At 47.3% G+C, this 57,671-nt stretch carries 49 protein-coding genes, 4 tRNA genes and 1 pseudogene; 28 read left to right on the top strand and 26 right to left on the bottom strand.

Translation table 11 applies throughout. The annotated features are described in order from the left end of the window. Positions 1-92: 92 nt before the first annotated feature. The 7 genes from VR7878_RS17575 to mutY form a co-directional block, all read right to left on the bottom strand. A tRNA-Asn gene (locus VR7878_RS17575) sits at positions 93-168 on the bottom strand. 5 nt (positions 169-173) lie between these two features. Then, positions 174-249 (bottom strand) — tRNA-Phe (locus tag VR7878_RS17570). Positions 250-259: 10 nt separating this feature from the next. Continuing rightward, a tRNA-Thr gene (locus tag VR7878_RS17565) sits at positions 260-335 on the bottom strand. Positions 336-399: 64 nt separating this feature from the next. Further along, positions 400-475, bottom strand: a tRNA-Phe gene (locus VR7878_RS17560). Positions 476-609: 134 nt separating this feature from the next. Continuing rightward, a complete protein-coding gene (mltC, locus tag VR7878_RS17555; protein ID WP_235862908.1) occupies positions 610-1,722 on the bottom strand; it encodes a membrane-bound lytic murein transglycosylase MltC in 1,113 nt (370 codons plus the stop codon). 152 nt (positions 1,723-1,874) lie between these two features. Next, positions 1,875-2,150: an oxidative damage protection protein gene (locus VR7878_RS17550; RefSeq protein ID WP_077337331.1), complete on the bottom strand. Its 276-nt coding sequence runs from the start codon at positions 2,148-2,150 to the stop codon at positions 1,875-1,877. Positions 2,151-2,219: 69 nt separating this feature from the next. Continuing rightward, positions 2,220-3,239, bottom strand: a complete 1,020-nt coding sequence (gene mutY / locus VR7878_RS17545) for an A/G-specific adenine glycosylase (RefSeq protein WP_077337399.1) — start codon at positions 3,237-3,239, stop codon at positions 2,220-2,222. 270 nt (positions 3,240-3,509) lie between these two features. On the opposite strand from mutY, the gene trmB reads away from it, so the two are divergent. After that, on the top strand, positions 3,510-4,229 hold the full coding sequence (gene trmB, locus VR7878_RS17540) for a tRNA (guanosine(46)-N7)-methyltransferase TrmB (RefSeq protein WP_077337330.1): 720 nt from the start codon (positions 3,510-3,512) through the stop codon (positions 4,227-4,229). 73 nt (positions 4,230-4,302) lie between these two features. Continuing rightward, complete coding sequence (gene glsB / locus VR7878_RS17535) at positions 4,303-5,223, top strand: glutaminase B (RefSeq protein ID WP_077337329.1); 921 nt, start codon at positions 4,303-4,305, stop codon at positions 5,221-5,223. 77 nt (positions 5,224-5,300) lie between these two features. On the opposite strand, the gene hemW is transcribed toward glsB, so the two are convergent. Continuing rightward, positions 5,301-6,491: a radical SAM family heme chaperone HemW gene (gene hemW, locus VR7878_RS17530; protein WP_077337328.1), complete on the bottom strand. Its 1,191-nt coding sequence runs from the start codon at positions 6,489-6,491 to the stop codon at positions 5,301-5,303. After that, complete coding sequence (gene rdgB / locus VR7878_RS17525; protein ID WP_077337398.1) at positions 6,485-7,111, bottom strand: RdgB/HAM1 family non-canonical purine NTP pyrophosphatase; 627 nt, start codon at positions 7,109-7,111, stop codon at positions 6,485-6,487. The genes hemW and rdgB overlap by 7 nt, the downstream gene beginning before the upstream one ends. Positions 7,112-7,575: 464 nt before the next feature. Here rdgB and tssI point away from each other — a divergent pair, with 464 nt between their 5' ends. The 8 genes and pseudogenes from tssI (at position 7,576) to VR7878_RS17490 (ending at position 18,150) form a co-directional block, all read left to right on the top strand. Then, on the top strand, positions 7,576-9,639 hold the full coding sequence (gene tssI / locus VR7878_RS17520; RefSeq protein WP_077337327.1) for a type VI secretion system tip protein TssI/VgrG: 2,064 nt from the start codon (positions 7,576-7,578) through the stop codon (positions 9,637-9,639). Positions 9,640-9,641: 2 nt separating this feature from the next. Further along, positions 9,642-9,959: pseudogene (locus VR7878_RS21575) on the top strand (PAAR domain-containing protein); the annotation flags it as partial. Positions 9,960-10,061: 102 nt separating this feature from the next. Continuing rightward, complete coding sequence (locus VR7878_RS21570) at positions 10,062-10,583, top strand: CdiA C-terminal domain-containing protein (RefSeq protein ID WP_306345809.1); 522 nt, start codon at positions 10,062-10,064, stop codon at positions 10,581-10,583. A 5-nt stretch (positions 10,584-10,588) separates the two neighbouring features. Then, positions 10,589-11,014: a SitI3 family protein gene (locus tag VR7878_RS17510; protein WP_077337325.1), complete on the top strand. Its 426-nt coding sequence runs from the start codon at positions 10,589-10,591 to the stop codon at positions 11,012-11,014. Between the two features lie 51 nt (positions 11,015-11,065). Further along, the gene (locus tag VR7878_RS17505) at positions 11,066-12,070 is read left to right on the top strand and encodes a DUF4123 domain-containing protein (RefSeq protein WP_077337324.1); all 1,005 of its coding nucleotides are present in this window, start codon (positions 11,066-11,068) and stop codon (positions 12,068-12,070) included. Continuing rightward, positions 12,067-12,981, top strand: coding sequence for a DUF4123 domain-containing protein (locus tag VR7878_RS17500; protein ID WP_077337323.1), 915 nt, complete (start codon positions 12,067-12,069; stop codon positions 12,979-12,981). Before VR7878_RS17505 ends, VR7878_RS17500 begins: the two co-directional genes overlap by 4 nt. Beyond that, positions 12,978-17,816, top strand: a complete 4,839-nt coding sequence (locus tag VR7878_RS17495) for an RHS repeat-associated core domain-containing protein (RefSeq protein WP_077337322.1) — start codon at positions 12,978-12,980, stop codon at positions 17,814-17,816. The genes VR7878_RS17500 and VR7878_RS17495 overlap by 4 nt, the downstream gene beginning before the upstream one ends. 1 nt (position 17,817) lies before the next feature. Continuing rightward, complete coding sequence (locus VR7878_RS17490; protein WP_197413198.1) at positions 17,818-18,150, top strand: DUF7716 domain-containing protein; 333 nt, start codon at positions 17,818-17,820, stop codon at positions 18,148-18,150. A 95-nt stretch (positions 18,151-18,245) separates the two neighbouring features. On the opposite strand, the gene VR7878_RS17485 is transcribed toward VR7878_RS17490, so the two are convergent. The 5 genes from VR7878_RS17485 to VR7878_RS17460 all read right to left on the bottom strand — a co-directional run bounded on the left by VR7878_RS17485 (position 18,246) and on the right by VR7878_RS17460 (position 23,847). Then, a complete protein-coding gene (locus VR7878_RS17485; protein ID WP_077337321.1) occupies positions 18,246-19,127 on the bottom strand; it encodes a HEPN domain-containing protein in 882 nt (293 codons plus the stop codon). 915 nt (positions 19,128-20,042) lie between these two features. Further along, entirely contained in the window at positions 20,043-20,363 is a 321-nt protein-coding gene (locus VR7878_RS17475; protein ID WP_059123261.1) for a hypothetical protein, read from the bottom strand. 61 nt (positions 20,364-20,424) lie between these two features. Continuing rightward, positions 20,425-21,132 carry a helix-turn-helix transcriptional regulator gene (locus VR7878_RS17470; RefSeq protein WP_077337320.1) on the bottom strand — a complete coding sequence of 236 codons (708 nt, stop codon included), beginning with the start codon at positions 21,130-21,132 and terminating at the stop codon, positions 20,425-20,427. Positions 21,133-21,179: 47 nt separating this feature from the next. Then, a complete protein-coding gene (locus VR7878_RS17465; RefSeq protein ID WP_077337319.1) occupies positions 21,180-21,692 on the bottom strand; it encodes a lipocalin family protein in 513 nt (170 codons plus the stop codon). Between the two features lie 202 nt (positions 21,693-21,894). Continuing rightward, a complete protein-coding gene (locus tag VR7878_RS17460) occupies positions 21,895-23,847 on the bottom strand; it encodes a M6 family metalloprotease domain-containing protein (RefSeq protein WP_077337318.1) in 1,953 nt (650 codons plus the stop codon). Positions 23,848-24,261: 414 nt separating this feature from the next. Between VR7878_RS17460 and VR7878_RS17455 the strand changes: the two genes are divergently transcribed. The 6 genes from VR7878_RS17455 to VR7878_RS17430 are packed head-to-tail and all read left to right on the top strand — an operon-like array spanning position 24,262 to position 30,904. Further along, complete coding sequence (locus VR7878_RS17455) at positions 24,262-25,179, top strand: protoglobin domain-containing protein (protein ID WP_077337317.1); 918 nt, start codon at positions 24,262-24,264, stop codon at positions 25,177-25,179. A 12-nt stretch (positions 25,180-25,191) separates the two neighbouring features. Continuing rightward, complete coding sequence (locus VR7878_RS17450) at positions 25,192-25,566, top strand: STAS domain-containing protein (protein ID WP_235862907.1); 375 nt, start codon at positions 25,192-25,194, stop codon at positions 25,564-25,566. Beyond that, positions 25,559-26,035: an ATP-binding protein gene (locus VR7878_RS17445; protein ID WP_370737101.1), complete on the top strand. Its 477-nt coding sequence runs from the start codon at positions 25,559-25,561 to the stop codon at positions 26,033-26,035. The genes VR7878_RS17450 and VR7878_RS17445 overlap by 8 nt, the downstream gene beginning before the upstream one ends. Further along, positions 26,025-26,621, top strand: a complete 597-nt coding sequence (locus VR7878_RS17440) for a SpoIIE family protein phosphatase (protein ID WP_077337315.1) — start codon at positions 26,025-26,027, stop codon at positions 26,619-26,621. The genes VR7878_RS17445 and VR7878_RS17440 overlap by 11 nt, the downstream gene beginning before the upstream one ends. After that, positions 26,614-29,769, top strand: coding sequence for a PAS domain-containing hybrid sensor histidine kinase/response regulator (locus VR7878_RS17435; protein WP_077337314.1), 3,156 nt, complete (start codon positions 26,614-26,616; stop codon positions 29,767-29,769). Before VR7878_RS17440 ends, VR7878_RS17435 begins: the two co-directional genes overlap by 8 nt. Continuing rightward, a complete protein-coding gene (locus tag VR7878_RS17430) occupies positions 29,759-30,904 on the top strand; it encodes a response regulator (protein ID WP_077337313.1) in 1,146 nt (381 codons plus the stop codon). Before VR7878_RS17435 ends, VR7878_RS17430 begins: the two co-directional genes overlap by 11 nt. Before the next feature lie 170 nt (positions 30,905-31,074). Here the strand turns inward: VR7878_RS17430 and VR7878_RS17425 are convergent, their stop codons facing one another. From VR7878_RS17425 to VR7878_RS17405, 5 genes are all read right to left on the bottom strand, one after another. Further along, positions 31,075-32,538: a UbiD family decarboxylase gene (locus VR7878_RS17425; protein ID WP_077337312.1), complete on the bottom strand. Its 1,464-nt coding sequence runs from the start codon at positions 32,536-32,538 to the stop codon at positions 31,075-31,077. Positions 32,539-32,675: 137 nt separating this feature from the next. Beyond that, positions 32,676-32,972: a DUF167 family protein YggU gene (gene yggU, locus VR7878_RS17420; protein WP_077337311.1), complete on the bottom strand. Its 297-nt coding sequence runs from the start codon at positions 32,970-32,972 to the stop codon at positions 32,676-32,678. After that, positions 32,972-33,529, bottom strand: a complete 558-nt coding sequence (locus tag VR7878_RS17415) for a YggT family protein (RefSeq protein ID WP_077337310.1) — start codon at positions 33,527-33,529, stop codon at positions 32,972-32,974. The genes yggU and VR7878_RS17415 overlap by 1 nt, the downstream gene beginning before the upstream one ends. 51 nt (positions 33,530-33,580) lie before the next feature. Continuing rightward, complete coding sequence (gene proC, locus VR7878_RS17410; RefSeq protein ID WP_077337309.1) at positions 33,581-34,402, bottom strand: pyrroline-5-carboxylate reductase; 822 nt, start codon at positions 34,400-34,402, stop codon at positions 33,581-33,583. Between the two features lie 25 nt (positions 34,403-34,427). Further along, complete coding sequence (locus VR7878_RS17405) at positions 34,428-35,135, bottom strand: YggS family pyridoxal phosphate-dependent enzyme (RefSeq protein ID WP_077337308.1); 708 nt, start codon at positions 35,133-35,135, stop codon at positions 34,428-34,430. Between the two features lie 142 nt (positions 35,136-35,277). Here VR7878_RS17405 and VR7878_RS17400 point away from each other — a divergent pair, with 142 nt between their 5' ends. Continuing rightward, positions 35,278-36,279 carry a type IV pilus twitching motility protein PilT gene (locus tag VR7878_RS17400; protein ID WP_077337307.1) on the top strand — a complete coding sequence of 334 codons (1,002 nt, stop codon included), beginning with the start codon at positions 35,278-35,280 and terminating at the stop codon, positions 36,277-36,279. A gap of 29 nt (positions 36,280-36,308) precedes the next feature. Here VR7878_RS17400 and ruvX read toward each other — a convergent pair whose 3' ends face one another. The 6 genes from ruvX to metK all read right to left on the bottom strand — a co-directional run bounded on the left by ruvX (position 36,309) and on the right by metK (position 41,073). Next, positions 36,309-36,734, bottom strand: a complete 426-nt coding sequence (gene ruvX / locus VR7878_RS17395; RefSeq protein WP_077337306.1) for a Holliday junction resolvase RuvX — start codon at positions 36,732-36,734, stop codon at positions 36,309-36,311. A 41-nt stretch (positions 36,735-36,775) separates the two neighbouring features. After that, entirely contained in the window at positions 36,776-37,339 is a 564-nt protein-coding gene (locus tag VR7878_RS17390; RefSeq protein ID WP_077337305.1) for a YqgE/AlgH family protein, read from the bottom strand. A gap of 40 nt (positions 37,340-37,379) precedes the next feature. Beyond that, the gene (gene gshB, locus VR7878_RS17385; RefSeq protein WP_077337304.1) at positions 37,380-38,327 is read right to left on the bottom strand and encodes a glutathione synthase; all 948 of its coding nucleotides are present in this window, start codon (positions 38,325-38,327) and stop codon (positions 37,380-37,382) included. A gap of 30 nt (positions 38,328-38,357) precedes the next feature. Next, positions 38,358-39,089: a 16S rRNA (uracil(1498)-N(3))-methyltransferase gene (rsmE, locus tag VR7878_RS17380; RefSeq protein ID WP_077337303.1), complete on the bottom strand. Its 732-nt coding sequence runs from the start codon at positions 39,087-39,089 to the stop codon at positions 38,358-38,360. A 168-nt stretch (positions 39,090-39,257) separates the two neighbouring features. Next, positions 39,258-39,770, bottom strand: coding sequence for a SprT family zinc-dependent metalloprotease (locus tag VR7878_RS17375; RefSeq protein ID WP_370737100.1), 513 nt, complete (start codon positions 39,768-39,770; stop codon positions 39,258-39,260). Positions 39,771-39,918: 148 nt separating this feature from the next. Continuing rightward, the gene (gene metK / locus VR7878_RS17370) at positions 39,919-41,073 is read right to left on the bottom strand and encodes a methionine adenosyltransferase (protein ID WP_077337302.1); all 1,155 of its coding nucleotides are present in this window, start codon (positions 41,071-41,073) and stop codon (positions 39,919-39,921) included. A gap of 374 nt (positions 41,074-41,447) precedes the next feature. Between metK and tkt the strand changes: the two genes are divergently transcribed. The 6 genes from tkt (at position 41,448) to VR7878_RS17340 (ending at position 49,300) form a co-directional block, all read left to right on the top strand. Continuing rightward, positions 41,448-43,442, top strand: a complete 1,995-nt coding sequence (gene tkt, locus VR7878_RS17365) for a transketolase (protein ID WP_077337301.1) — start codon at positions 41,448-41,450, stop codon at positions 43,440-43,442. Between the two features lie 218 nt (positions 43,443-43,660). Then, on the top strand, positions 43,661-44,686 hold the full coding sequence (epd, locus tag VR7878_RS17360) for an erythrose-4-phosphate dehydrogenase (protein ID WP_077337300.1): 1,026 nt from the start codon (positions 43,661-43,663) through the stop codon (positions 44,684-44,686). A gap of 152 nt (positions 44,687-44,838) precedes the next feature. Further along, on the top strand, positions 44,839-46,002 hold the full coding sequence (locus VR7878_RS17355; RefSeq protein WP_077337299.1) for a phosphoglycerate kinase: 1,164 nt from the start codon (positions 44,839-44,841) through the stop codon (positions 46,000-46,002). Between the two features lie 177 nt (positions 46,003-46,179). Beyond that, on the top strand, positions 46,180-47,256 hold the full coding sequence (gene fbaA / locus VR7878_RS17350; RefSeq protein WP_077337298.1) for a class II fructose-bisphosphate aldolase: 1,077 nt from the start codon (positions 46,180-46,182) through the stop codon (positions 47,254-47,256). A 150-nt stretch (positions 47,257-47,406) separates the two neighbouring features. Beyond that, a complete protein-coding gene (mscS, locus tag VR7878_RS17345) occupies positions 47,407-48,282 on the top strand; it encodes a small-conductance mechanosensitive channel MscS (RefSeq protein ID WP_077337297.1) in 876 nt (291 codons plus the stop codon). Positions 48,283-48,619: 337 nt separating this feature from the next. After that, entirely contained in the window at positions 48,620-49,300 is a 681-nt protein-coding gene (locus VR7878_RS17340) for an oxidative stress defense protein (RefSeq protein WP_077337296.1), read from the top strand. A gap of 407 nt (positions 49,301-49,707) precedes the next feature. Here VR7878_RS17340 and pykF read toward each other — a convergent pair whose 3' ends face one another. Continuing rightward, entirely contained in the window at positions 49,708-51,120 is a 1,413-nt protein-coding gene (pykF, locus tag VR7878_RS17335) for a pyruvate kinase PykF (RefSeq protein WP_077337295.1), read from the bottom strand. Positions 51,121-51,557: 437 nt separating this feature from the next. Between pykF and VR7878_RS17330 the strand changes: the two genes are divergently transcribed. From VR7878_RS17330 to VR7878_RS17310, 5 genes are all read left to right on the top strand, one after another. Continuing rightward, the gene (locus VR7878_RS17330; protein ID WP_077337294.1) at positions 51,558-52,328 is read left to right on the top strand and encodes a DeoR/GlpR family DNA-binding transcription regulator; all 771 of its coding nucleotides are present in this window, start codon (positions 51,558-51,560) and stop codon (positions 52,326-52,328) included. Between the two features lie 82 nt (positions 52,329-52,410). Beyond that, positions 52,411-54,243 carry a glutamine--fructose-6-phosphate transaminase (isomerizing) gene (gene glmS, locus VR7878_RS17325; protein WP_077337293.1) on the top strand — a complete coding sequence of 611 codons (1,833 nt, stop codon included), beginning with the start codon at positions 52,411-52,413 and terminating at the stop codon, positions 54,241-54,243. A gap of 716 nt (positions 54,244-54,959) precedes the next feature. Further along, positions 54,960-55,607, top strand: coding sequence for a tellurite resistance TerB family protein (locus tag VR7878_RS17320; RefSeq protein WP_077337292.1), 648 nt, complete (start codon positions 54,960-54,962; stop codon positions 55,605-55,607). Between the two features lie 24 nt (positions 55,608-55,631). Next, entirely contained in the window at positions 55,632-57,332 is a 1,701-nt protein-coding gene (locus VR7878_RS17315) for a hypothetical protein (protein WP_077337291.1), read from the top strand. Between the two features lie 183 nt (positions 57,333-57,515). After that, on the top strand, positions 57,516-57,671 hold a 156-nt coding region (locus VR7878_RS17310; RefSeq protein WP_139344045.1), incomplete at its 3' end, for a transposase.

Genomic DNA, 57,671 nt, shown 5'->3' with positions numbered 1-57,671 from the left:
GCGCCGATTTTGATGACGTGAAAAATTCGGAATACAAGGGGAGGGAACCCGATAATAAAAAAGCCACAGCAATTGCTGTGGCTTTGAGAAAGTGGCTCCCCCTGCGGGACTCGAACCTGCGACATACGGATTAACAGTCCGCCGTTCTACCAACTGAACTAAGGGGGAAAAGATGGTGCCTCGAGGCGGAATCGAACCACCGACACGGGGATTTTCAATCCCCTGCTCTACCGACTGAGCTATCGAGGCATGGAATAAATGGTGCCGGCTGCCGGAGTCGAACTGGCGACCTACTGATTACAAGTCAGTTGCTCTACCTACTGAGCTAAGCCGGCACGATATTTATTCTCAATGCTTTTGCTTTAATCCGATTTATTGAGCACCAGATTAAATAAATTATGGTGCCCGGAGGCGGAATCGAACCACCGACACGGGGATTTTCAATCCCCTGCTCTACCGACTGAGCTATCCGGGCAACGGAGCGCTATTAAACGGATTTACACGTCAATCGTCAACTAGTTTTTCACGTTTCTATGAAAAAAGTGACCGTTTGCATGATTTTTGACCTTGTCGTTCACAATGCAGACGGTTTACTCACTCAAGATTCATTTATAGCTGTCCCGAATTAAACATCTCTTTGTAATGCGTTACTTTTTCCAGATAACGACGGGACTCTGAATTCGGATGTCTTTTAGTCAGCGCCCAGTAGACTTGATTGGGTTGCAGACGGTTGATTTTACTCAATGCCGTTTTTTTATTGCGGCTGAACGTACGGAGTACACCACCGGCACCACCGTTATAAGCAGAAATCATGCTGTATTCGAGAGACAGCGAATTTGCGACTGAATTCAAATAATCATGTTTTAAGATATAGAAATAGGCAGTTCCGGTGTCAATATTGTTCTCCGGATTGAACAGATATTCAGGAGAAGGTTGCCCAGAACGCTTTTTGATGCGTTGAAAGACATCTTTTCCTGCGGTTTTCGGCACGACTTGCATCAATCCATAAGCGTTGGCCCAGCTCACCGCGTAAGGATTGAAGCTGCTTTCTGTCTTGATAATGGCGTAAATCAAATCTTCCGGTATGCCATATTTTCGAGACGCCCGGCGGATAATATTGGCATATTTGTAGCTGCGAATTTCAACTTGATCTTCCACCATCGGAATTTCAACATAATAAGATTTTTTGAAATCGACCTGTTTGACTTGCAACTTATTTTTGATCAGGTAATCGGCAAATCGATTGGCTCGCCAGCTCCACTGAATCGCTTTATGATCTTGATCGACGACTTGTTTATAGAGGAATGGTTTGCCTTTGAGAACGATCTTCTCGGATGAGAACAGATCGACGTGTTTGGGATCATCCGGTGTCAGAAGGGTGGTGACGATCGCTTTTTTCAGATGTTCCAACGGTTCGGTCGTCGCGACAGTCTCGACAGTAATTTGTCCTTGATTGAAATTAACATCGGCACGGCTACGATAGTCGTCGATATATTTAACATAGTTTGTTTTGCCGGCAATTTTAATTTCTTTACTTCCCCAGCGATGTTCTATTTTCCCGGTGAAGCTGCTGATGAGGGCATCTAACGCGGCCGCATCTTTCATAAACTGGCCGGGAAGGGGGGCTAAATGCTTAGCAAAGCGATTGGTCGGTTCGTAGTTCACATCGTATATTTTTTCGATCAACTCGCGGCTACAGCCACTGGTGAATAATGGAATCACGAGAAGAAGCAGCATCCTGCGTCGGGTGGTTTGTTTCTTGAACGCAACACAGTGCGTCGAAAAAAAATGTCGAATCAAATTGATCATCAATAACACCTGTGCGGGGAAGTGTTCACACAATCGCAACTCTCGCTGATTGTGTGAACAACAATTTACGACTCACTGGGTGGTGTATAGCCTTCGATGTGAACTTCTTTACCTTCAAACAGAAAATTGACCATTTCCGTTTCAAGCAGTTGACGGTGTTGCGGATCCATCATGTTCAGTTTTTTTTCATTAATGAGCATCGTCTGTTTATGTTGCCACTCGGCCCATGCTTCTTTCGATATAGAATCAAAAATTTTTTTCCCTAATTCGCCGGGATAAAGTTGAAAATCCAGCCCTTCGGCTTCTTTCTTCAAACGTGCACAAAAAACAGTGCGGCTCATAAGGATATCCTCATTGTTTGGAGTTAAAAACTACTGATGTTATACCAGAGAGTCCAATTTCCTGCCACTTCAGCAGCCCTCAAGGTGACGGGTCAGGAATTTTTTTATCGGCGTCGGCAATCCAAGCTTGAATACTTCACTTTTTTCGACCCACTGCTGTTGGGGTTCCGTAATGCCCAAACGGTCGATCATCCAAACATTTGCATCCAGTTTATAGTGAGTAAATGTGTGTTTGAACGTGCCTTTCAGTTGTTTATGTTCACCTAACTGTTCGGGTTGCAGATGAATTTGTGGCAGACACCAGAGTGCGCCCCAAATCCCATCGCTTGCCCGTTTTTCCAGTAAAATCTTATTGTCTGATTCCACCCAGAGAAACTGCCCTGTTTTCGTCGGGATGGTTTTTTTCGGTTTGGGGGTCGGTAACTCATGCACTCGGCTATGTTTTAAAGCCAGACAAGTGTTCTGAAAGCAACAGTGTTCGCAGTCGGGATTCTTGGGTTTGCAGACCGTGGCACCGATATCGAGCAAACCTTGGGCAAAAGCTCGGTTATCGGTTTCCGGTGTGAATGTTTCGGCCAGTTGCCAGAGTTGCTTATCAACTGCTGAAGTTCCCGGAACGCCGTCAAGGGCGAAAAAACGACAGAATAGTCGTTTGACATTACCATCAACTATCGGCCCATAGTGATTATAGGCAAAGGAACGAATTGCACCGGCCGTATATCGGCCGACTCCGGGAATATCCAGCAGCGCTTCAAGCGAATCCGGAAATTGTCCCTGATGCTGAGTCATGATGTATTGCGCCGCTTTACGCAGATTTCTCGCCCGGGAATAGTAACCCAACCCTTGCCAGTGCTGCATGACGTCATCTTCCGTGGCCTGAGCCAGTATCTCAACACTGGGAAAACTCGCCATCCAGCGTTCGAAATAAGGAATCACGGTTATCACTTGTGTCTGTTGTAACATCACTTCAGAAACCAGAACACGATACGGTGTCGGATTGAGTTGCCACGGCAGATCATGACGTCCGTGAGATCGTTGCCAGTCGATCAGGTGTTGCTGAAATTGTTGTGGCGAGATTGGATATTGCATTTGCATTGCTGACTTTTCTTTTTGAATGAATGATTTTTATCAATGGCCGTTTAGCCCGTAGTAAGACTCTACGATTGTATCCATCTCAAGCGACGATGAACGCAGATCCTGATGAAATAACGCTGATTGCAGCACAGAAAAGTTGCGTTGTAAAACACATAAATTAAGCCGAATCCAATATAATTTTCAGTTCAGGACTTGAACAGACACGCATTCTTTGGATAATCACACCTCCTTATATCCGGGAGTGAGAAAACAGGCGAGAACCCCATGAGTGAAGTAACAACCAACGAATATACCGATGATGGTAAAGTCATGCGTAAAATTCGCAGTTTTGTTCGCCGCGAAGGGCGTCTGACCAAAGGTCAGGAAACTGCGATGAACGAGTGCTGGCCTGTAATGGGAATCGACTTTCAGCCGCAAAAACTGGTCTGGCAGTCTGTGTTTGGCAATGACAACCCTGTGGTACTTGAAATCGGGTTCGGTATGGGAACTTCTTTGGTTGAAATGGCTAAAAATGCACCACATCTGAATTTTATCGGAATTGAAGTTCATAGCCCGGGTGTCGGGGCTTGTCTGGCTGCTGTGCGCGAGGCGGGAGTGACTAACCTGCGGGTTATGTGCCACGATGCGGTTGAAGTCTTCGAGCAGATGATTCCTGAGCATAGTCTGTATCGGGTACAGTTATTTTTCCCTGACCCGTGGCACAAAAAACGTCACCACAAACGCCGGATCGTGCAACCTGAATTTGCGGCGATGGTGCGTCAGAAGTTGATTGTCGGAGAAGGTATTTTCCATATGGCAACCGACTGGGAAAACTACGCTGAACATATGATCGAAGTCATGAATCAGGCCCCCGGTTATGCCAATGTCGCGACCGATGGTGATTTTATCCCCCGGCCGGATGAGCGCCCGCTGACCAAGTTTGAGCAACGTGGCCACCGTCTGGGACATGGGGTCTGGGATATCCAGTTCCGTTGTATTGAATAATGCTGTAGTCGAGTCGCAGAGCCTGCGTTCACTCACCGCTTGTGATGAGTAGCCAATCACTAAAGTAGCCTAAATGAAACTGACAAACGAGATACTGACCGAGATATTAGATGAAGTGCGTCCGCTGATCGGACGCGGTAAAGTTGCTGACTACATTCCGGCACTTGCGCAAGTTCAGGCGGACAAACTGGGTATCGCAGTCCTGACCAATGAGGGCGAACTATTTCAGGCCGGTGATGCTGATGAAGGCTTTTCCATTCAATCGATCTCCAAGGTGCTTAATCTCACGCTGTCGATGGGGATCTATACTCCGGATGAAATCTGGTCACGGGTGAGGAAAGAGCCTTCAGGACAAGCATTCAACTCGATGATCCAGTTAGAGGTTGAGCATGGCATTCCGCGTAACCCTTTTATCAACGCCGGTGCCATTGTGGTTGCGGATATGTTGCAGACCCGTCTGTCAGCACCTCGCCAGCGGCTGCTGGAGTTTGTCTGGGCTTTAAGTGGTGATCAGAAAATCGTATATGACAAAGTCGTTGCCCGATCAGAGATGAAACACAGTGACCGGAATGCCGCCATTGCCTATTTGATGCGTTCATTTGGTAACTTTGAAAACCATGTGCTACCGGTACTGGAAAATTATTTCCACGGTTGTGCATTGAAAATGAGCTGTGTCCAGTTAGCGAAGACTTTCAGTTATCTGGCCAATCAGGGTGTCTCTGTGCTGAACCATAAAGCGGTGATTACCGCTGTTCAGAGCAAACAGATCAATGCATTACTGGCAACCTGTGGTCTGTATGATGAAGCCGGAGAATTTGCCTATCGGGTGGGGATGCCGGGCAAATCCGGGGTCGGTGGCGGTATTGTCGCGATTGTGCCCGGAGAGATGACTATTGCGGTGTGGTCGCCGGAACTGAACAGTTCGGGGAACTCGCTGGCCGGCAGCAAAGCACTGGAATTACTTTCCGAGCGTATTGGCCGCTCTATTTTTTAAGTGGTGATATCTTCAGGCGCAAGATTACACTTGTGAACACTCATTTTATGACTGATGTGCTGATGACGGGAATATCCTTATTCCTCATCAGCCATAAATTCTGCCAGTAAATCATTCAGAAACAGCTTGCCCCGTTCAGTGATTTGCAAGTGCAGATCGGTTTCACCGAGAAATCCTTGCTGTTTAGCCCGGTCGATTGTCGGTTGAACCGTTGTGAGCGGTAAGCCGGTCGTATCGACAAAGTCCTGTTTCGGGCAAGGCTCGATTAAGCGGAACCGATTCATAAAGAATTCAAAAGGGCGGTCTTTGGCCGACACCTCCGCTTCCTGATCCAAATAAGGTTTGAGTAAATTTAAATACCCCTTGGGATGTTTCACTTTGGTGGTGCGAATGATACTGCCATTCGCGCAACTGATTTTACCGTGTGCCCCGCAACCAATCCCGAGATAGTCTCCGAAGCGCCAATAGTTGAGATTGTGCTGACACTGGAATCCCGGTTTTGCATACCCGGAAATCTCATATTGAATATAACCGGCTTGGGTGAGTTTCTGATGTCCCTGCTCAAAAATATCCCACAACAGATCATCATCCGGCAGACGCGGCGGTTGGGAATAAAACAGCGTATTGGGTTCTATCGTCAACTGATACCAGGATAAATGCGGTGGATCTAAATCGATCGCCTGATCTAAATCTGCCATTGCCTGTGACAGTGTCTGCCCCGGCAGGCCGTGCATTAAATCCAGATTAAAGCTTTTCAGACCAATCTGATGTGCCAGATGCGCAGCTCGGATTGCCTCCTGCGAACCATGTATTCTGCCGAGCTTGGTGAGTTTTTCCTGTTCAAAACTCTGGACACCAATGGAGATGCGAGTGACACCTGCCTGTCGGTACTGGGCAAATCGTTCTGCTTCGATAGTGCCCGGATTGGCTTCCATCGTAATTTCAATATCCGGTTGAAAGGCTAATCTAGCCTGAACACCATCGAGTAGTCTTTTAATTTCGCCGGGGCTGATCAGACTCGGAGTTCCGCCTCCGATAAAGATGGAGTGCAGCTTTCGTGGCTGTCCTTGACCGGATGCGTCATGACTTGACGGCGCGCTGAGCTGATAGCGGTGGAGATCCTGATCAAGATCTTCCAGCAGGGCATCAATATAAGCCTGTTCAGGAATACCGGACTTCAGCGCATGAGAGTTGAAGTCACAGTAAGGACATTTTTGGACACACCAAGGAATGTGAATATACAGACTCAGCTTCGGCGGTTTCAGCATGGCTGTTGCTCATTCGGTGCTTGCATCGACTGTTGCCTGAACTGTTGTATCAACAGTTGAAGCGCCTGAGCGCGGTGAGACAGTTGTTTTTTTCGGGCCGGGGGCAGAGCGGCTGATGCACACTGCTCCGTGGGAACCCAGAATACCGGGTCGTAGCCAAACCCGTTGTTGCCATCGGGCTGATACAGAATTGAGCCTTCCCAGACACCGTGACACACCAGCGGGGTCGGATCCGCGGCATGTTTCATGAAAACTAATACACAGTGAAAACGTGCACTGCGTTGCGGTTCGGGGACATCGGTCATTGCGGCCAGCAACTTTTCGATGTTTTGCTGATCGGTGGCATCCGCACCCGCATAGCGCGCTGAATAAATGCCCGGTGCACCGTCGAGCGCGTCGACTTCAAGGCCGGAGTCATCGGCAATTGCCGGTAACCCGGTTTCAGCGGCTGCATGGCGCGCTTTAATAATGGCATTTTCGATAAACGTGGTTCCGGTCTCTGCAACCTCGGAGACATTGAGATCCGTTTGTGCGAGCACTTTAAAACCGAAATCGGTTAACAGATCAGACATTTCCCGGACTTTTCCCGGATTTCCGGTCGCTAAAACAATTTTCTGCATGATATAGATGCGCTTTCTGAGATAGGCAAATTGGGAGCATAGTGTACCTTGCCTCATTCACTTCCATCAATGGCAGATGACATCACCGGATGACATTGGTGTCCCGGGAAGAGACCGTTGCTCCTCAACTGGGAGCTTTATCAAAGCCAGAGTTTTGTCCGGAGTCAGAGTCACGATGCTGTGATATGCCTCCCATTTCATTCAGGCAATTTCTTGCTCGCCGGGCAACTTTTTGCTCGCCTTCAGGCAATAAATTGCCTGTAATAATCGATCACATAATATAATGAATTGATTTACTTACAGCGTCGCTCTTGGCACAACAGTTGCTGCTTTTATCTTATTGAATAAACAGGTTGATCCGATTTGGAACAGAGATCAACACGTTGAAAATCAACCCGACAGGTAAGCATTTTATTGCTTATTTTGTGGTGGGGTGATTGATAATAAGACAAAAGGCAATTCAAATGACAACGTTAGGTTTTCGCTTCACGATCGATGGTGTGCATGATGAGACGCTGGTGGTTCGTGAATATCAGGGAGAAGAGTCAGTATCGGACTCACTCAGCGGCGCAAGAGAACGTATCTACGGTTTTCGCTATCAAATTGAACTGGCCAGTCGCAATGCTGATCTCGCCGCCAAGCAGATTGTTGATAAAACCGCATTATTGGAAGTCATTCAAAACGGTGAGGTGACCCAGCAAGTCCACGGCATTGTGCGCCATTTCAGCAGAGGGGATACCGGACACTCTCATTCCTTTTATTCCGTCACTTTGGTTCCGGCATTGGAACGCCTCTCTCTACGCCGCAATAGTCGGATTTTTCAAGAAAAAAACATTCTCGATATTTTTAAGATCCTGTTTCAGGAGATGAACATCACTGACTATGTTTTTTCGGTCAAACGTGAGTGTGCACCGCGCGAGTTTTGTGTGCAGTACCGGGAATCGGATCTCGACTTCTTCCATCGTTTGGCAGCGGAAGAAGGCCTGATGTACACCTTCACCCATGAAAAGGGCAAACATACATTGGTTGTCACGGATAATAGTGAAGGATTTACGCAATTAGGATCACCTGTACCGTATAACGCCCTTTCCGGTGGCCACATGACGACACCTTATGTTTCGACCATGACGGAGCATTATCAGTCGGAAGTGAGCTCGATCGTGATGCAAGACTACAGCTTCAAAAAGCCGGATTATAACTTTGCACAATCGCAGGATGGCACAGATCTTAGTTATCAGTTACCTGACTATGAACATTTCGATCATCCGGGGCGCTTCAAAGACGATGCCAATGGTAAAGCCTTCAGCCAGATCCGACTGGAATATCTACGACGTACTGCGCATACCGCCAGCGGTAAAAGCAATGATGCCCGGGTGCAAGGTGGGGTGCGTTTTGAGCTCGAAGAACACATTGATTCAGCGATGAACCGAGAGTGGTTAGCGGTCTCTGTCAGTCATCAGGGGACTCAGCCACAGGCATTGGAAGAAGCCGGTGGTCATGGTGCAACGACTTACGCCAACCAGTTTACCGTGATCCCGAAAGAGACGCTTTGGCGAGCGACGCCCCAGCCGAAACCGCAAGTAGACGGCCCTTGTATTGCGACGGTTGTCGGCCCGAAAGGGGAAGAGATTTACTGTGATGAGCATGGCCGGGTCAAATTGCATTTCCCGTGGGATCGCTATGATCAATCCGATGAAAAAAGCTCCTGCTGGGTGCGGGTCGCGCAGGGCTGGGCCGGCGCTCAGTACGGCTTTATGGCCATTCCCCGTATCGGTCATGAAGTGATTGTGTCATTCCTCAACGGTGATCCGGATCAGCCGATTATCACCGGCCGGACCTACCATGCTACCAACGTAACGCCTTATATTTTGCCCAACCATAAAACCCGCACCGTTCTGAAAACCCAGACCCACCAGGGCGAAGGCTCCAACGAAGTCCGTTTTGAAGATCAGTCGGGTGTCGAGCAGATCTATATTCACGCCCAGAAAGATCAGGATATCGTCATCAACAATATCCATCGTGAATCGGTCGGGTTAGACAGTCACCGCCGGGTCGGACGTCATCTGTATCAGATGATTACTGAAAATGTTCATCGTCTGGTCGGCAAGAATGTCAATGAAGAGTTCGGACAGGATCATCATCAAAAAGTTGGCCGCAACGTTGTTCAACGCATCATCGGTAAACTCAGCCAGTTTATTTCCGGTGGTATTATCCAAAAAATCGAAGGGGCCTGGGTGGCTGATATTACTGCATCTGAAGAGAAAAAAATTGGTGCCAATCAACGGGTTGAAGTCAATAACGAAAGTTATCTCAAGGCGAAAAAAGTGATTCTCGATGCTGGCGATTCACTGACGATTCATGGGCCGGGCGGGTTTGTTAAAATTGATAGTGGCGGTGTTACGATCTCCGGCACGAAAGTCAAAATCAACGAAGGTGGCTCACCGGATAAAGGTACCGCACCAACGATGGTGAAACCGGATGAGACCAATAAACCACAAGAGCCGGAAGCTCCGGATCGGAGGGGGTAACCATGCCTGCAGCAGCAAGACTCGGCGACAACGGCTCAGGTCATGGCTGTTTTCCGGCGACGCCGATCATTGCCGGTAGCGGCGATGTCTCGATCAACGGTAAACCCGCAGCCCGTAAAGGCGATGCGATCTTACTGCATGCCTGCCCGTGTCCGCAGCTTCCTCACGGGATTCACGGCCGCAGTATCTCTGCCGGGTCTGCCAATGTCTCGATCAACGGCAAACCGGCAGCCCGGGTTGGTGATGCCATCGACTGCGGCGGCTCGGTCGCGGCAGGTTCCGGGAATGTATTTATCGGCGACACGCCGTACAAATCCCCGACACATGATTGTGGCGAAGGGGCCGCGCTGAAACAGTCGCCTTTCCTGCGTATCCAGCCACTTGCCGAAGCCCCGCCTTTTGACTGGGCAAGCCTGCCGTTTGTGGAGGAGATTTATGAGCGTTCGGCGAAAGGGCAAGAGAAGGCGGTTGAGTCGAAGGGAGAACAGGCGGCGAGTAAGGGGATACTTTCTGGAACTCGAACCAAGATCCCTAAAAAAGCGGATGAAGCAACTCGTCGCTCCCTTATCAGAGAAAATGAAGCTGTGGATGCACTTGTTGCTCATGGATTAGATGTCCAGCAGAACCCGGTTATAAAAGGAACGAAAAGAAATCCTGACTTGTTGATTGTGAAAGGTAAGATTGAAGATACTCATTTCGATAATGTTGTTGCAGATGTGTTTTCTCCCGGGAAAAATACGTCTGCAAGAAATATTCGAAGTACGATTAATGAGAAAGTTAATATAAAAAAACAAGCCGAGACAATTGTGTTAAATATGGATGACAGTCAACGCAAAGTTGCAGAAATTGTTGATGCGATTAAAGCTGAGCCTGTTACTAATTTGAAAAATGTTATTGTTACTCAAAATGGTAAGGTAACCCTTCTTCCTCTAATTAAAGGTTAGCGTAGATGTCTGTAGATTATGAATTGTATTTGAGTGTTGATATGACCGAATCCATGTTAAATGATTTTGGGTTTGTTGAAACTCAACCGGAAGAAAATGGTGTTATTCAAGGATATGCTTTTGACGGTAAGCTGTTATTTATTATGTCAAAAAGTCATTTGGACGATAGTTTTATCCGGGATGAAGTCGGTTTTCTGCCTGTAGTCAAGATCATACTGTCACCGGATCTGGAACAGTACGATGAAAGTATGACGTCCATAATCAGGATACTTAACGGCTGTGTTGAATTGAGTGATTCAGTTAAGTTTTACCAGAACAATGAAGTCTTATTACTAGAAAAGAAAGATGAGAAGACAGTGCTATATAACGGGGAATATGATTGGTGGGAAGAGCATCGGGCAATGCTAACGTTTCATTATACAGAACAATAGAACCTGATAAGAAAATATAACACAGTTCACTCAGGCTAGGAAAAATAAAAAATGAAATCCTTATTCGACATATTAACGATGTCAGAAGGAAATACGTCAGAAAGAAAAACATGTTACTTACTGTTTGATCGTATTCAGTTTCCGCAAGCGACTGAATTCTGGAACACCATGAAGCGACGCGAGGATGTCACATGGTGTGAACTGTTGCGTGGCAGTGAGCTTCAGCACCTGACCGATGTTTCGCCATTACTGATCGATATTCGCGATGGTAATCCGGGAGAAACACTCTATTACTGGCTGGCAGAAAATGAACCCCGGGCGGAACAGTTCGGGTTTGTCGGCCTGTTTGACGGTGATTTTTCTGCTCTGCGGGCACACTGGCATCCGTGGGTTTCTTGTCTCTATCCGGATCAGACGCAGGTGATGCTGCGTTTTTATGATCCGGCAGTATTACCTCAGTGGTGGCGTATTTTAACCCCGGTACAACAATATAGTTTTCAGGGGAAACATCGGGGGATCTATCTGCCGATCCGGGATGAACAGCAGCTTAAACTGCGTGCATTTGATCTGTCGTCAGCATCTGTCCCAGTCGATCCCCAAACTGAGATTCAATTGCCTCTCCAACTGACACTGGCGCAATTTGACCAGTTTTTCTATCCGGAACAGCTTCATTCGCTGGTTGAAACCTTATACCAGAAATTATTACCCCAGTATGGTGAATCTTTATCTCTGGCACAGGTAGAAAGTCGTTTTCATGAGGGCATGGCGCTGGCAACAGAGAAATATGCCGGTGCAACTGAACTGGATAAAGAGACCTACGCCCTATATCGCTTTTATTTAGGCGATCGATTTGATGAACATCCCGAGTTCCAGCGTTTGCTGCATTTTTATCCGCTCCGTCAGGCAATTGGCGAGCTGTATCATCAGTATCTGGGACGTGAGGATGAACTTGTTGCATACCGTTCTCCGGGATGGCTGGCAGAGCCTGATGTGGCGAACAATTCTGCTTTGGCAACACCGGCACCAGAGAACGTGGTTATGGAGAGTGAGAAATGACAGATACTGAACAGTGGTGGGAAGATGTCCCGCTGGAAAACTGGCAAACTACACTGGAAGAACCGGGGTGGTTTGTGGTCGCTGAAGCTGCGATTCATCCGGAAATCCGTGAACTGGCAGAACAGATGCCGGAGTTTGAGACACGCTTGTACTGGGGCGATATGGGCGATATTCATGCCTCGATTTCTCCCTATATTATGCCGCTGCAATCATGGGCATGGCTCGAAGAGCAGGTGGCGACACAACCCCACTGGGGCATTGCGATCCAGCTGGATCCCAGTTTTCATTCACTGCCGCTCAGCCGTCAGAGCGATTTAGTGATGCGGTATTTCCGGGCATGGACGCTGGTCGAAACCCCGACGCAGGAACAGTTTCTGCTGCGTCTTTCAGACTGGGATGTACTGGGTGTGCTCTGGCAGGCCAGCGATGCTGTCTATCGGCAACATATTCAGGGGCCGTTACGACAGATTGCCTACTGGGAACCGGATCAGCCGGAGGCGAAGGTTCTCAGGTTTCAGGAGCCGATCCTGGAAGAAACCACACTCCCGTTACCGACGCCGCTGACTGAAGCACAGTATCAGGCACTCAGCATCTGGGCCAGCCGACAGATCTACCGTCAGTATCAGGATCATTTACAAGCCCATCACAGCGAAACGCAAAGCTGGGAACAGGCACAGTTCGATCAATATCTCTATCAGCATATCACTCAGGCCAATCAACTGGGGTTTACCCAACCGAATGATGTAGTCCGGTATCTGAGTCTGACCGTGGTTTTCGGCGAGCAGTTTACAACGCAGCCTTGGGCTGAACAGATTTTAAAATCACCGGATTATCAGGGTACGCAAAGTCGGATGGATCGGTTATTTGAACGTGGGTTAGATGAATTGGATAAGGAGTCAGAACAATCATGAGCGAGAATAAAAAAGCCGACTTGCTCTCCAGTGCAGAGGCTGCCACACAGAACTTCTCGACCGATAATATACTTGATGGCGGATGTGTTGACTGTGGCTGTGAAGTGTTTATCCGTTACCACTATGATGATGACAAGCCGATACCGGAAGCGGAATTTGTGCTGACCGACAGCAATAAAACCGAGATTTCGGGCAAGACCGATAAGCAGGGGATGTGCAAAATCCAGAATATGGGCTGTGGTGGCTTTGAGATTCTGCTGGGCGAAGGCAGCGATGAATTCAACCCCAAAGAATCGGCAGAAAATAACCCGGTGATTCAGGCCAATCCTGAATATGCCGCCAAAGCCGGTGAATACTTTGCGCTATATTCCTTGCTGAGTCGGCAGGGTTATCTGACTTATGATGAGGATGGTAGTTCTGACGAATTTGTTGATATTGATCGTAAATTATTTACCTGGATCGATAAGGAGTATAAAGCTGCTTATCGTCGCTTTTGGGAGCTGGAAAAAGAGATCAATCGTGGTTCGACTGCTCTGAAAAAGGCGATCAACAAGATTCACCACAGTCTGGCCGGAGAAATGGCCGGCATGGCACACGACAATACGGCGATTCTGCTGTTTTGTGAAATTGCGCTCGGCTTTGTACCGGTGGTCGGTCAGGCGATGGATCTCTATGACTTAGGTTGCTGGGGCTGGGATACCTGTACCAAAAAAGAACTGGGTTTCTGGCATTGGGCGACCGGTGTACTGGTGGTGGTTGGCTTTGTACCGGGACTGGGTGATGCGACCAAGAAAACCGGCAAAACAATCATCAATGCACTGGAGAAAGCCGACTCGCGCACTATTCAGAAAGCGATGAAAATGCTGCGCAGTTTGTCAAACGGCAATCTGGTCAAGTACCTGAAAAAGTTCAGCGGACAACTGAGCGAGTATGCAGGGAAGGCCAAAGCATTGCTGAGTAAAATCATTGACGGGCTTACCAAAGCAATTAAAAACAGTAAGAACTGGGCGGTGAGATTACTCCGGGACTCTTTTGAGAAACTGGTGAAGGCAATGGAGCGGCTACAGGGCAAAATCGATGAGATGGTCGGTAAAATCAGTGCGAAGGTCGATGAATTTATTGGTAAAGTTGTGACCCGCAAAACTGGTACACCGCATCACAAAGGGGCGAACAAAGTCGATAATATCAATGCTGAGCAAGCTTCAATTCATGGTGATAAACCGGATGGCACTCATGGGAAGGATCCGACTGAATTAGAAAAGCAGAAAAAAAACGGTGGTTGCGGAAAAGAAGGCGAACCGATAGATCTATACACTGGGAAGGTGTTTGAAGAGAGACAAGATTTTGTATTATCTGGGATTCTGCCTTTAGCGCACCAACGTTACTATCACTCGGCTGGTTTGAAAGAAACCGGGTTGATGGGCAGTTTGTGGCGCAGCAGCTGGGATATTTCGCTGACCATCGAGGGGATGTTAGCTACCTTTACCGACACCGACTATACCCAAGGTATATTCGCGCTTCCCGAGCCGGATGAAGAAAGTACATCTTTACTGAAACCCCAGTGGCGGTTGACTCGGGGCGAACAGGCGGAATTAATTCTCCGGCATAAAGATGGTCTGACCTATCATTTCGGTCATGCGATTGGTGCGACACTGCGTTTATCCAAAATATCAGACGCTTACGGAAATACCATTCAGTTCGCTTATGACCGCCGAACCCTCAAATGGGTCATTCTCAGTGACGAACGGCTGATTGAGGTTAAAACCGAGCGTAACCGTATCACACACCTGATCTTATGCGAAGCCGATCAGGCACCGCTGCGGGAACTGGCCCGTTATGACTACGACAAATCCGGCAGGCTACTTTCGGTGCGGGGAGAATCTGGTCGTAATTTCGATTATCAGTACAGTAAAGAGGGTTACCTGACCCGCTGGCAGGATTTGGCCCACACGTGGGTTGAGCACGATTATGATGAACAAGGCCGGGCGATTGCCAGCCGTTGTGCTGACGGGTTGTGGACTGACCAAATCCGCTATGACGATGACAACCATGTTCATTACTACAAGAGTGCTTTCGGTGGGATCAAAGCCTATCATCTGGATGAGCGTAACCGTCCCTATGCGATTGTTGATGCTGCCGGTAACCGGATCGAGCAGCAGTGGCAGGACGACTTACTGATTGGCGAAACCAATGCACTGGGAGAAACGACAGCCTACAGCTATGATGCATGGGGCAATATCACCGCAGTGACTTTGCCGGATGGTACTGTACACAGCTATGGTTACAACGAGCAGGGCTGGCTGACTGGCTACACTGACCCGTTGGGTGCCAGTTGGCTGTATGAACACAATTCTCAGGGCGATGTTATCCAAGTCACCGATCCGGAAGGCCGGATCTGGCAGATGAGTTATACCGAACGCGGCTTGCAGGATTCAGTGACCGGGCCGGACGGTAGCGTCACTCGCTATCGCTACAATGAACGCGGCCTGCTAACCCGCTTAGAGCCGGATACCGGTTACGGGATGGATTTCCACTATGACCGTTTTGACCGCTTGGTGAAACGGGTCAGTGATAAACGTGATTCTCAGGGCAATCTCACCCGCCAGTGGCATTACCATGAATCGAATTCGTTTCCCGATAAAGTCATCTATGAAGACGGCTCTGAAGCACACTTTGGCTACGATATCGAAGGCAATCTGGTTTCGGTCACCGATGCGCTCGGTCAGACGCAGCGCTTCACCTATGGCGCATTCGATAAGCTCCAAACCGTCACCGACCCGCTGGGGGCAACCACCCGCTATCACTACAATGTTGAAGCCGAATTTGCCGGTGTTACCAACAGTCAGGGGCAGCAGTGGCTGTACGGTTTCGACAAGCTGGGGCGGATTGAAAGCGAACGTCATTACGACGGGCGCACTGAGATTTATGGCTATGATGCTGTTGGCCGATTAGTGCAGCGCAGCAAACCAGATGGTCACACTTTACGCTATCAGTACGATGTGTGCGGACGATTGTTGCAGAGCGAAAGCTTCGATAATCAGGACAACCCGACCGGCAAAAGCTGGTATGAATATGATGCCGCCTCGCGGCTTACTTACGCAGAAAACGGTGATGCATGGATTGCACTGGCCTACAGCCCGGCCGGGCAACTAGTCAGTGAAAATATCAACGGCACCGAATTGACCCACCAATACGATGCCGCCGGACGGCGGATTCAGTCATCGGGGACGGAGAGTGAGCGCAGTTATCAATGGCAACAGCAACAGTTGTCCGCACTTGCTATCGGCAGTCACAATCCGCTGACTTTTGCCTACCATCCGGGCGGAGAAGAAAAGCAGCGCAGCAACGGCAGCGGTTTTGACTTGCGCCATGAGTGGAGTGCGACCGGTTTGCTGACCGGGCAGCAGCTCGGCAATCAGTCGTTGCGCCAGTACCGCTACGATGTACTGGACCGGCTGACCGGGATAGAAGACAGTCATCGCGGTAGTGCTGAATTCACTCTCAACCCCAACAGTCAGATTACTGCGGTGCGCCAGCGTAAATCATGGGAGACCAAAGCAGGGTTCGTTCATCTGTTCGGGTATGACAGCGAGCTGAACCTCAATGAAGAAGGCTTCGGCAGCGAATACGGTGACAATGTGGTGTCGCTGGCCGATGAACGGATAAAACGGCAGAAACGCGACTATGATAAAGCCGGGCGAGTGACTGAAGTTGGCCGCTTCAAATATCGTTACGACGAATGTGGCCGGGTCATCGAGAAAACCGAATCGAGAGACGGCTTCCGCCCGCAAAGTACAAGATTTATCTGGAATGACGAAGACCGCCTGACCCATATCGAGCTACCGGACGGACGACGTTACCGCTATCGTTATGACCCGTTCGGACGACGGATTGCTAAAGAGTGTCTGCAAACTCAGCAGCAGACCCATTATCTGTGGGACGGCAGCACGCTGGTGCAGCAGAGCCAAATCACCGCCGACGGCACAGCACTGACCAGCACCGAATATCTGTACGAGCCCGGCAGCCACCGCCCGATGGCGCAAGTCACCACTCGTCACGGCAGCAACCGAAGAGACCTGCACTATATCGTCACCGACCATGCCGGGACGCCGCAGGAACTCGTCACCGAAACCGGTGACATCGAATGGCGTGGTGAACATGCACTGTGGGGCAAATACCAGCAGCAACAGTTCAATCTCAAAATTCAACGGGGTTATCTCGAAGATGCCGCCAACGAAGCGCTGACCTGTGACCTGCGTTATCAGGGACAGATCGAAGATAAAGAAAGCGGACTTTACTACAATCTTAATCGCTACTACGATGCAGACAGCGGCCAATATCTTAGCCCCGATCCTATTGGATTTGCGGGAGGGTTGCGGCCACAGGGGTATGTGCATAACCCGATGGCATGGGTCGATCCGCTGGGGTTGAGTACGGAAGGATGTAAAGATGCTTCTGGAAGACCACTTAGTAGCCCACAATATTCAGTGGCTTACGAAACTAAGATCGACAAAGAGTTTTATCCGGGACGATCTGATAAAGTTCATTTCCAGCAAGCTAATAAGAATCTGCATGAGGCAATGCAAGCAGATCCTGCCTTTGCCGCTAGTATGGAAAATATGTACCCAGGAATTACTGAAGGAGTTAAACCAGGACCTCGTGGCGCCTATCCAAGACGCTCACCGGTAAAAGATTTGACGTGGCATCACCATCCAGAGAAACCTGGTGTAATGCAATTGGTGCCATTATCTCAGCATCAAGCACCCGGTATAGTTCAAGAATCCTTGCATCCCGGAGGCAAGGGAGGTATGTATTATTGGGGAGGTGGAAGATAAAATGGAAGATAAAATGTTTCAAAAAAAACTAAGAGATGTATTAAGTAATTCTGAAAATATTGATTGGCGTTTAGCGCTGTACTTGCCGAAAGATGTTTCATCTTGGAGTTTAGATACATTAGTTATTATAGAAGATCCTGATGATGTAGACTCTGATGACGAAGATGAAGATCCAATAGCAGTTAAAGATGCTGGATATAGATATGTTTTAGGAATCCAAACAATACAAAGTATAGTTAATAATTTAAAAATGCAGAAAAATAATATTAGAGATGGTGATTTGTTTAAAGCATTTATATATTATTTTGAAAATGATGCGTTCATTAAATTATAGGTTTTTAAAGTGGTTTGATTTCGTGATTGGACTGCTCATTATTCTGTGTCACGCTCACCTAATAAACTCGATATGGAGCAACCTGCTCCATATCGCTAAACTTCGATCCTCCCCCGACAAACCCGCTCTACCATCTCCTGCAATTTCTCTACTTCACTCTGCAAATAAACTAACTCTTCTTCAGTGATTTCGTAATGCTCGGAATAGCGGGCATCGACGTAGGCGCGTTTGAGGCGCTGGAAGCTGCGGCGGTGGAATTTGTTTTCCATCGGGAACAGTTCGGCAAAGGCCGGATCTTGCTGGGCACACATCGAACGCAGGCTTTCGAGATTATGGGTTTTGGGCAGGTAGTTGGTACAGACTAACAGGGTACAGGCAAACAGGCGTTCCGTTACCTGATGGAGTTGAAATGCAGCATAGTTGAAGTATTTATTTTCAAGCATTGGTTTATATGCTGATTCATAAAATTGTGCTGCGCTACTAAACCAATGATTAAAATGCTTGGTTGCAATTGCCACTCGCTCGGCCTCACTTAAATTCCCCGGCATGGGCAGTTCCCGCTTATCGGTGCTGAACAGTTCAATGCCCTGTTCACGAATATCTTTGAAGAAGTAATGACCTTGTTGCAGTTGTTGGTTGACTTCATTGAGCGTGTGGACGATCAAGCCGAGTGGGGCAGAGGTGACCCGACGTGCAATCTGCTCTTCGGCACTGTGCCACACCGCATACTCTTCGACCAATGACGAACGATTGACGATCACCAGAATATCGTAGTCGCTGATATAACCGTTGGGTCGATCGCTGACCCATGTGCCTTTGGCATGGCTGCCGAACAGGATAATTTTAAGGATCCGAAACTCGGCCTTGCTGCCATTTTTGTTGTGCAAAAAATCATCCAGCGTATCGCGTAATACGGTGGTGATGGTGTGAAGTTCTTGTTGCTTCCGCTCCGGGAGGTGATCGAGTGCTGTTTTCATCGCGGTTATCCTACTATGAGCCGGGGGCAAAACAAACCGTTACCGTATCGGGCAGTGTTGTTTTTGTTGATGATTTGCAGTTTTGTCATGGTGATACCCTGCTGTGATTCAATGCTGGTATCGTGAGCGATTTTGGTGGCGGTGGCGATATATGCAGGGTCACTTTGCGACACAATTCAGGAAAACTCATACTTTTTTAATGCTTGGGTGGTGGAAACATGAAAGCAGGTTTCATCTCTTGTTAAGCCGATGCATTGGTTGTCTCAAAATAAATAAAGTGCATGAGCAGATCCACGTCATTGGCTTGGGATAACTGGTAACGCTCGCCGACAATATCAGAGACAGCAGACTGCCAAAAACTTAGTGCACCTGAATTTTCCAGCAGTACGCGAATTTGCCACTTACCGGGAAAAGCCCTGACGACTTGCGCGAGTGCTTGTTTACCGACCCCCTGACCTTTAAATTTACGCAGGACAAAAACTGAGCCACATCACAGCGGGATGGATCACTCGGATAACGGCGAATCAAAACAAACTCTGCCAGTTCTCCTTCATTGATGTCCGTGACTTGACGGCCATTCAACGGATAGGTAACCGCTTAAAAGCGCGAGGCTAAAAAGCGGTCACGGTTGTGTTTGTTGTTCGGACTTTTAGGGGCTGTTGATCTTTCGTGATGTTTTTTGCAGCAATTTGTCGTGCATTTAGTCAAGGCAGGTCATGTGAAGTGTAGCGACCTACATGAACCATGACCTAACGCTGGATAAATGAGCGACAAATGCTGCCCAGAGGGTTCATCTGAACGTGTCTTGCTCTTTGTTGCGGGTCATTTGCTTAGGATAGCTAAGCGGCATGCCCCGCGCCGCGATCAATACCCGTTCAGATTGAACAAAATTCAACCACGAAAGGTCAACAACCCCTAGTTAATTCTGGTCCAGAACGTCATGTCTACCGACGTTTCATCGATCAGTTCCAGGTATTCGAGCGCCACGGGATGACTTAACCACTGCTGGCAATAGGCCTCGGCCTTTTCTTGTGATGTTGCAAGCGCGACATCAGCATACATCCCATCTTTCCCCCGAACCAGAAAATGGAGCACGAGTTCATCTTGCCGGCGCAGAAATTCTTGTTCTACTTTGTGTGACAGTTCGACTAATGTGGTTTCTGTTACCCCTTCTTTGAGTCTGAAGGTCGCAAATTCCATACCGCCAATGTTATCAATGTGATTGTTCTTTATCATGTTCATGCCTTAGTGATGAATTGAATCATGAGTCTAAGGCTTTGCTACTGACACCATTGTGTCAGTCAATATGGATATTTTTCAATTCAGGCGAATCTTTCAATTCGATGTATGCCGACAAAGCAACAAAATCAGGCAGAGAAGGCTCATTGTCGCACCGCTCTAATTGAGCGATGCGGTCAATTCTAAAGTCGCGATAGTCGCCGCGCATGTCACACCAAGCGCCTAACGTCCATTTACCGCCCCAATAAAATAACCCTAACGGGAAGACGGTTCTCGACGTGATGACCTCTGAAAGTGACTGATAAGTTATGTTGATCCAGCGCTTTTCTGCAATAGCCACATGGATTTTCTCCCAGATTTGATACGCCTTTGTTTCTCGGTGATTGGCTGGAACCCTCACCACACGATCCTGACCTGTGGTCTGGATCAATTCACTGGGCCGCGCCGCCTCGATTTTTGACAGCAGAGACTGCGCTGAAGCCGCAAGATTCTTTCCTGTTAAAGATGCGATAAAACTGACGCCAGTGATCAGTGCTTCTAACTCCCCCGGTGATAATTGCAATGGCGGTAACTCGAATCCGGCTGATAATCGGTATCCGACTCCCGGCTCGCCATAAATCGGGATACCTGATAACGATAAGTCATCGATATAGCGATAAACGGTTCTTTCAGACACCAGTAACTTTTCTGCCAATTGTTTGGCGGTCATGGGCTGGTGTTTACGGAGCATATTTGTCAGTTGAAAAAGTCGGTCTGATTTGCGCATATTCGGGCCTGTCTGTTGATGGTCTAACCGTTTTCACAGGCAGCCGCTCACTGCTGATCAACAAAAATCAAACGATCAGTATCAAAGCCCCGTTCTTTTGCCATACGGATAAACTGTTCGATCACTTGCTGATCAACGGTCGGGGTGCGAGCCAGCAGCCATAGGTAATCGGTGTCCGGGCCGGAGATAAAGGCATAGCGATAGTCATTATCGAGCACAAAGATCACGTAGGAGCCGTAAAACGGGCCAAAGAAGGAAACTTTTAAATAGCCTTCTGAATCACTGTTGACAAAATAGGCTTTGCCCCGCGCTTCTTCCCATTGATTTTCGCTTGGAGAAAAACCACGGTTTAAGACCGAAATACCACCGTCATCTCTGGGGGTATATTCTGCGGTGACATGAGTCAGCCCTTCTTCAAACGAATGATCTAAACGGGCGATTTCGTACCATTTACCCAAATAGTGTTTTACATCAAAGTCAGAGACCGGTTGCACCTTATCCGGCATTCCGAGACATCCCGTTAAGATGAGCGTAACGAACGTCAGCAGCAATTTTTTCATAACAGTCCCTCGTTGTAAGTGTTTGTGTATCGCCCGGTCTGAGCTGGCGGAGTATTGCGCTGATCATAGCGGATTCGCCCGATGGTGGACAGGATGATCAAGATGAATGTGCGGTTTCGTGAGCAGGTAAGGGATATTTCGGGGTGTGGCGTTGATAAAAAACGCGGTGCTCAGCACCGCGTTTGGATGGGGCTATCTGTGATTAGTGGCTGAGCGAGATAGTCAGATTGTACTGACCTGAACCACTGTATGCAAAAACTTGGAAGTAGTAGAAATTCGCATCAGCCGTATAGGTGATCTGCTCTCTGGACTCCGGCTCTTCAGACGCTGCAACTTGCTGCCAGTTATTACCGTCCCAGCGCATTAGTTTCAAGTCGAAATCTGTACCGTCAGGGCCGACGAGAGTCGCGTTGATGGTACCGCCTTCATAACGAAATGCTTGGTTGTTCGGCTCAGCAGTGTATCCGCCTTGCGTTATGGTGTTGGTGTACACTTTGGTTTCGGTTGAAGAGCCTCCGTCGCCATTATCACCACCGCCATTACCATCTTTTGAAATAGCAAACGAGATCGTTTGAGCCGGTTGAGAAATATCACTAATGCTCAGGCCGGAATCACGCCCGTTCCACCATAATGAGTTGGTGCCTCTGGATGTCTGGTCATTGGGGTAGATTGCAGAGAACTCACCATACTGACCATAAACATCATAGGCATCACCACGGTTACGTAGATATTCCGGATCACGGTTTCCGTCCGCATGTTCCATCTGGATGTAAGGGTGCCATTCGTCGGAGTTGTTCCCTTTCGGATCAACGTGCCAGATCGCCAGCCCGCTACCTAGTTGTTCGGTATTTTGTCCGCTTTGATAAATCGCTTCCATGTAGAAGGATTCTTCCGGATTGTTCGGATTCGACCACTTGTAGGATGTATTGCTGCCGGACGTCGCTGAAATGCGGCCTGTCGGTGCATTTGGATTGACAGCCGGGTTTAATTCTACGACGGTTTCCCAGCCAGCCTTATCACGCAACGGAGCAACCGGTGGTACCGGGTGTAGCATTGAGCGAGAGTTGGTACTGCCATAACCCATAATGCCGTATTGTGCGACAGAACCATTAGAGCTACCGTCGTAATCATACAGATCAGGCCAGTCTGCAATCAGGTGCCCGGATTCATGGGCGAAGGTACCGATCGATAATCTGCTACCCATATCTGACATCTGTGCAGCATTGGTACAGACACCGTCAGCACAGAATTGCGGGTTGACGCCACCCATGTGTGGCCACAGGCCGGTCGACCATGCGCTGTTTGAATCTCCGGCATAGAAGATATTAAGCCCTCTGATGCGGCCATAGCGGTCAGTTGTCAGTGTGGAGAAATCAAACCCTTGCTGATATTCCATCCACTCTAATGCTTCATGAATCAGTTCTTGTGCCCGGATACCAAAGTCAAGGTTCGGATCGGTATAATAAGATTTGTTATGTTTGGCAGTATAGTAGGTGCTGACAGTATTGGTATAATCCAGTTTTCCGCCGGATACAGAACGGAAATATCCACGAATAGATTGGAAATTTCCGTATCCTTTATAATTTAAATCATTTAAGAAGCGTTCGACTTCTGAACGGCTAATTTCTTGGCGGTCATCCGGGAAGTCAATTAATATCGTCAGTCCACGGACATTACCGGTAATATGACTGGATGAATCGGCAGTTTGTACTAATGATGTCGCGATATGACTGACATCTTCCGGAATATGTAATAATTTATCGCGGTTTTCTTGTGCTATTTTTGCGCGCGCTTTAGCGGATAAACCCGGCTGTTGTTCAGTCTGAGAAAGAACGGATGAATGAAGACTGCTTCTCAGATTCTGTTCCAGCTGCTCTTTTGCCTGAGTGACTAATTCTCCTTTAGAAACAAGGGTTGTTCCGTCATCGGAGACCTTCGCATAAGCAAGCCCGCCCAACTGTTTATCATAAATTACCAGCTGACCGGATGGGGTTCTTTGTTCGGCATAATAGTCATTCCCTTCAAGAGTCAGAGTAATAACATCACCATTTGGCTGGGTGTAATCATACTGATAACCATGATAAGGAATTGCCGAAAAAGCGGGTTGGCATATTAAATATAAACTCATTAAACCAACGGTTGTTTTCAATTTCATAATAAAATGCTCTTTTGTTTTTGAAATAATGTTTCATTATTGTGATGTGCAAATTGTATCAAGGCGTAAAGTTTTTATCGAAGGTTTTTTATTCATTTGATTAATATATTGGGGAAATAATTTCCTTATTGGGAGAGCTTAAAAAATACACCTCTCCTTATTAATATAAGTATAAATATAGGTGTGAGTTATTAATGATTAACTGGAAAGAATATCGAAAAATATCATGTGGTAGGAGGAGTGTGTTTATATGTAACCTATCTACTATTAACTTATGAGCTATTTGTGATGATGTGGCGAATTTATCGACTATGATTAAAGTCTGTACATGTGCTTCTGTCTGTTGCCGAAGGCTGTGCTGAACGATGCAGAGACGCAGAATAGGAGCTCACCGATGAGTAAGGGAGTTTAGGTATGTCGCCAGATGTTCAACTCACACAGATGAAAGACGCACAATCGTTGTTGCGCTTACATGACGTAACGGATGAAGATTTAGATCTCATTCGCCAATTCGGGCAGATGATGATTCCGAAGCTGGGGGAATACGTCAAACACTTTTATATCTGGTTGGAAAAGCTCCCTGAATATGCTCAGTTTTTCGGAGATCCCGGAAGATTACGTTATGTTCAGGACTCACAAATCCGTTATTGGACCGCATTTTTCAAAGCCGATATTGATGATAACTATGTTCAGGAACGCCGGGATGTAGGGGAAGTTCATGCTCGCGTTGGTTTACCGCTGCCGATTTATTTTGCCGGTATGAATACCTCGATGCTGATTTTTACGCAAAAATTATACGATGATTCGATGGAGACCGAGACATATAACGCCTATGTAACCGCATTTATGAAATTGCTCCATATGGATACCACGATAGTCGTTGAAACCTATTCCCGGTTGATTAATAAACGCTTTTCGGAGCAGAGTAAGGCGCTGCTGGCAATGTCCACTCCGGTTACCATGATTTGGCAGGATATCTTAATGCTGCCGTTAGTCGGGATCATCGATTCCAAGCGAGCGCAAGATATTATGGCTGCGGTTTTGAATAAGATTTCCGTCAACCGGGCCAAGATTTTCATTATGGATATTTCCGGGGTGGCGGTTGTGGATACGGCCGTAGCCAACCATTTCATTAAAATCACCAAAGCAACCAAACTGATGGGATGTACTTGTCTGGTCTCCGGTGTTTCTCCTTCGATTGCTCAGACGATGGTGCAACTGGGGATTAATGTCGGTGAAGTTCAGGCGAATGCGACACTCAGAGATGCGCTTGAATATGCGTTTCAGATGATTGGCCTGAATGTGACATCGTTGAATCAGCTTTCGGAATAGTTCAGGAGCGCAATGATGCAGGAATCGATTGCGATTAGTCAGATCAAACATGCGCTCGTTGCGTCTATTCAGGCAGATCTTTCGGCTGAGGTTCTTAGCGATTTTTGCCATGAACTGTTGAGCCAAATATCGGCAAATTATATCCAAGGCGTTTTGATTGATATGTCTGATGTAAAAACATTAGATCGTCAAGATATTGAAGCATTGATCCAGATATCTCTGAATGTTCAGGTGATGGGGCGACAATGCATCTTCGTTGGTTTCAGGCCGGGTATCGTCATGGGATTGATGAATTTGGGGGTCGATACATCAGCATTATGTTGTGCTGCGGATTTGAATCAGGGGCTGATATTGCTCCGGGAGTCTCAGGAGCGCAGAAGTGGATGAGCAAGTATCAGTAAAGACGCTGGGGAATGTTTACTATATTCACGGTGAAGCAGATGTAATGACGGCCGTAATGGGGACATTTACATTTGCTCAGCAGCTCAATTTTTCCCCGACCACAACGAGTGAAATTGCCACGATTGTTTCTGAACTGGCAACCAATATTGTCAAGTATGCCGCTCATGGCCGGATCGAGCTAGCGGAGATCCAGCGCCATTCTGAGCTGGAAGGTGAGTCGGGAAGTGAGCAGGGGATACGGGTTATCGCCCGGGATTCGGGGCCGGGAATTGCGCACATTGAACAGGCCATGGCAGAGCATTTTTCGACCGGAGGCTCTTTAGGAATGGGATTACCGGGTGTGCAAAGAATGGTGGATCAATTTGAGATCAAATCGTTGACACAGACGTCCGGTACCGAGCCATGTGGGACGACAGTGACCGTCATTAAATGGGGGAAAAGCAATGCCGTTTGATTGGTATTCTCGTTCTATTCCCTGTGTCGGAGAGTCTGAGTCTGGTGATGGTTTGTTAGTAAGGGAACATGACAACGTTTTGATGGTGGCGATTATTGATGTGTTAGGGCACGGGCAGGAAGCAGCTCATCTGGCTCGGGAAATGGAAGGTTATCTTGATGGTTGCTTTAATAACCGCTCATTTGATGGCGTCTCACAGTTGCTTGAGCAGATGCATGATTACTTTCGTGGCAGTTTGGGCGCAGCGGTGACTTTGGTTTCTTTTAATCTCCGGACGCGAGTTTTTCAGGGAGTCGGTGTCGGGAATACGTTGATGAGAAAATGTGGTGATGACTGGGTCTCTTATTTCGCTCAGCCGGGGATTGTCGGAGAGATGATCCCGACACTAAATCTATTTCAGGGCACATTTAGTAATAATGACCGTTTCTTATTGACCACTGATGGGATTAAGGAAAATTTGGATCTGAGAGAGTGCCATTTTGTTCAGTATCGTCCGTTGCCGCAGTTTGTTTCGTTTCTGATCGAACGTTTCGGTAAACCACATGATGATATCACCGTGATGGTGTTGGAGTACAAGCATGAATGAAGCGATCCAATGTTCCGTCTATAACGACAATATCAGTAAACTGGCGATTCGGCGCAAATTTCAGGCTATCTTCCGTTGTTACCGTTTTAGTCCCGAGCAGCAAGATTATTTCATGTTGATGAGTGCTGAATTTGTGCTTCGTTTGCTTGAGTCTTTCGGGGATTGCTCAATTGATTTTGTCTTTCAACAGGAGCAGGTCATGGTGAGTTGCCCGGTTCCTGAACACGCTGAATCCGGCAGAATTAGCGTCCCCGGCTTAATGATTGAACAGAACAAGCAGGCGATCTGTTGGTGGATCCCCTGCGTTGCTGATTATCAGCCGACCGCATTTGAATTCGAACAATTGGCAGATCAATTGCGCGAGAAGAGCCGTGATGAGCTGATGAGTGAGCTGCAGTATAAAAATCAGCAATTGGCACAACATCAGGTTGGATTAGAACAAGAAATTGTAAGGCGAACACGGGATTTGCAAGACAGTGAAATCTTTGCCCGGACGATCATTGATGGCGCACCGTCGAGCGTTGTGATCGTCGATGAACAGGGCAAAATTTTACTTTGGAATCAGACGGCTGAAGTGATTTATCAATATCGGAGTCAGGACGTTTTAGGTCAGGATTGTACTGAACTGTTAAAAATGGTGATGCCGGAGACACTGGCTGAGGTGTTGCGCCCACCGATATCCATTCAAGAGCAAGCCCAAGTATACGGCGAGTTTTTTGAGGTGGAAACGTATACCAAGTCCGGGGTGATGATTCCGGTCGATTTGGGAATGACAATTTTTACGCTCAATGATCGCTGTCAGGGGGCGTTATTCTTGCGTGATGTCTCTGCGCGTAAGATGGTTGAAAATGAGTTGTATGAGGCGCGCGAAAAAGCAGAAGAGGCGCTAAAGGTTAAATCGATGTTTCTGGCGAATATGAGTCATGAAATCAGGACACCGATGAACGCAATTATTGGCATGTCTCATTTGGCTTTGAAGACTGATTTAACTGCAAAACAGCACGATTATCTGTCTAAAATTCATAATTCCGCATCGCTCTTATTGGGCATTATTAATGACATCCTCGATTTCAGCAAAATTGAAGCCGGTAAGCTGACAATAGAGCATGTCAGTTTCGAACTGGACGATATCTTTCACAATGTATCCATGATTAACGGCCAAAAAGCGTTTGATAAAGGGTTAGAACTGCTGTTTTCTATGCCGAGAGGGCTGCCGAAAAAATTATGTGGCGATCCGCTGCGTTTGGGGCAGGTTATTATCAATCTGGTCAACAATGCGGTGAAATTTACCGAACAGGGTGAAATTTCAGTGGCTGTGAATGAAGTACAACGACAGGGGAATCAAATTCAGCTGGAGTTCACGGTCTCAGATACAGGGATCGGGATGGGGCCGGAGCAGGTTGAGCAGCTATTCTCGGCATTTACTCAGGCTGACGGCAGTACGACTCGTAAGTATGGCGGGACGGGGCTGGGGTTATCTATCTGTCAGCGTCTGGTGGAGTTGATGGGTGGCAGCATCCGGGTCGAAAGTGAGCTGGGCAAAGGGAGCCATTTTATTTTCGATGTCTGGCTGAAAGCAGAACAGGGGGCTCGGACTGTGTCCGATGGGCTGCCCGATACACTGGACACGATCCGAGCGTTGGTGGTCGATGACAACGAACATGCTTTAATGGTCATGGGCGATATGCTCGATGTTTTGCCGCATAAACCGATATTGGTGAGCCATGCTAGTGAAGCTCTGGCACAAATTGATACATCGATGGCAGAAGGGAAACCGATCAATCTCATATTGATGGACTGGAATATGCCGGATATGGATGGAGTCGAGACTTGTCGTAAGATTCGTCAGACGGTTCCCCCGGCCTATCAGCCTTATATTGTGATGGTAACCGCTTATGACAAAGATGAACTCGCTCATGTGAGCGAGGAACTGCAACTATCCGGTTATTTGGCTAAGCCGGTCGGACAATCGAAACTGTTTGATTTGCTGGTGACCCTGTTCGGGCCTTCTGAGCATTTATCACATCGTTCGTCAGCGAAGCTGGCCAGATCTCAGGATGATCTGACAGAGGTTCGGGTGCTGTTGGTGGAGGATAATGAAATCAACCAACAGATCGCACAAGAGTTAATGGAAGGATGGGGGATGGATGTCACAGTTGCCTGTCATGGCCGGGAAGCTCTTACGCTGTTATCCCAGTCTCTGGATGATGACCTGCGGTTTGATATCATTTTTATGGATTTACAAATGCCAGTCATGGATGGTTATGAAGCCAGTGAACGTATTCGCAGTAATCCGGCCTATGACGATATTCCGTTGATTGCGATGACGGCTCATGCAATGGTTGAAGAGCGGGAACGCTGTTTCGGTTTGGGAATGAATGATCATATTTCCAAACCCATTGATCCGAGTATTCTATTGAGCACCATTCAAAAATGGTGTCACACTGACAAGCCTGCTGCGGTTGACTCTTCACCGGAGCAGCCCAGACTCGCTTTGACTCACTCTGGTTCGTCTCAGTTGGAAAAACTCTCTTTTTTGGATTACCACAATGGACTCATGAGAGTAGCCGGCAATAAGCAGCTTTATCTACGGTTGCTCTCTCAACTCATTGACAAAGAACATAACATTGTTCCTCGTATTCATACCGCGTTGGAGCAAGGGGAACGAGATCAAGCTATTTTAATGGCACATACCTTGAAAGGCTCGGCTGCAAATCTCGGACTGATGCGGCTTTCCGATATTGCAGCCCGGATTGAAATGGCAATGAAGTCTGACGAAGAAGAGGATGCACTGGCCGAGATCTTGTGTGAAGCAGAGGAACACATCGCACAATTGGTACCCAGATTATGTCAGTCACTTGAGCGTCCGGAGCCTGCCGCGCAGTCAGGAAACTCTCTGACACAAGCACATATCACGGTGATTCATCAGTTAGCATCTCTTTTAGAAGAATATGATAATCGTGCTGTTGAGTATCTTGATGAGCATTATCTGTTGCTCAAAACGTTATTAACATCTGCGTCATTTGACGCCTGTTGCCAGTATATTCACGACTGTGATTTCGAGGCGGCAAGCGATGCGCTCAGAAAAGCAGTCAGTATTTATCCGCTTGATCTTTCAATAGTGACAGGGGTAGAGAATGGACGATGAAATAGATACAGATGAAAGAGATACGGTATTAATTGTTGATGATAATGCTGAGAATCGCGCTTTGTTGGGGGAAGTTTTAAAGCCCTATTTTCATGTCTTAATTACCACAAGAGGTGAACAGGCGATAAAAGTATGTCAGACACATCTGCCTGATCTTGTGTTACTCGATATTATGATGCCGGAAATGGATGGCTATGAAGTGTGTCTCCGCCTGAAATCTGATGAGCGGACTCAGGAAATTCCGGTTATTTTTTTGACGGCCAAGTCGCAAGTCGCGGATGAGCAGCGAGGGTTTGATGTCGGGGCTGTTGATTATATTCTCAAGCCGATTAGCCCACCGATTCTGCTTGCCAGAGTTTATACGCATCTGCGTCTGAAGCAGGCGATGTCAGATCTTGCCAGTCAAAATCATGTTCTGGAAGCTCGGGTTCGGGAACGTACTCGTCATTTGGAAAGTTTGCAGAATGCAACGATTGAAGCGATGGCGTCTCTGGCAGAAACCAGAGATAACGAAACGGGCAATCATATTCGCAGAACTCAACATTACATCAAATCTCTGGCGGAGCAATTAGTCCGGCAAGGGCTGTATGCGGAACAGTTGTCTCCCGAGACGATTGAGAATTTGTTTAAATCAGCACCACTGCATGATATCGGTAAAGTGGGAATTCCTGATGCAATTCTCCTGAAGTCTGACAAACTGACTGAAGATGAATTCGAGATTATGAAAAAGCATACTGAGATTGGGCGTAATGTGATTCTTTCTGTGGAGTCTGAGCTTGATTTCAAATATGACTTTCTCCAATTTGCTAAAGAAATAGCCATGAGCCATCATGAAAAATGGGATGGCAGCGGTTATCCTCAGGGGCTAAAAGAGTACGAGATTCCGCTCAGCGCCCGTTTGATGGCTTTGGCTGATGTATATGACGCGCTGATCTCTGAACGGGTTTATAAACCGGCATTTCCTCATCAGAAAGCGGTCAGAATCATCAAAAAAGGTTCGGGGACGCATTTTGAGCCTGCGATTGTGGCGGCTTTTCTGGCAATTGAATCACAGTTTAAGGAAATCGCCCGAACCTACAGAGACGAAGGGTTTCATGAAGATTCTTTTCCATCTTTGGCGCAGGGAAAGCGCTGACGGTAAGAAGGTTCGCTGTATCATGTCAGGTGTCAGTACCAAGCGATAAAACCCCGGAGCAATGATCAAAATCCGTCGATTGAACGGATAATCAATGATTGGGTCTTTCGCACGATGTTGGAATGAGGGAGAGCTGTCTCAGGGGGACTCGCTTGGATGTACTGCTTGAACTATTTATCCCAGAGTTCGATAACCCGCGCTTGAATCTCTTCCGGATAAGCCCCTTTAAATGAACTATGCCGCAGGCGTCCGTTTCCAGGGGCAGGTTGCAGACAGTCATGTACGACTCGGTCAGCAGTATGTGCCTGACACTCTTCGTCTGTATAACAGGCCAGTAACGGCAGAATCGGGCCATGATCGATAACGCGGCGTTTGGTTGGATGCATCCGCGTCGGCAAAGCCCAGAGGTAATCGGCTGGATCGGTCGGATCAATATCATCATCCAGTACATAGATAACCGGACAGGTTGCACCATACTTGGTTTGCCAGATTTTTTGTGCGATTTGGTGAGCAAAGGCTTCACTATTCACACCGGGCAGCTTGTTACGCCAGTCGGAAGGGACCGTGACAAATAACCAGTGGTTGGCCGTCTCCAGCGGTGACCAGACCGTGGTCACGGGTAACTCGGCTTCACGCAGCATGGAAAGTGCTTCTGCGCTCATCGCGACACCGACAGCAGTATGGAATTCATCAATCGGACGGCCTTCCGGGACGAATGGCCAGATGGCGTCATCGCGGTAAGTAATACACTCAACGTGATAGACGGGCTGCATACTGGTTTCGGTCACGACATACCCCGGGTACTCGCCAAACGGCCCTTCTTCACTGTCACGTTCGATGGAAATATGTCCTTCAATGACGATTTCGGCACTCGCCGGAACTTCCAGATCGATCGTTTCGCACCGTACGACATCAATCGCCTCGCCAAAGTGTCCGCCGAGGTAGTCACTTTCATTTTCGTAATCATCGAGTGGCATTGATGAGACGATGGGTAAGGCCGGCTCACACCCCTGTACTAAGGCATAAGGCATGGGTTTGCCAATTTTACGCCACTCTTCCCAGACACAGGCAATATGTTGCGGCAGCATAATCAGCCCTGTCATACGGTGAGCATCTAACTTCTGAATTCTGGCGATCGACCAGTTGGTCCATTGACCGTCAGGTGTACGCGCCACAATTGTGCCCCAGGTATTGCAGTAAGGGCCGCCGTCGCCTTCATGAAGATAAGGAATCGGAAATCGATCAAGGCTGGCATCGGCACCGTGGAGAATATTCTGTTTACAGGGGGCGGTTGCGACGATATTGGGCGGAATCCGTTCAGCAGAAGTCGATTTTGCCAGAGATTCGACAATCTCTTGCCATGATGCATCTTCAGGCAGTCCGACAGAGAGTGCGACCCGCGCAGCCGGTTTATCTGCAATTGAGCTGATTGCTGCCGGAGCGCCCATTGCTCTCATGCCTTTATCGGTGCCAAGAATATGGCTGAATAGAGGAGCCGGGGCGTGAAGGTCATAGCCACGTCGTGTAATCGCCGCCATTTCAAGATGGGGGGCAACAGCTCTGTCAACGTGACGGATATCCCCGAGTTGTTCCAGTTTTTCAATATATTGACGAAGGTCTTTCATACGTTGCATAACGTCATTACCTCATAGAGTCTTTGTGAATTATGTTGCTTATCTATAAGGAGTGTACTCTTATGTTCGTATACGAACAATTTATTTATATTTATCGATCCATATTATTTGTGGGTATACGGTAACGGATGAGGCTGTTAAGTGGTTTGCAACAACTGCAAGATAGCCTGAGGCATTTGAGCCGGGGCGTGAAGCCGGATTTGTTTATGTCTGCCCGACTCGCCTTTTTCTATTTCGATATGACTTTTCGCAATTTTAAATTGTTTGGATAAAAATTTAATCAGATGCGCATTGGCTTTGCCATCGACTGGTGGCGCGGTAATGGCGATTTTGAGTTCATCGCCATGTAATCCGACAATATTGTCACGACTTGCCTTTGGCTGAATATACAGCCTCAGGATAAGATCTGCGCCTTCCTGACAGATGTCTGCCATTACAGCTGATTCCATAGCGGGCCAATAAAGTCACCGACCATGATGTTAATGAACTGCAATAAAATGAAGACCACCAGCACGCTCAGATCAATGCCACCCAGATCCGGTAAAATTTTTCTGACCGGCATGAGGAAGGGTTCTGTAATTTGGATAAAAACATACTCAATCGGGCTTCTGCCTTGACTGACCCAACTCAGAATTGCACGAATCAGTAATACCCAGAACAGTAATCCGCCTGCCGCTTTAATCAAAGCAAGCAGCCCCAAGAATAAAAAGTAGCTGCTGAATCCTGCCGCACCACCGGAAGCAAGCATCACGAGGATGGTGAATTTCAGTACGCACAACACATAGGCGAATAATACCGTTGCCAAGTCAATGCTGCCGAGTGACGGAATAATACGGCGTAGCGGGCCGACGATTGGCTGAGTTGCTTTCACCACAAATTGGGAAAAAGGATTATAAAAATCGGCACGGGCGGCCTGAAGCCAGAGACGCATCAGAACGACCATGATGTACAGGTCAAACAGGGTAGAGATCAGAAAACTCATTGAATTCATAAATTGCCCTTAATTCGCGGATATGCCGTCTCGGTCTATCCGTCATGATCATTAAAATTGTTTTTCCATCGCTTCGGCACGTTTTACCGCAGCTTGCATTGCTTGTGCAACCACTTCAGGAAAATTGTGTTCATTGAAGGTACGGATTGCTTCAGCCGTCGTTCCCCCTTTTGAAGTCACCTGTTCTCTGAGAGTGGCCAGATCGGTGTCCGGATTTGCCTGCACCATAGCTGCAGCGCCTACGGCACTCTGCTGAACCAGTAAGCGTGCCGTTTCGGTGTCAAATCCTTGCGCGATCGCCTCTTTTTGCATCGCTTCCATAAACAGAAAGAAATAGGCGGGTGCACTGCCTGCTGCGGCAATGATCCCGTTGATCTGAGATTCATCACTAACCCAACAAACTTCCCCGACGGATTGAAACAACGCTGTTGTAAATGCCCGATCTGTTTCCGTCACTGATGTCGTGGCAAATAACCCGCTCATCCCTTGATTGATAAGGGATGGCGTATTGGGCATTACCCGAATCAGGTTGAGATCCGGCGCATTCAGCATTTCACTCAAGCGCTGACAACTGATGCCCGCCGCGATAGAAATGACCAGCTTTTGTGACAAATCAATATCATGAAAGTGACGACAGACGTCAGCCATGAGTTGGGGTTTCACGGCGAGAACCACGACATCTGCTTGCTGTACGGTTTGATGATTGTCGTGTGATGTCCGGATACCATAATTATTTGCCAGCGGTAATAAGTGCCGATCGGTCGGGGCTGTCGCGGTGATTTGTGTTGCCGGATATCCGTTGCCAACAAATCCGGCAATGATCGCTTTTGCCATATTGCCGGCACCGATGAAGGCGATCTGTCTTTGTTCCATAGATAGTTTCCTTCGTGTTTTAGCGTCAGGTATTTGAATAATCTCGGGCACCAAAAATGGCGGTTCCGATTCTGACGATGGTACTACCTGCTGCAATCGCAGCTTCCATATCTCCACTCATTCCCATGGAAAGCGTATCCACTTCGGGATAGGTTTCTTGTAGTTTTGTCTTCAGTATGGCTAATTTCTTAAACGCAGCCAGTTGAGCATCATAGTCCGGCACATTTTCCGGAATTGACATTAATCCTCTTAACGTGAGGTTTGGCAGCGAAGAAATCAATGCAGCCAGTTGAAAAATCTCCTGCTCTTTTGCACCGGATTTTGAGTTTTCACCACTGGTATTGACCTGAATCAGCACCTGAAGCGGCAGCATTCCTGCCGGTCTTTGATCGTTGAGACGCTGGGCAATTTTCTCTCGATCAATGGTATGAACCCATGCAAAGTGCTCTGCAACCTGACGTGTTTTATTGGACTGTATCGGACCGATAAAGTGCCATTCTAACGGTTTGTCCGGTGCATGTCGGGCGAAGTGCTGCACTTTTTCGACCCCTTCCTGCACATAGTTTTCACCGAAAGCAAGCTGTCCGGCCTGAATGGCCTCAGCGATCGCTTCAACTGGTTTGGTTTTGCTGACTGCCAGCAAAAGAACAGCGTCTCGAGTACGGCCACATTTTTCTTGAACCCGCTCGATATCTGACATGATATGTTGAATGTTTTGTGCAATCGTACTCATAATTGGTTGTCTAAACAGGTAATTGTAAAAGATTCATTATAAACCGTTCATGATAAACGATTCATTGTAAGCCGAACACCGCCAGCGGATAAATGTTCAATCGATGTATTTCCCCGATAAAAACGAATGACTGAATCAACCCATGAATATATCAACGTTATTGGCTCTTAGTGTAAAACATAACGCATCTGATCTACATCTTTCTGCAAGCCATCCGCCGATGTTACGCATTGATGGCACATTGAAAAAGCTGGAATGTGAAATTTTATCCAGTCAAACGGTACTGGCTTTGACGGAATCGATGATGACGACCGCCCAACGTCAACAATGTTGTGCTGCCAAAGAAGTCGATTGGTGTTATCAGAGTGAATATGGCCGTTTCAGAGTGAACCGTTTTGTTCAAAATAGAGGTTATGCAGCAGTGATGCGCTACATCCCGAGTGATATTCCGACGTTACAATCACTTGATGTACCCGATATTGTGGCTGATATTTGTCGTTATCGTCAGGGGCTGGTACTGGTCACGGGGGCGACAGGTTCAGGCAAGTCGACCACGCTGGCTGCGATGCTCGATGCAATCAACGGCCGTGATGCGAAGCATATCGTGACAATTGAAGATCCGGTTGAGTTTGTTCACTCTTCTCAGCAGTCTTTAGTTCATCACCGGGAAATCGGGCGTGACAGTGCCTCGTTTGCGGATGCGCTCCGTGCAGCATTAAGAGCAGATCCTGATGTGTTGCTGATTGGTGAACTGCGGGATCCGGAAACTATTCGGTTAGCGTTGACCGCTGCGGAAACCGGGCACTTGGTGTTGGCAACATTACATACCCGGAATGCTGCTCAATCGATTGATCGGATCATTGATGTTTTTCCCGCGGATGAACAAGGCAGAGTTCGCAGTGTATTGGCCGAATCGCTTCAGGCCGTGATTGCTCAGCAGTTATTGCCCAGAGTCGGGGGCGGACGCGTCGGTTGTTATGAAGTGTTGATAGCGACTTCTGCTGTGCGGAATTTGATTCGGGAAAACCGCCTGCCTCAGATTGAATCCGTCATGCAGGCTGGCGCTGGCCGTGGCATGAGAACCATGCTGCAAGACCGACAGCGTTTATTGAATCTCGGGATAGTTTTACAGGAGGCGAATTGAAAACAGAGTCAGAAGAGAACGTGGGGGAATTACTCGCCCCACTGTGCTTCAAACCAGCTCTCGAGAATGATAACGGCTGACTGACAGTCGACATTGCCTTTTTTCAGCGCCCGAAAGCCGCCTTGTTCAAAGAGCGTACTACGCGCTTCGGTGGTGGACAGACGTTCATCATGCAGTTCAACCGGTAAACCGAAACGGCCGTGCAGACGGTTGGCAAATTTTTTCGCCCGCGGTGTAATGGTGTCTAAGTCTTTGCCGTGTAAATCGGTGGGTAAGCCGACGATGATAAGGTCGGGCTTCCATTCCGTAATCTGCTTCTCAATATCTTCCCATCTCGGGATACCGTCTTTGGCCGGGAAAGCTTTCAGGGGGGATGCTGTTCCGGTGATTTCCTGACCGACTGCACTGCCGATACTCTTGGTGCCATAATCAAAGGCCATGATGGTTTTGGACATGTTTTACTCTTTACTCAATAGATCCGCTTGACTTTGTGGTGTTAAGCGTGTCCGGCCATCGTTGATAGCTGTGCCGGAGTGATGCCCAGTTTTTTGACCGCGCGATCCCACTTTTCATGAATCGGTGTGTTAAAAATGACATCAGGATCCGCTTCAATGGTCAGCCATGAATTATCAACCAACTCACTTTCCAGTTGCCCGGCTTCCCAACCTGAGTAGCCGAGTGTAACCAGATAATGACTGGGTTCTGCGTCTGTGCCCAGCACGGCCAGAATATCTTTAGACGTCGTGACACTCAGCTCATCGGTCATTTGCAGGCTGGATTCATAATAATCTTTCGGGCGATGTAGAATAAAACCGCGATCAGAAGAAATCGGGCCTCCGTTAAAAACAGGGCTCTTCAGGCTCTCGGTATGCTCCTGCGGATAAAGCGGAGCAATATCGACCTGTTTGAGCATGGTTTCTATCGTAATGTCAGTCGGGGCATTGATCATCAGCCCCATCGCACCTTCTTCATTATGTTCACAAATGTAAATCACACTGTTCTTGAAGTACGGATCCTGCATTCCCGGCATCGCTACAAGAAAATGATTGGTTAAATTCATCAGATGAGCCCTCATTATTCAGCGTAAAATTCTACATCATTTATGCGTTTACGCGACGCTCGATAGCGTCCATGAGCTTGCCTGTAATTGAAATTTGATATTTCGCTTCAATTTCCCGGACACAGGTTGGGCTGGTGACATTAATCTCGGTGAGTTTATCACCAATCACATCGAGACCGACAAAGATTAAGCCTTTTTCCTTGAGTGTCGGTGCGATTTTTTCCGCGATTTGACGATCAGTTTCCGTCAGCGGCCGGGCTTCTCCGGTACCACCGGCTGCCAGATTACCTCGTGTTTCACCTTTGGGCGGAATTCGGGCCAGACAGTATGGCATCGGCTCACCGTCAACCACCAGAATACGTTTATCCCCATTACTGATATCCGGTACAAAGGTTTGCGCCATGCAGTAATTCTGACCTTGGTTGGTCAGGGTTTCAATAATCACGGAAAGGTTCGGATCACCTGATTTCACACGGAAGATCGACGCGCCACCCATTCCGTCCAGCGGTTTAAGGATAATATCACCGTGCTGTTGTTGAAACGCTTTGATTTTCTCTGCTTTGCGGGTCACGATGGTTGTTGGTGTTAATTCGGGGAACCACGCCGTAAACAACTTCTCATTACAGTCACGCAGACTCTGCGGTTTATTGACAATCAGGGTGCCCTGTTCTTCGGCTCTTTCCAGAATATAGGTCGCGTAGATGTATTCAGTATCAAATGGGGGATCTTTACGCATCAGTACCGCATCAAGCTCAGACAGGGCGATATTCTGGCTGGATTGAATATCATACCAGTGGTTCGGATCTTCCTGCAGATGCACAATTTGGGTGTCGGCATAAGCCACGCCTTGATCTAAATGCAGACCATCCATTCTGATATAGTGAACTTCATAGCCACGACGCTGTGCCTCAAGCATCATTGCAAAAGTGGTGTCTTTTTTGATGTTGATCGCTTCAATCGGATCCATCACAACGCCTAGTTTAATCATTTTTTATTCTCCAACTATTCAATTGGCTATTTAGCCGAGGTCACCAAAACGCACTTGCAGGGCGGTAATCGCCGTTAAGGCTGCCGTTTCTGTTCTGAGTACGCGGGGACCGAGTAATATTTCTTCAAATTGATGATTTTTAGTCATCTGAATTTCTTCAGCAGACAGACCACCTTCCGGACCGATGAGCAGCCGGATGCCTTTGTCCGGTGCCGGCAGGGTATTGATTGAATACGATGCACGAGGATGAAGGTTCAGTTTTATCGCGTCTGTTGCTTCACTGCACCAGTCTGCCAGTGACATGATCGGTCTGATCTCAGGAATCGTATTGCGGCCGCATTGTTCACAGGCTGCAATGACAATTTTTTGCCATTGTTGCAATTTTTTCTCAAAGCGTTTTTGATCCAGTTTGACACCACACCGTTCTGACAACAGCGGGGTGATGGTATTCACACCGAGCTCTACGGATTTTTGAATGGTAAATTCCATTTTGTCTCCGCGTGAAATCACCTGACCAAGATGCAGGTGCAAGGGGGATTCATTGTCGCGAACAACGGCTTCTCCGACTTGCGCAGTCACTGTTTTTTTACTGACTTCGGCCAATATGGCCGGATACTCTGCGCCATGGCCGTCAAACAATAAGATTTCCTGCCCTGTTTGCATTCTCAGCACGCGACCAATATGACCGGCGGCATCTTCACTTAATGTCACCAGACTCACGGGGGAGATGTTCTCCGGGTGGTAGATACGGGGCATTCTCATAGATTTTCCTGAATCGATTGTTCCTGAACCGGTTTGTTCGCAGGGTGGTTCTTAACAAGCTTGCCATCATTCAGGCAAGGCTTGTCGCTTTAATTGGGTATAAGATGGGCGCTGCAGACTTAAATTACAAGAGCAACGGTTGAAAACTAAAAGGAAAAATTTAGTTTGTCATGCATGCCCGTCACCATTGTATCTCAATGGTTGATGACATCGGGTACAACGATAGATGGCTTGCTGGCGCTGTACTTTTCGGTGGCGGCGAACCGACAGCGAAAACGTCTGACACTGACAATGATATGCAAAGGTTTCTCCCGTGACCGAACGGGTATCAAATTGATGTGTCGTCTGCGGTGGTAAATTGAATACCTGCAGCATTACCGATTGCCACTCTGAACCATGTGGTCTGACTCGCCCGTAAAGATGGTGAACCAGCAGATGCGCAATTTCATGGGGAATCACTTGTTGTAAAAACTCGCTTTGATTTTCAAGCAATAACACCGGGTTTAAGCGAACTTCCCAGAGGTGGCAATAGGCTTTACCGGCTGCTTTCCCACGTAACTGATAGCTGAGGGCCGGTTGGGGGAAAGGATGTTGAAAGTAGCGCGACGCTTGCTCAATACAAGACTGGATACAAGCAGTAACCCGGGTATGGAGTTCAGCGGGTATCGGTGAGGCTGACACGTTTTTCTACCTTTATCTTTTGGGGCATTTCAAGTTGTGGGACGTGAAAATACAAGCTACTTATCATGTCGGTTTCTGGACATATAAGCAAGCCCTCCGAATGGAGGGCCTGATGTTAAAAATAATATTGTGTAAGAACAGCTCCGGCTTATTTCAGACCGGCAAAGTCTCGCAGTAATGCTGATTTATCGGTTGCTTCCCATGGGAATTCATCGCGGCCGAAGTGACCGTAAGCCGCTGTCTTTTTATAAATCGGCTGTAACAGATTAAGCATTTCCTGAAGTCCGTACGGACGGAGGTCGAAGTAGTGACGAACTGCTTCAATGATGATGTCGTGTGCGACTTTTTCGGTGCCGAAAGTTTCAATCATGATTGAGGTCGGATCCGCTACACCGATCGCATAAGACAATTGAATTTCACAACGATCTGCCAGACCGGCAGCAACAATGTTCTTCGCAACATAACGTGCTGCGTAGGCTGCGGAGCGGTCAACTTTTGATGGATCTTTCCCGGAGAAAGCACCACCACCGTGACGCGCTGCACCACCGTATGTATCAACAATGATTTTACGCCCCGTCAGACCACAGTCACCCATCGGGCCACCGATGACGAAACGACCGGTCGGGTTGATAAAATATTTGGTTTCTTTCGTTAACCATTCGCTCGGCAGTGTTGGTTTGATGATCTCTTCCATCACCGCTTCTCTCAGTGAATCGGTTGAAATCGAGTCGCTGTGTTGCGTGGATAGTACGACTGCATCGATCCCGACAATCTTGCCTTCGTTGTATTGGAAAGTGACCTGTGATTTTGCATCCGGACGCAACCAAGGCAGAGTGCCGTTTTTGCGTACTTCTGACTGACGTTGTACCAGACGGTGTGCGTACGTGATTGGTGCAGGCATCAGCACGTCGGTTTCATTCGTCGCGTAACCAAACATGATACCTTGGTCACCGGCGCCTTGCTCTTTCGGGTCAGCGCGATCAACGCCCTGATTAATATCGGGAGACTGTTTGCCGATGGTATTTAAAACCGCGCAAGAGTCAGCATCAAATCCCATATCTGAATGGGTATAGCCGATTTCACGGACGGTGGTACGGGTTAATTCTTCAATATCAACCCAAGCTGATGTCGTGATTTCGCCACCAACCATGACCATGCCTGTTTTGACATAGGTTTCACAGGCAACACGCGCTTTCGGGTCTTGTTCTAAAATCGCATCAAGTACGGCATCGGAAATTTGATCAGCAATTTTATCGGGATGTCCTTCTGATACGGATTCAGAAGTAAACAGATGCTTTGTCATGAGAACTCCACTCAGATGATGAGCAAGTCATACTGAACACTTACTCGAAATTATTTGCAAACAAGCGCTAAGCGCAAGAGATGTTTTTACATCTAGACGTCTATTTTATGCAGCATAAACGGAATTACAAGCCTTTTTTCGTGACCAATAAACATCCTGATGCGTATAGGGAGGGCGCGGAATTTTTGACTTGTGAAAAATAACCGACAAATCTGCGACAGATAGCGCATTTATTGGGACAGTAAATCGATTGCGCCAAGGAAAGGGCTTTGCGACAATATGGTGCTTTTTTTAATATAGTATTTTTAAATACGGTGTTGTTTCGTCGTAATCTACTTTATTCATTTTTTGCTTTATGACTTTCAGGAGCTGACATGTCTTCCCAAAAACGTCTCGCGAATGCGATCCGCGCTTTAAGTATGGATGGTGTTCAACAAGCCAATTCAGGTCACCCCGGCGCCCCGATGGGGATGGCGGATATCGCTGAAGTGCTGTGGCGCTCTCATCTGAACCACAACCCACAAAACCCGAATTGGGCTGACCGCGACCGTTTCGTCCTCTCTAACGGCCACGGCTCGATGCTGATTTATTCATTGTTGCATCTGACCGGTTATGACCTGTCGATTGATGACCTGAAGAACTTCCGTCAGCTCCATTCCAAAACACCGGGTCACCCGGAATACGGCTATGCTCCGGGGATTGAAACCACCACCGGTCCGCTGGGACAAGGTATCACCAATGCGGTCGGGATGGCGATTGCTGAAAAAGCGCTCGCGGCACAGTTCAACCGTGACCAACACACCATTGTTGACCATCACACTTATGCTTTCCTCGGGGACGGCTGTCTGATGGAAGGGATATCTCATGAAGCCTGCTCTCTGGCCGGGACTTTGGGGCTGGGCAAGCTGATTGCGTTTTGGGATGACAACGGGATTTCGATTGACGGCCATGTTGACGGCTGGTTCAGCGATGACACGGCCAAACGCTTTGAAGCATACGGCTGGCATGTTATTCCGGCAGTCGACGGCCACGATTCTGCGGCGATTGAAGCGGCAATTGAAGCGGCAAAAGCAGAAACATCGCGTCCGACGCTGATTTGTACGAAAACGGTGATTGGTTTTGGCTCACCGAACAAATCCGGCTCGCATGATTGTCACGGTGCCCCGCTGGGTGCGGATGAAATCAAGGCAACGCGTGAGCAACTGGGCTGGGAATATGGCCCGTTTGAAATTCCGGCTGACATTTATGCGCAGTGGGATGCGAAAGAATCCGGTGCTGCCAAAGAAGCGGCATGGAATGACAAGTTTGCTGCATATCAGGCGGCTTACCCTGAGCTGGCGGCTGAATTCAAGCGTCGGGTCAATGGTGAGCTACCGGCTGACTGGGAAACGCAAACCAATCAAATTATTGCTGAGCTGCAAGCGAATCCGGCGACAATTGCATCACGCAAGGCGTCGCAAAATACACTGGAAGCTTTCGGTAAATTACTTCCTGAGTTTATGGGCGGCTCGGCTGACTTAGCACCGTCCAACCTGACCATGTGGTCTGGCTCGAAATCACTGACGGCTGAAGATGCGTCCGGTAACTATATCCATTACGGTGTGCGTGAATTCGGCATGACGGCCATCATCAACGGGATTGCGCTGCATGGCGGGTTTATTCCTTACGGGGCCACCTTCCTGATGTTTATGGAATACGCGCGTAATGCGATGCGGATGGCGGCACTGATGAAAGTGCAGAACATTCAGGTCTACACGCACGATTCGATTGGTCTGGGTGAAGATGGCCCGACCCACCAGCCGGTGGAGCAAATGGCGACCCTGCGTCTGACCCCGAATATGAGCACCTGGCGTCCTTGTGACCAGGTTGAATCGGCCGTGGCGTGGAAACTGGCGATTGAACGCAAAGATGCACCGACAGCGTTGATTTTCTCACGTCAGAATCTGGCTCAGCAGGAGCGTGATGCGACTCAGGTGGCAAACATCGCCAAAGGCGGCTACATCCTCAAAGATTGTCAGGGCACACCGGATTTGATTCTGATTGCGACCGGCTCTGAAGTGGATTTGGCGGTTCAGGCAGCAGCGGAGCTGACAGCAAAAGGCAAGCAGGTACGAGTGGTTTCGATGCCTTCAACCGATGCATTTGACCGTCAGGATGCGGCTTACCGTGAAGCGGTACTGCCTGCTGCGGTGACAGCACGTGTTGCGATTGAAGCGGGTATTGCCGATTACTGGTACAAATATGTCGGTCTCAATGGCCGGATTGTCGGCATGACCAGCTTTGGTGAGTCAGCACCGGCGGGCGAGTTGTTCAAACTGTTCGGCTTTACTGTCGAGAATGTCGTCGAAGTCGCGTTGTCTTTAGGGTAAATACAAGGCGATAACGACTCATGAACTGATGCCGGGCGACTGTCCGGCATTTTTTTCTTCGGATGATAGGTCTGCCGTGATACTTGCGGTCAGCAAGTCTGTCTGTCGTTGATATCATGCTGCTACGGAAAGAGATAACCCATGTTATTTTTTAGACTATCCGTTACTATCATCACTCTAATTGAAATCAAGAATAAGAATAAAAGGTGAGGGAAGAAATGCTAAGAATCGCCATCAATGGTTTTGGCCGGATTGGCCGGAATATTTTGCGAGCTGTCTATGAAAGTGGCAAGAACCAGCATATTGAAGTGGTGGCCGTCAATGAACTGGCTCAACCTGACGCGATGGCTCATCTCCTCCAGTATGACTCGAGTCATGGCCGGTTTTTTAAAAAGGTTCGTCATGATCAAGAGCATTTGTATATCAGCCATGATGATGGCCGATCTGATGCAATCCGGATTCTTCATTTACCTGAGCCGAAACGTCTACCGTGGAATGATCTGGACATCGATATCGTGCTCGATTGTACCGGTGTTTTTGGCAGTCGGGAGGATGGGCTCGCCCATTTGGAAGCCGGGGCACGGCAGGTTCTTTTTTCACACCCCGGAGGCCATAACTTAGATAATACTATTATCTATGGGGTTAACCATGATTCGTTGAAAGCCGAGCATCGCATTGTTTCTAATGGCTCGTGTACAACCAATTGTATTGTACCGATTATCAAAGTGTTGGATGAGAATTTTGGCATTGATTCCGGTACCATCACCACCATTCATTCGGCCATGAATGATCAACCGGTGATTGATGCCTATCATCATGATTTGCGCAGAACCCGTGCGGCCAGCCAGTCGATTATTCCGGTAGACACCAAGTTACATAAAGGGATCGAGCGCATTTTTCCCAAGTTTTTAAATAAGTTTGAAGCCATTTCCGTACGGGTGCCGACGGTGAACGTTACCGCGATGGACTTAAGTGTCACAATTAACACAAATGTTAAAGTTAATGACGTAAATCAAACCATAATTGATGCTTCACAGTGTACATTACGGGGCATTGTTGACTATACTGAAGCTCCACTTGTTTCGACCGATTTCAATCATGATGCGCATAGCGCCATTGTTGACGGGTCACAAACAAGAGTCAGTAACGGACGGCTGGTAAAAATGCTGGTCTGGTGCGATAACGAATGGGGTTTTGCGAACCGTATGTTGGATACGGCTTTAGCAATGGATTCACTACAGTAGCAGTTTACCGAGAACGAAGATGTATTTATTTTTTAGAGCGAAATAAATAAGATGGCTGCGACGGGTGAATACAATATCAAGATAAACGATGGTTCGGCAGGGTTGCGGAACTGTCAAAATATTTTCCAATATTGCAATTTGAGGGGACAACCATGTCTGTAATCAAGATGACTGACCTGGATTTAGCAGGTAAACGCGTATTTATTCGTGCCGATCTGAATGTGCCGGTAAAAGATGGCAAAGTAACATCAGATGCACGGATCTTGGCATCACTGCCAACGATTAAACACTGTCTTGCAGCTGGTGCAAAAGTCATGGTGACATCTCACCTCGGTCGTCCGACTGAAGGTGAATATGCAGAGGAATTCTCACTTCAACCAGTCGTTAACTACTTACAAGATGCACTGGATTGTGAAGTGAAACTCGCCAAAGATTATCTGAATGGCTTAACACTCAATGCCGGTGAATTAGTTGTGCTTGAGAATGTTCGCTTTAACAAAGGCGAGAAGAAAAATGATGAAGCGCTGTCTAAACAATATGCAGCACTGTGTGACGTATTTGTGATGGACGCATTTGGTACCGCTCACCGTGCGCAGGCATCAACTCACGGTGTGGGTATGCACGCACCGATTGCGTGTGCCGGTCCTTTGCTGGCAAATGAGCTGGATGCATTGGGTAAAGCGATGGATAACCCGGCTCGTCCGATGGTTGCGATTGTTGGTGGTTCAAAAGTTTCAACCAAACTGACTGTGCTTGAGTCGTTGTCAAAAATTGCTGACCAATTAGTTGTCGGTGGCGGTATCGCGAATACCTTTATCGCAGCAGCCGGCCATAATGTCGGTAAGTCTCTGTATGAAGCTGACCTTGTTGAGACTGCGAAAAAACTGATGGACGAGTGTGCTATCCCGGTTGCAACTGACGTTGCCTGTGCCAAAGCGTTTGACGAAAATGCAGAAGCAGAAATCAAAGACGTATCTGAAGTTCAAGACGACGACATGATTTTCGACTTAGGTCCTGACTCAACTGCGGCTCTGGCAAAAATTCTGAAAGAAGCAAAAACAATTCTTTGGAATGGCCCTGTCGGTGTTTTCGAATTCAAGAATTTTGAAGCAGGTACCAAAGGTATCTCTCAAGCAATCGCTGATTCAGAAGGTTTCTCTGTTGCCGGTGGCGGTGATACGCTGGCTGCAATTGATAAATTCGGTATTAAAGCGGATGTCTCATATATCTCGACTGGCGGTGGTGCTTTCCTTGAGTTTGTTGAAGGAAAAACTTTACCAGCTGTTGAAATGCTGGAAGCGCGCGCAAAAGCATGATGATATCAAGCGGGAGAAGATACGACTCCCGCTTTCTGTTTACCTCCGGCGGCAATTGTGCAAGAACGATGGTTATTTGCTAGAATAGTTGCCATTACAGGTAAACACCTACAGCATACGTTTGTAAAAATTGATTAAATAGTTTTATTTTAAACGACAGAAAATAGGATCAAATCCATGTCTAAGGTCTTCGATTTTGTAAAACCAGGAGTCATTTCTGGCGATGATGTTCAGAAAGTCTTTCAAGTAGCGAAAGAAAATAAATTTGCACTGCCAGCTGTTAATTGTGTCGGTACTGATTCTGTAAACGCGGTACTGGAAGCAGCTGCAAAAGTTAAGTCTCCGGTGATTGTTCAGTTTTCTAACGGTGGCGCTGGCTTCTTTGCCGGTAAAGGATTGAAACTTGAAGGTCAGCAAACTCAGATTCTGGGTGCGATTGCTGGTGCCAAATATGTTCATACCGTTGCTGAAGCTTATGGTGTGCCTGTCATTCTTCATACTGACCATGCAGCTAAAAAACTGCTGCCATGGATCGATGGTCTGCTGGATGCCGGTGAAAAATTCTTCGCTGAAACAGGTAAGCCACTGTTCTCTTCTCACATGATTGACCTGTCAGAAGAAACTCTGGAAGAAAACATCGAGATTTGTGAAAAATATCTAGCGCGCATGGCAAAAATGAACATGACGCTTGAAATCGAACTGGGTTGTACCGGCGGTGAAGAAGATGGCGTTGATAACTCAGATATGGACACTTCTGAGCTGTACACTTCTCCTGAAGATGTTGCTTATGCATACGAAAAACTGAATGCTATCAGCCACCGTTTCACGATTGCTGCTTCTTTCGGTAACGTCCACGGTGTTTACAAACCAGGTAACGTTGTATTGACACCAACGATCCTGCGTGATTCTCAGGCACATGTTTCTGAAAAATTCGGTCTGCCTGAAAACTCTCTGAACTTTGTATTCCATGGCGGTTCTGGTTCCAGCGAAGCGGAAATCCAAGAATCAATCAGCTACGGTGTGATCAAAATGAACATCGATACTGATACTCAGTGGGCAACATGGGATGGTATCCGTCAGTATGAAGCGGACAACCACGATTATCTGCAAGGCCAAATCGGTAACCCGACTGGTGAAGATGCGCCGAATAAGAAATACTATGATCCACGTGTTTGGTTGCGTGCCGGCCAAGCATCTATGGTGAAGCGTCTTGAAAAAGCATTTGCAGATTTGAATGCGATTGACGTGCTATAATTTGAATTCATATCAAATTATTGTTAGAAAACCCGTTCTGATGAGCGGGTTTTTTTATAACTGATATAATCAGTGTGGCGTTGATATGACTTGTTTGATAGTTGATATCGTAGAAAATAATCAGTTTTATGATAAAAAGAGGGAAAATAAATGGCTGGAGAATCACTCATGAATGACGCAATACCTTTGTCTGATAGCTTATCTCAGGTGAATGGCTGGTTAGAAAATAACTCGGATATCTTATTACAGTATGGTGTGAATATTATCGCTGCTCTTCTGATTCTGTTCTTTGGTAATATTTTCGTCAAAGTCATTGCTGGTAGCGTTGCTAAGGTTTTGCGTAAAAAGGATATGGATCCGGCCGTTATTGAATTTATTCACGGCTTGGTGCGCTATTTGTTATTTGTCATTGTTCTGATTGCTGCATTAGGCCGTATCGGAGTACAAACCGCATCGGTTGTCGCAGTGATTGGTGCTGCCGGTTTAGCGGTTGGTTTAGCGCTTCAGGGCTCTCTGTCAAACTTTGCTGCCGGCATTTTGATTGTTGCATTCCGCCCGTTTAAATCCGGCGACTATGTCGAAGTAGCTGGTGTTGCCGGCTCTGTGGAAAGTATCCAAATCTTTCAAACGATTTTGAAAACCCCGGATAATAAAATGGTTGTCGTGCCGAATTCTTCTGTTATCGGCGGGGCGATTACCAACTACTCACGTCATGCAACACGCAGAATCGATCTGATGATCGGTGTTTCTTATTCCGCTGATTTACAGAAGACCAAACAAGTTCTGCGTGAGACGGTTGAACGTGATGACCGTATTTTGAAAGATCCTGATGTAACGATAGGTGTTCATACTTTGGCAGATTCATCGGTGAACTTTGTTGTTCGGCCTTGGGTAAAAACCGCAGATTATTGGCCGGTTTATTTCGATTTAATGATGAATATTAAACAAGCACTTGATGCAAATGATATTGAAATCCCATTCCCACAAATGAGTGTTCATTTGAACAAAGTGGATAAAGCCGATTAATGCCATTTCCTGAGCAAAGCGGTGTCGTGATACACCGCTTTTTTATGCCTTCCACATTCATAGCAGGAGGTATTCTCTTTTCTGGCAGAGAACCTGTGATGTATTGATTCACGGCCAGAAAATGCGAGATCCGATATTTTCAAAACTGGTATGTTTTCTTGCTATTTAAGACTGTCGTTAGCGTTTTGTTATTTTTGTCACAGGCAGATTTAATTACAATCAAATTATCCTATGATTGAATACCTGAGTGGTTTCAAAATAAGGATTCAGTGTGATGAATTCTGCATCAGAGAAGATTTGAGAATAATTCTTAATATGTTATGTGGGAGTGAAAGTTATGCGGTTGATGATTCTGAGTTTAATGATGTTTTGTCTACACGGTTATGCAGCGGAAGTGAACTTCCCACATATATCTGTAACCGGATTTGGTGAAGTCACAGTGGTGCCCGACAGTGCTGTATTTTCTGTTCAGGTTGAGCAATCGACACTGAATGCAGAACAGGCGAAAGAGAGTGTGGATACCGTTGTGCGCCAATTCTCAAAACAATTACAGGAACTAGGCGCTAAAGCTGAACAAATTTCCAGTTCTAATCTATCCCTTGCCCCCCAGTATCACTATCCTGACGAAGGGAAGCCTGAATTGGTTGGTTATCGGGCAAGCCGTAGTGTGACCGTGTCGGTTGCTCAATTGGATAAATTGAATGAGTTTCTGGATGCGGCGCTGGAATCCGGGATTAACCGCATTGATCGCATTACACTTCAGGTGAAAGATCATCAGAAATATCAGGCTCAGGCGAGAGATAAAGCGATTCAGGATGCGTCAACGAAAGCCCTGTCGATCGCCAAAGGATTCAAACGGACGCTCGGTCCGGTATGGCAGGTCGATTATCACTCCCAGCAAGCTAAGCCGATGATGATGCGTGCTGTTTCTATGAATGAGAAAGAAGGTTTGCAGGATTACCAGGATAAGACGATTGTGATCAGCGACAGCGTTGATGTGTTATATCGCTTGAACTAATTTGGTCTGCGTCAGTCAGTCTTAGACGAAAGTTTAACATTGGTTGAATATTGAGCAATTTATCAAAGTTGGTATACTACCAGCCTTATTGAATTTATCGCCCCAGCGTTGACCGGAACAACAATTTTACCCATCTAAAGAGAAGTGAAAAAATTATAAGGAGACCAAGATACTGGGCAAATGAGGCTAAGTGGTATGTTGAATCATTTTCTGGTGAGATTAACAATTGGTTCTTTAGTGATCCTCGGTATTAAATTGAGTGCGTTGTATTTTTTACCGATGGTGTTGCTGTTGAATACACATAATAAAGAATTTTTCGGTTGGTAAGTTCGACGAAAGTCAAAGAAAACGGGGCGCTTCAGCGCCCCGTTTGTTTTTGCCGCTTTTTGAGCGGTGCATAGGCTCAATTACAGTACATGAACCGATGCGGTGTTGGTTGTTCCTGAAGCAACTAAGGCACCAGAAACCATGACGACGATATCGCCTTTACGGCCCAATTCTGTTTCCAGAGCCAATTTCTTACCAGAGATATAGAAATCATCTGTGCTGGCAATTGAATCAACAACGATTGGCGTAACACCTTTCGTTAAGACTAGTTGTGCTGCAGTTTTCTGGTTAGTCGTCAAAGCGATGATGTGTGCTGTCGGGAAATATTTTCTGACAGAACGCGCTGATTTTCCGCCTTGAGTTGCAACAACGATCAGTGGTGCAGCCAGCTTTTCAGCTGTATCAACTGCCCCTTTACATACGGCTTCTGTAATTCTCAGGCGAGGGCTGTCGAGTCGAGAACCCAGCTCAGCTTTTTGAGCACTGTCTGTGCGCGCTGCGATTTGAGCCATGATACGTACCGCTTCTACCGGGTATTTACCTTTCGCCGTTTCACCGGATAGCATCACTGCATCAGTACCATCCATGATCGCATTTGCAACGTCTCCCGCTTCTGCACGAGTCGGACGTGGATTCTTAATCATAGAATCGAGCATTTGAGTTGCAGTAATGACTACTTTTCTGGCACGGTTACATTTTTCAATCATCATTTTTTGAGCAAAGATGACTTCTTCTGCCGGGATTTCAACCCCTAGATCACCCCGGGCAACCATGATACCGTCAGACAATTCGAGGATTTCATCGAAATTATCAACGCCTTCCTGGTTTTCAATTTTAGAAATGATTTGAATATCCTGACCGCCGTGTGCAGCAAGGAATTCACGGATTTCACGGACGTCGTCTGCTTTACGAATAAATGAAGCAGCAACGAAGTCTACGCCTTGCTCACAACCGAATTTCAGATCAGACTTATCTTTGTCTGAAAGTGCCGGCAGTTTGACGGAAACACCAGGTAAGTTGACCCCTTTGTTTTCGCCTAAAGCACCGTTGTTGAGAACTTGACAGGTTACTTCGGTTTCTGTTTTTTCGAGCACTTTCATTTCGAGCAGGCCATCATCGACCAGGATGGTATTACCAACACTTAAATCTTGTGCAAAACCTGAGTAAGTCACGGCAACGCGCTCTTGGTTACCGATGACGGTTGTATCTGTCGTAAACGTAAATGTTTGTCCTGCGACGAGCTCGACATCTTCACCATTTTCTAACTTTGTTGTGCGGATTTCCGGTCCTTTGGTATCCAACAAAATTGCCAATGTCTTGCCAAGGTTTTTCATCACCTGACGAAAGTTCACAATACGAGTTCCATGCTCTTCGTAGTCACCGTGAGAGAAGTTAAGACGCATGACATTCATGCCTGCGTTAACAAGTTCTGTTAGCTTCTCTACGGATTCAGTTTTAGGGCCAATCGTACAAACGATTTTGGTCTTCTTCATGGAAAATACGCTCCGATAATTGTATCAATTTGAAAGATAGTGAGTGCCGTAAAGTGCAGTCAGTGGCCCTTGTCTTTTACTCTTGAAGAGCCGATTGCTTCTCTCTGTCAAATACACTTTAAAGCTGAAACTCTTTCAACAAAACGGTTATTTTATAACTACACATAACCGCTTGTTTTGTGTGAAAACCACGCAAGGATCCGATGTTTTCGTCATTGCGAGGTGGGTTTTCAGTAAGTACACATTCAATTTTGTAATTTTCTTACTTTCACCGAGCAGAATTCTAACACTGAATGAATGGAATATCACGGCCTAAGAATTGTCTTAGGACAATGTTTTAGCATGAAAGATTAATTTTTATTATCGAAATAAATAGACAAAAATATTTCGAATTGATTATTATATATTTCATATCGAAACCTATTTGTTTTTTATTTATGTTGAAACGAAACACTCAAGCAAGACGTCATGAAATTGTCCAACGTGTCAATCAGATCGGAGAGGTCAGTGTTGAGGAACTTTCTGAACGGTTTAATACATCCGAAGTAACGATCCGTAAGGATCTTTCCTCTTTAGAAAAAAATGGCCTATTGCTCAGACGCTATGGTGGTGCAATTTCGCTACCGAAAGAAGTTGTCATTGATGAGTTTGATAAAAATATTTCGATTCAAAAGATATCTCTCGCACGAGAAGCTGCCAAATTGATTCGTGATCATCACCGTATTGTGATCGACAGCGGAGGTACAACCACTGCGTTGATTCAACAATTAAATGAAAAACGTGGGTTAGTTGTGATGACGAACACCCTGCAGATTGCCAATGCACTTCACGAACTGGAAAACGAACCGACACTATTGATGACGGGGGGGACTTGGGATCCGCATTCTGAATCTTTTCAGGGGCAGGTGGCAGAATCGGTATTACGTTCTTACGATTTTGATCAGTTGTTCATCGGGTGTGACGGGATTGATTTGTCCCGGGGAACGACCACATTTAATGAGCTGACAGGGCTCAGTCGTGTTATGGCAGAAGTTTCCCGTGAAGTGGTCGTGATGGCTGAATCAGACAAGATTGGTCGCAAAATTCCCAACCTCGAGCTGGGCTGGGAGCGAATCGATGTGCTCGTGACCGATAGCAATATTACGGATGAGCAAGTGGCTATGATCGAAGCCAATCAGGTGAGAGTCATTCAAACTAAAGTGAATTAAATGGTTCGGATGAGAATGGCGCGGATTTAAGCGCTTTTTTGTCGGAGCAGAACATATTGAAATTTAAGTGGAGTTACGAATTATGTGTGGAATTGTTGGTGCCGTGGCACAGCGTGATATTGCAGAAATATTGGTCGAAGGGTTACGTCGTCTGGAATACCGGGGTTATGATTCAGCAGGAGTTGCGATAGTTGATGCACAGAATCACTGTACCCGGATTCGTCGTCTTGGCAAGGTGCAGGAACTGGCCGATGCTGTTAACGCTGCCAATGTGAGTGGTGGAACCGGTATTGCTCATACCCGCTGGGCGACACATGGCGAACCCTCAGAAACCAATGCTCACCCACATGCCTCCGGTGATATAGCCGTGGTGCACAATGGCATCATCGAAAATCATGAAGCATTGCGAGAGTTGCTTCAAAGCCGGGGTTACGTCTTTGAGTCTCAGACCGATACCGAAGTCATTGCCCACTTAGTGGAATGGGAATTGCGCCAGAGTGAATCACTGGTTGAAGCCCTGCAGAAAACTGCCAAACAGCTCGAAGGGGCATATGGAACGGTTGTGCTTGACCGCCGTGATCCCAGCCGCTTGGTTGTCGCACGTTCAGGTAGCCCGATTGTGATCGGGTTTGGCGTCGGTGAAAACTTCCTTGCTTCGGATCAGTTGGCTTTATTAAGCGTAACGCGCCGCTTTATGTATCTTGAAGAAGGGGATGTCGCTGAGATTACCCGTAGGAGTGTGACCGTTTTTGACGGGCAAGGTCAACCGGTTGAGCGTGAGATCATCGAATCGAATGCTGAACATGATGCCGGTGATAAAGGTCAATACCGTCACTTTATGCAAAAAGAAATTTTTGAACAGCCGAACGCGCTGAAGCAGACGATGGAAGGTCGGGTGACGCACAACTCGGTGATCATCGACAGCATTGGCACTCATGCGAAAGAGATTTTGAGCAAAGTCGAACACGTTCAGATCATTGCATGCGGGACATCATATAACTCTGGTATGGCAGCACGCTACTGGTTTGAATCTCTGGCAGGCGTCAGTTGTGATGTAGAAATTGCTTCCGAGTTCAGATACCGTAACTTTGTGGTTCGCCCCAACAGCTTGCTGATCACCTTATCTCAGTCTGGTGAAACTGCAGATACACTGGCCGCTTTACGCATCGCAAAAGAAAAAGGCTATATGGCTGCGATGACGATTTGTAATGTGTCCGGTTCGTCTCTGGTACGTGAATCCGATTTTGCATTTATGACCCGAGCCGGCACAGAAATCGGTGTGGCATCGACCAAAGCATTCACCACTCAGTTAGCTGCGATGTTGATGTTGGTGGCCGGTTTAGGCCGTCAAAAAGGGAATATCGATGCTGAAAAAGAAGCGGAGATCGTTCAGGCGATCCATGAACTACCTGTTCAGATTGAAAGTGCTTTAGCCTTTGATAAAGCGATTGAAGCACTGGCGGAGGATTTTGCGGATAAGAATCACACTCTTTTCTTAGGGCGTGGTGAGTATTATCCGATTGCTATGGAAGCGGCACTGAAACTCAAAGAAATTTCTTATATCCATGCTGAAGCTTACGCGGCCGGAGAGCTAAAACATGGCCCGCTGGCATTGATTGATGCCGATATGCCCGTCGTAGTGATTGCACCGAACAATGACCTGCTGGAAAAACTCAAATCCAACGTGGAAGAAGTCCGCGCTCGTGGCGGTTTGCTCTATGTTTTTGCTGACGAGAAGGCCGGTTTTGAAGACAGTGAGGGGATGAAGATCATCAAGATGCCGCACGTCCACGAGATCACCGCCCCGATATTTTACACGGTCCCAATGCAGCTATTGTCTTATCACGTCGCGTTAATTAAAGGCACCGATGTCGATCAGCCACGTAACTTAGCAAAAGCGGTTACAGTTGAGTAAGGATTAGGTACCAGAAATATTGTTGTGTAGGAGAGGAATAAAGTCTCATTATAAGTAATAAAGATTCATACTGAGTATTAAAGTATCATACTAAAATGGCAGCGATCGGATCGGGACGCTGCCATATTTTAGGTTAGAGCAAGAGTTCTAAGGTTAAGCTAACGGAATTATTTGGCTTAGTTTTTCTAATTTATAAGCATCAGACGATACACGCTCTACACCTAAGGGTTTTGATACTGGAAGTCCTACTCCTACCTTTCTTCTTGAATTGCCATGCTTCACCTTGCTATTCGTTGTTCTCAATTAACTCAGTATCCAAAATTACTGGTAAGGATCAAAGTTAAGGGTTCAACATAATCGTATGGTGGCGGGTGGTTACTTAGTGGCAGCTCGAATCACAGAGAAAATGGTTAGAAGAGGAATGCTCTCTCATGACCGCCAAAAATTCCCTAAAACAGCCTTGATAGTTGTTTGAAGCTATTTTCCTGTGGTACTACGTAATCCATCGGTTAGTAAAAACGCTATGAGTTTATTTAGTAAATAACTCAACCTGCCAGTAAATGGTGCCAATGAAAGGTGAGGCACTTCACAAGGTGGTTATATACCTACTGCATTCATTTAATTTTTGAATAAGCTGTTCTATATGCAATGAGTTGATTTTATCAAGCTCGTGTGCTGATAACAGATATATAGAAGACATAAAAAGGAATGTTGTTATGAGCTTTTGGAAAGTACTTGGTGGTGTTGCCGTTGGTGTTGGCGCGGTTGCTGCTGCTCCGTTTACAGGTGGTGGATCTATTTTGGGCGCAGCGACACTCGCAGGCTCTTTAGCTGGCGCTGGAACCGTTGCTGCTGCAGTTGGAGCAGGAGCCGTTGGCGCAGCTGTTGGTGCTGCAATGGACAGCGACAATGATATTAAAGAGAAGGCTTACCGCGAGGGTAAAGCTGATGGGGTTACAGAAAACGCGGTTAAGTTGCAGCAGCTAGAAAACAAACTGAAACAAGCCGTAGCTAAGCTCAAAGATTCAGTGGCTTACTACGATACTATTTATGCCATGGAGGCTGTAGCCTTGGCTGTGGCTCACTGCGATGGCTCTTTTTGTGACGATGAGCGAACACAGATTGATGAGTTTATCGCCGGTGTTGCGTTTGGCTCTCTGCCTGACGAAATTAAGCAAAAACTAACCGAGATATACGAGAGCCCGCTGAATATCCGCGAAGCATTTGAGCTGGTTAAGCGCGCGGATCTCGATTTGGAGCTAGTGGACGAAATCATCGATGTCGTTGTACATGCAGATGGTCATGTGCATGAAAATGAAAGTGCCTTTATCCAGGCATGGAATGAGTTGAAAGCTGCAGCATGAGCATAACGTCAAAGGAAATCAGTCATGGACAGGCAGGATAGATTTAAGAAGCGCCAAGCCTTTCGAGAAAAACGTAAACAACAGCCGCGTCTGTTTGAAGCAGTATCGTCTGAATTGGTCGGTCAGATTTTAGACAGTGAGGTTGATAACGCTCGTTTAAGCTCACTTGATTACACTGCTAACCTAGCCTGTCCCATTGAGGCTGATCCGGCTGAAGCTCAGGCGTTGCTGCTGGAAATGCGTACTGCATTTGAGCAGCAACGGGTCAACGATGTGCTGGGTAAAGCCCAACGTGATGTGTTGCAGTCTATTGCCGGGCCTTTTGGTTTAGGCAAAATGCTAAGTGCTTACGACAAAGTCGGCGGCAATGTGGATACTATCCATAATGCGCGTCAAGGCATCTATGCCACTAAAGAAGCACAGCAGAATTACGAGCAGCGAGGTGATTACGATACTCACGCTGTGCATAGCCACACCAACTATGTCGACCATAACCGACGTAATTCCACTTCTAGAAAAACTGTAGGTATCGAGGACTGCTACAGTGGCGATACGCTGGGCTATCACGACAAGACTGACCTTGAGCATGTGATCTCCGGCAAACAGACCCATGACGATGGCGGTCGGGTTCTTGCTGGAATATCGACTGAAGAGCTGGCTAACCAGAACGAAAACCTGATCCCAACCCACGCTTCGATTAATCGCTCCAAAAAAGCCAAGTCACCGGAAGAGTTTGCCCGCTTCCTTGAAGACACATCTGCCGGGCGGAGGGATCGTATCAATCAGTTGAATCAGCAGAGCAGTCTGACGGATAAAGAGTGTAAAGAGCTGGCTAAACTTGAGCAGTTGGAAAAAGTCGATCCGGAAAAAGTTCGCTCCCAGGGCGAACAGGCTCAGAAAGCACAAGATAGTGCGATCAACAAGAAATATTATTCCAGCAAAAAATTCTGTAATGATGTTGTTTCTAGCGGTGCTAACGAAGGCTTCAAAATGGGCGTACAACAGGCATTCGGAACTTTGCTGATTGAGCTGTTCTCTGCGACATTTGAGGAGCTTCGGGCGGTGTTCCGCTTGGGGCTGGAAGGCCCATCGCTGTTTGCTGATGCTAAAGTCCGGCTCAAACGTATTGGCCAGCGCGTGGCCGCTAAATGGAAAGATGCAATTGCAGGTTTTTCGGGCGGGTTTATCTCCGGCTTTATCTCGAATTTCGTCACCGTGATTATCAATGCGTTTGTCACCACGGGCAAACGGGCAGTTCGCATGATCCGCGAAGGTATCTTTTCCCTGCTCAAGGCGGTCAAAACCCTGCTGTTCCCGCAGGAGGGGTTGTCCTATCGTGAGGCCGCTCATGAAGCTATGAAGCTAATTGCATCCGGTGGCATTGTGGTAGCGGGTGTTGCAGTCGAAGAAGCGATTGAGAAGTTTATTCTTAGCGTGCCTCTGTTAGCCCCGATAGCTGGAATGCTGACTGCAGTGCTAGTAGGGGCGTTATCGGCAATCGGAATATCACTAGTTTGCTACTTGCTTGACCGAGTGGACTTGTTTGGCGCGATTGAAATCCAGCGCAGCAAATTTGTATTGACCCAGTTGGATCAGGAGACCCAGCTTAGAATTGCCCGCTGCGATGACATTGCCGATGAAGTTGATCAATATCTAGAGACAACGCCACTAGTTGGCAACCTTGTTGGTCAATTTTACTCAGGCAAGCCGGGTAAAAATACTTAGCAGGCTCTTTCTGCTCTTTCTGCTCTTTCACCGACAGGTAACTCACATGGGTTTCCCGCGCTGGATTGATCTGCACTAATAGGACTGGACACTTCACGAAGCCACTTTGTAACCCTCCCCGAAAAAATGGACGCGGGTAAATAGGGCTTTTCCGTTTACACTGAAATAAACGGAGAGTGCATGATGAAAAAATCACGCTATACAGAAACGCAAATCGTCAAGATCCTGAAGGAAGTCGAAGCCGGCAGGAAAGTCAATGAAGTGTGCCGCGAATACGGGATCTCTGATGCAACCTACTATAACTGGAAATCGAAGTACGGTGGTATGGAAGCCTCTGAT

The sequence above is a fragment of the Vibrio ruber DSM 16370 genome (genome assembly GCF_900163965.1).
Lineage (GTDB): Bacteria > Pseudomonadota > Gammaproteobacteria > Enterobacterales > Vibrionaceae > Vibrio > Vibrio ruber.
Note: the sequence above shows the minus strand (reverse complement) of the source record. Positions and strands in the feature narration are given on the sequence as shown.

Bases quoted from the DNA above. Each gene is read 5' to 3' on its own strand.
- VR7878_RS17450 (WP_235862907.1), top strand. From the start codon at position 25,192: ATGATGCAGGAATCGATTGCGATTAGTCAGATCAAACATGCGCTCGTT.
- rdgB (WP_077337398.1), bottom strand. From the start codon at position 7,111: ATGCAGAAAATTGTTTTAGCGACCGGAAATCCGGGAAAAGTCCGGGAA.
- fbaA (WP_077337298.1), top strand. From the start codon at position 46,180: ATGTCTAAGGTCTTCGATTTTGTAAAACCAGGAGTCATTTCTGGCGAT.
- VR7878_RS17490 (WP_197413198.1), top strand. From the start codon at position 17,818: ATGGAAGATAAAATGTTTCAAAAAAAACTAAGAGATGTATTAAGTAAT.
- VR7878_RS17425 (WP_077337312.1), bottom strand. From the start codon at position 32,538: ATGCAACGTATGAAAGACCTTCGTCAATATATTGAAAAACTGGAACAA.
- VR7878_RS17475 (WP_059123261.1), bottom strand. From the start codon at position 20,363: ATGATAAAGAACAATCACATTGATAACATTGGCGGTATGGAATTTGCG.
- rsmE (WP_077337303.1), bottom strand. From the start codon at position 39,089: ATGAGAATGCCCCGTATCTACCACCCGGAGAACATCTCCCCCGTGAGT.
- VR7878_RS17430 (WP_077337313.1), top strand. From the start codon at position 29,759: ATGGACGATGAAATAGATACAGATGAAAGAGATACGGTATTAATTGTT.
- mutY (WP_077337399.1), bottom strand. From the start codon at position 3,239: ATGCAATATCCAATCTCGCCACAACAATTTCAGCAACACCTGATCGAC.
- VR7878_RS17495 (WP_077337322.1), top strand. From the start codon at position 12,978: ATGAGCGAGAATAAAAAAGCCGACTTGCTCTCCAGTGCAGAGGCTGCC.
- pykF (WP_077337295.1), bottom strand. From the start codon at position 51,120: ATGAAGAAGACCAAAATCGTTTGTACGATTGGCCCTAAAACTGAATCC.
- VR7878_RS17485 (WP_077337321.1), bottom strand. From the start codon at position 19,127: ATGAAAACAGCACTCGATCACCTCCCGGAGCGGAAGCAACAAGAACTT.
- VR7878_RS17340 (WP_077337296.1), top strand. From the start codon at position 48,620: ATGCGGTTGATGATTCTGAGTTTAATGATGTTTTGTCTACACGGTTAT.
- gshB (WP_077337304.1), bottom strand. From the start codon at position 38,327: ATGATTAAACTAGGCGTTGTGATGGATCCGATTGAAGCGATCAACATC.
- glmS (WP_077337293.1), top strand. From the start codon at position 52,411: ATGTGTGGAATTGTTGGTGCCGTGGCACAGCGTGATATTGCAGAAATA.
- hemW (WP_077337328.1), bottom strand. From the start codon at position 6,491: ATGCTGAAACCGCCGAAGCTGAGTCTGTATATTCACATTCCTTGGTGT.
- metK (WP_077337302.1), bottom strand. From the start codon at position 41,073: ATGACAAAGCATCTGTTTACTTCTGAATCCGTATCAGAAGGACATCCC.
- glsB (WP_077337329.1), top strand. From the start codon at position 4,303: ATGAAACTGACAAACGAGATACTGACCGAGATATTAGATGAAGTGCGT.
- VR7878_RS17455 (WP_077337317.1), top strand. From the start codon at position 24,262: ATGTCGCCAGATGTTCAACTCACACAGATGAAAGACGCACAATCGTTG.
- VR7878_RS17505 (WP_077337324.1), top strand. From the start codon at position 11,066: ATGAAATCCTTATTCGACATATTAACGATGTCAGAAGGAAATACGTCA.
- VR7878_RS17460 (WP_077337318.1), bottom strand. From the start codon at position 23,847: ATGAAATTGAAAACAACCGTTGGTTTAATGAGTTTATATTTAATATGC.
- VR7878_RS17320 (WP_077337292.1), top strand. From the start codon at position 54,960: ATGAGCTTTTGGAAAGTACTTGGTGGTGTTGCCGTTGGTGTTGGCGCG.
- VR7878_RS17465 (WP_077337319.1), bottom strand. From the start codon at position 21,692: ATGAAAAAATTGCTGCTGACGTTCGTTACGCTCATCTTAACGGGATGT.
- trmB (WP_077337330.1), top strand. From the start codon at position 3,510: ATGAGTGAAGTAACAACCAACGAATATACCGATGATGGTAAAGTCATG.
- VR7878_RS17500 (WP_077337323.1), top strand. From the start codon at position 12,067: ATGACAGATACTGAACAGTGGTGGGAAGATGTCCCGCTGGAAAACTGG.
- proC (WP_077337309.1), bottom strand. From the start codon at position 34,402: ATGGAACAAAGACAGATCGCCTTCATCGGTGCCGGCAATATGGCAAAA.
- epd (WP_077337300.1), top strand. From the start codon at position 43,661: ATGCTAAGAATCGCCATCAATGGTTTTGGCCGGATTGGCCGGAATATT.
- mscS (WP_077337297.1), top strand. From the start codon at position 47,407: ATGGCTGGAGAATCACTCATGAATGACGCAATACCTTTGTCTGATAGC.
- VR7878_RS17435 (WP_077337314.1), top strand. From the start codon at position 26,614: ATGAATGAAGCGATCCAATGTTCCGTCTATAACGACAATATCAGTAAA.
- VR7878_RS17390 (WP_077337305.1), bottom strand. From the start codon at position 37,339: ATGAATTTAACCAATCATTTTCTTGTAGCGATGCCGGGAATGCAGGAT.
- VR7878_RS17440 (WP_077337315.1), top strand. From the start codon at position 26,025: ATGCCGTTTGATTGGTATTCTCGTTCTATTCCCTGTGTCGGAGAGTCT.
- VR7878_RS17415 (WP_077337310.1), bottom strand. From the start codon at position 33,529: ATGAATTCAATGAGTTTTCTGATCTCTACCCTGTTTGACCTGTACATC.
- VR7878_RS17470 (WP_077337320.1), bottom strand. From the start codon at position 21,132: ATGCGCAAATCAGACCGACTTTTTCAACTGACAAATATGCTCCGTAAA.
- VR7878_RS17405 (WP_077337308.1), bottom strand. From the start codon at position 35,135: ATGAGTACGATTGCACAAAACATTCAACATATCATGTCAGATATCGAG.
- VR7878_RS17330 (WP_077337294.1), top strand. From the start codon at position 51,558: ATGTTGAAACGAAACACTCAAGCAAGACGTCATGAAATTGTCCAACGT.
- VR7878_RS17510 (WP_077337325.1), top strand. From the start codon at position 10,589: ATGTCTGTAGATTATGAATTGTATTTGAGTGTTGATATGACCGAATCC.
- tssI (WP_077337327.1), top strand. From the start codon at position 7,576: ATGACAACGTTAGGTTTTCGCTTCACGATCGATGGTGTGCATGATGAG.
- VR7878_RS17355 (WP_077337299.1), top strand. From the start codon at position 44,839: ATGTCTGTAATCAAGATGACTGACCTGGATTTAGCAGGTAAACGCGTA.
- VR7878_RS17315 (WP_077337291.1), top strand. From the start codon at position 55,632: ATGGACAGGCAGGATAGATTTAAGAAGCGCCAAGCCTTTCGAGAAAAA.
- VR7878_RS17550 (WP_077337331.1), bottom strand. From the start codon at position 2,150: ATGAGCCGCACTGTTTTTTGTGCACGTTTGAAGAAAGAAGCCGAAGGG.
- VR7878_RS17400 (WP_077337307.1), top strand. From the start codon at position 35,278: ATGAATATATCAACGTTATTGGCTCTTAGTGTAAAACATAACGCATCT.
- yggU (WP_077337311.1), bottom strand. From the start codon at position 32,972: ATGGCAGACATCTGTCAGGAAGGCGCAGATCTTATCCTGAGGCTGTAT.
- tkt (WP_077337301.1), top strand. From the start codon at position 41,448: ATGTCTTCCCAAAAACGTCTCGCGAATGCGATCCGCGCTTTAAGTATG.
- ruvX (WP_077337306.1), bottom strand. From the start codon at position 36,734: ATGTCCAAAACCATCATGGCCTTTGATTATGGCACCAAGAGTATCGGC.